A 57385-nucleotide genomic window follows, 5' to 3' on the forward strand; every position below is an offset into this window, starting at 1 on the left:
GCGCAAACCAGGCGCTCAATCTGCTCGTCGGCCATCTGCTGGCGAAGGGCGCGACGGTGCGTGTCTATTCGCCGACCAATGCCAAGCCCGCCTTCCCGCCGACCGGCGATCTGGTCGCGGTGCCGTCGCTGCCGCTGCCGGCGGGGCGTGGCGAATACAAGATGGCGCGCGGGCTGCCGGCGGCGATCCGGCGCGATCTGGATGCGTTCGCGCCGAACATCGTCCATGTGTCGGCGCCCGATTTCCTTGGCCACCGCGCGATCAGCTACGGCCACCGCAACGGCATCGCGACGGTCGCATCGCTGCACACGCGGTTCGAGACGTATTTCCGCTACTACAAGATGGCGTTCTTCGAGCCGATCATGGTGAAGATCCTGACGCGCTTCTACAACCGCGTCGACGAAGTGCTGGTGCCCGGGCGCGGCATGGCGGAGATCGTCCGCGACTGGGGCGTGACGACGCCGACCGCGATCTGGTCGCGCGGCGTGAACCACGACCGTTTCACGCCGACGCGTCGCGATCTCGAGTGGCGGCGCGCGCGCGGCATTGCCGACGGAGAGGTCGCGGTCGGGTTTCTCGGGCGGCTGGTGAAGGAAAAGGGGCTCGACGTCTTCGCCGACGTGATCCGCGAGCTGGAACAGCGCGGCGTGCCACACAAGGTGCTGGTGATCGGCGAAGGACCCGCGCGCGACTGGTTCGCCGCGCGCGTGCCGGGTGCGGTATTTGCAGGGTTCCAGTCGGGCGACGATCTGGGACGCGCGGTCGCGTCGATGGACGTGTTCTTCAATCCGAGCGTAACCGAAACGTTCGGCAACGTGACGCTTGAGGCGATGGCGGCGGGCGTGCCCGTCGTCGCCGCCCGCGCATCGGGTGCGGTCGGACTGGTCGATGACGGCGTCACGGGATTTCTCGTGCCGCCGACCGATATCGCCGGGTATGCGGATGCGATCGGCCGGATCGTCTCGGAGCCGGGGCTGCGCGAGACGATGGGCTGGGCCGGGCATGACAAGGCTGCCGGGTATCTTTGGGATACGATCAACCAGTCGGTACTGGATACGTATCTCGAGGTGATGGCGCGGCGGGGAGGCTAGCTCCGCCCGGGCTCCGTCATCCTGGGCTCGACCCAGGATCCAGAGTTATTGACGCTGACGCCCGTGGCTCTGGATCCTGACTTTCGTCAGGATGACGAGGTCCAGTCGAACGTCAACGGCGCCTCGCGGAAAGCGAACCGGTCGAGGTGGCTCGATACCACCCCACGCATCCGCTCGACGTCCTCTGCCTCCGGCACGGTCAGCGCGACGTCGAGCGTTTCGCTGTCCGCACGCATCTCGAGCACGGCGCCGTTGGGGAAGGCGATGCGGCCCTCTTCTTCCGAGAAGGTGACCTCCATCTTGTGGCTCCAGTGCTTGGCGAGCTGCTGGAGATACTTGCTGGCCGAATGCGTCGGCACCCTCGCGACCGAGACGCTCACTTGAGCCGCTCGATCTTCTGCGCCGCCTCGTCGAGCAACGCCGCGACTTCGTGCAGCGTATCCTCGTTGACGTCCTCGCGCATCAGCCGGTGCTGGAGCACCTGCCGAAGATTGCCCATCGCCCGCCTGATCGGCGCGCCATCGGTCCGCTCGGACTCGGCACCGACCGCCGCAAGCCTAGCGAACAAGCCGTCCACCACGGCGGTATTTTCGGTCAGGATGGCCTGCCCCTCGGCCGTCACGGCGAAGCGCTTCTTTGCACCTTCCGATTTCTGTTCCTCGATCAGGCCCATGTCGTCGAGCGTGCTCAACGTCGGGTATACGACGCCAGGGCTAGGCGCATAGGCGCCACCCGAAAGCCCTTCGACTTCGCGGATCAAGTCATAACCGTGACGCGGGGCATCGGCGATAAGCTTTAGCAAAACCAGTTTCATCTCGCCGCCATCGAACAGCCGTCGACCACGACCACGAGGGCCGCCACCACGCTTCCAAGCTGAATGCTCGTCACCATGATCGCGAGGACCATGCCCATGACCATGGGCGCCGGCTCGCGGGCCACCCGTCCAAGCTCCATATCCCATACCAAAACGCATTTGAGTGTTCTCCGATATATCTTCATTCATGGCTTGCGATATATCGCAGACTGTTTCTGGTTCAAGGGGTACGTCAAAAAGATTCGCCTTTCTCTCGTTCGTCATCCCCGCGGAGGCGGGGACCCAGACCCTCGGACCGGGCGAGCGTGCATAGCCGTCAGCCAATATGGATCCCCGCCTTCGCGGGGATGACGACCCGGTGATGATGACGATCGGATGACGAGGTGCGTGAGGTTGACCAGCGCGCTGGGACTCCGGACGGATGGGCAAACCGCCCCCCCGCCCCTATCTTCCCCCCATGGCCGATCTCTTCGCGGGCTTCGAACCCGCCGCCCCCACCGAAACGCATCCCGAAAACGCGCCGCTCGCCGACCGCTTGCGTCCGCGCACGCTAAGCGAGGTGGTCGGGCAGGATCACATCACCGGCCCCGAAGGCGCGATCGGCAGGATGGTGTCGGCCGGGCGATTGTCCTCGATCATCCTGTGGGGCCCGCCCGGCACCGGCAAGACGACGATCGCGCGGCTGCTCGCCGATGCCGTCGACCTGCGGTTCGTCGCGATCTCGGCAGTGTTCTCCGGCGTCGCGGACCTCAAGAAATCGTTCGCCGAGGCGCGCGAGCACGCCAAGATCGGCAAGCGCACCTTGTTGTTCGTGGACGAGATCCACCGCTTCAACCGCGCACAGCAGGACGGTTTCTTGCCGTACGTCGAGGACGGCACAGTGACCCTGGTCGGCGCGACCACCGAGAATCCGTCGTTCGAACTCAACGCCGCGTTGCTCAGCCGCGCGCAGGTGCTGATCCTCGAACGGCTTGGCCGCGGTGCGCTCGAACAACTGCTCGACCGCGCCGAGACGGAGATGGCGCGCCCCCTGCCCCTCACCCCGCCCGCCAAGGATGCGCTGATCGCCAGCGCCGACGGCGACGGCCGGTTCCTGCTCAATCAGGCGGAGACGTTGTTCTCGGTGAACCTCCCCGAACCGCTCGATCCCGCTGGCCTGTCGAACTTTCTGCAACGTCGCGTCGCGGTGTACGACAAGGATCGCGAGGGGCATTACAACCTCATCTCCGCGCTTCACAAATCGATCCGCGGGTCGGATCCGCAGGCCGCGCTCTATTACCTCGCGCGGATGCTGACCGCCGGCGAGGAACCGCTGTTCCTGCTCCGTCGCCTAACGCGTGCCGCGGTCGAGGATATCGGCCTCGCCGACCCGCAGGCGCTGGTCCAGTGCATCGCTGCCAAGGACACGTACGACTTCCTCGGCAGCCCCGAGGGCGAACTCGCGATCGCGCAGGCGTGCGTCTATCTCGCCACCGCGCCCAAATCGAATGCGGTCTACAAGGCGCAGAAGGCGGCCTGGAAATCGGCGCGCGAGACCGGCTCGCTGATGCCCCCCGCGTCGATCCGCAACGCGCCGACCAAGCTCATGCGCGATATCGGCTACGGCAAGGGCTATGCGTACGATCACGACGCGGAGGATGCGTTCTCCGGCTCGGATTACTGGCCCGACGAGATGAGCCCACAGACCTTCTATACGCCGACCGAACGCGGCTTCGAGAAGCGGCTGTCGGAACGGCTCGCCTATTGGGATGCCTTGCGCGCCGAGAAGAATGGCTGAACCACGCTTCACGCGGTTTGCGGCGATCGACTGGTCCGGCGCGCGAGGGCATCGGCACAGGGGTATCGCGGTCGCGGTCTGCGAGACGGGCGATGCCGCGCCGGCGCTGGTTGCCCCACTAGGCGCCAGTGTATGGTCGCGCGACGATATCCTCGACTGGTTGCTCGACCAGGATGTGCCGACGCTGATTGGCCTGGACCTCTCCCCTGCCTTCCCGTTCGTCGACGAAGGCGGATACTTTCCCGGCGCGCCCGACAGTCCGCCCGACGCCCGCGCCCTGTGGAAGATGGTCGACGATGCCTCGACTGCCGACCCGCACCTTGCCGTCTCCAGCTTGCTCACTGACTCCGAAATCCGCCGCCACTTCCGCCAGCACCGCGATTGCGGCGACCTGTTCCCCGGTGGCGCAGGCCGGATGCGCGTCTGCGAGCACGGGCAACGCGCGATGGGGCTGTCCCCCACGAGCTGTTTCAACCTCGTCGGCGCGGCGCAGGTCGGCAAGTCGAGCCTCACCGGCATGCGCGTGCTCCACCGCCTTGCCGGCCGCGTACCGATCTGGCCGTTCGACCCGCTCCCCCCCGAAGGCCCGGTGATCGTCGAGATCTACACGACAATCGCCGCACGCGCCGCCGGTATCCGCAAGGGTCTCAGCAAGATGCGCGATGCCGGTTCGCTGGATGCGGCGCTCGCCAACCTCGGCAGCCAGCCGCACCGACCGCTCGCCCGCTACGACGATCACGCCACCGACGCGATCCTCACCGCTGCGTGGCTCCGCACCAACGCCGATCGCCCCGAACTCTGGCACCCGGCGACGATGACATCGCATATCGCGCAAACCGAGGGCTGGACCTTCGGCGTATCTTGAAGCATGGGGCGATTACGCCTGACGCGCACCGGGCCGGTTTAGCTCAGTTGGTAGAGCGCCAGTTTTGTAAACTGGATGTCGCGGGTTCGATTCCTGCAACCGGCACCACGACCCATCGCTTGTCGAATCAGTCCGCAGATCGGTGTTCGAAACGTGCCTTGCGGTCAGTATGCTATCGAGCAGCCTCAAAGCGGGTCGGCAAGTGCTGCGCGCGACCTTCCGCGTTTCAGGACAGCCCGGCGAGAAGCGGGGCGTAGGCGGCAAGCCTGCGGGAGACGTGGTCCGTGAACAGCCGAACGCGCTTCGTCTTGCGCGTGTCCCCCTGCGTCAGGACCCAGAGCGTTCCGTACAGGTGCAGGTCGGTGCCCGGCACTCTTTCCAGCAGCGGGTCCGCATCGCCGACGAAGCATGGCAGCGTCGTGATGCCGAGCCCTTGCCGGACGGCGGCGATCTCCGCGCCTGCGTCGGTGACCCTGAAGGGAACCGCGGTGGTACAGACATCGCCTTCGCTGGCCCAATCCGGAATGCCGTGCGTGCTGATGACGATCCAGCGGAGGGGATCGGACGCGCCCGCGCGCCATGCAGCCAGCCGATCACGGGCGATGTAGACGCCGCCGAACAGCTCCGGTCCCTTCAATCCGTGCAGATTGAGCGGCAGGGTCTTGCGGTCGTAGACGACGCGGATCGCGACGTCGGCCTCCCGATTGGTCAAATTCGCGAGGTCGCCGGAGGACTGGATTTCCATTTCGATGTCCGGATGCCGGCGCGCGAATTCGGCGAAATCCGGCAGCAGAAGGTGCGTCGCGAGGATCGGGGTCAGCGTCACTCGCAAGAGCCCGCGCACGCTCTGGTCGCGTCCGAAGACCCTCGTCTCCAGTTGGTGCGACGAGGATTCCATTTGCAGCGCGAATTCGAGAACCTCCTCGCCCGCCGTCGTCAGGCGGTAGCCCGAGGGCAGCTTTTCGAACATCTGCGCGCCGAGCCGCTGTTCGAGCTGCGCGATACGTCGCAGCACGGTCGCGTGGTTCACCGCGAGACCCTTGGCGGCAGCACGCACCGACCCCTCGCGCGCGGCGGCCAGAAAGTAGCGAACGTCGTCCCAGTCGATCATGGTGCATTCCCGCGCCGCAAGCTGCACGCCCATCATAGCACGCACGTTCGAGATAGGCGCACGACCCATACCATGGATCATTTCCGCACCACCGATGTGCGGAATTCCACAATCCCTGCCTGACTTTGCCGAGCCCATGTTGAGGCTCGCGGGGGGAACCTCCCCGGACGGCCGGACACCCGGTCGGCGAACAAGGATGCACGACATGACCAGATTAGACGGAAAGACCGCCGTGATCACCGGCGGCGCGACCGGTATCGGCCTCGCCTCGGCAAAGCGGTTCATCGAGGAAGGCGCCTTCGTCTTCATCTATGGGCGGCGACAGGATGCGCTCGATGCCGCGGTGGCGGAGCTCGGGTCGCATGCCCGCGCGGTGAAGGGCTCGGTCTCCGACGAGTCCGACCTCGACCGGCTCTACGCCGCGGTGAAGGCCGAGCGCGGAACGCTCGACATCGTCTTTGCCAATGCAGGCGCCGGAAGTCCGCTCCCACTCGGCCAGATCACCGCCGAACACATCGACGAGACCTTCGACACCAACGTGAAGGGGACGATCTTCACCGTCCAGAAGGCGTTGCCGCTGATGCGCGAGGGCGGTTCGATCATCCTGACCGGATCGAGCGCGGGTACCACGGGCGCCCCGGGGTTCACCGCCTACAGCGCCAGCAAGGCGGCCGTGCGCAACCTCGCGCGGAGCTGGGCGGAGGACCTCAAGGGTACCGGCATTCGCGTGAACGTCCTGTCCCCCGGCGCGACGGCGACCGAACTCGCCAAGGCCGCGCTCGGTGAGGAGGGCCAGAAGGCCTACGGCGCGATGACCCCGCTGCTGCGCATGGCCGACCCGGCCGAAATCGCGGCGGCCGCGGCCTTTCTCGCATCGTCGGACAGCAGCTTCATGACCGCCAGCGAACTCGCCGTCGACGGTGGCCTCGCGCAGCTCTGACGCATCCCACCCGCCGATCGTTGGCGTGATCGGCACCTGCACCCAAGCACGAAGGAACATCCTGTGGACCATCCTCTCAAGGGAAAGACCGCTCTCGTTACCGGGGCATCGCGTGGCATCGGCCGCGCGATCGCCGAACGTCTCGCTCGCGACGGTGCGACGGTCGCGCTGACCTACAACGCCAGCAAATCCGGCGCGGACGAAGCGGTCGCGGCCATCGAAAACGCCGGAGGCACTGCGTTCGCGATTCCTGCGGACCTGGTGGACCCGGCAACCGTGCCAGTCCTGTTCGACACGCTCGACCACGAGTTCACTATGCGGAACGGCAGCAGAACACTCGACATCCTGGTCAACAATGCGGGCAATGCCGGCTGGATCGGCTTCAAGGACGCGACGCACGCAAGCTGGGACACGCTGATGGCGGTCTACCTGCGCGCGCCGTTCTTCATCGTCCAGGCTGCGATGGATCGCCTCGCCGATGGCGGGCGGATCATCAACATCTCGTCCGCCGCCGCGACGAAGCCGGTAACGACGGCGCCGATCTACTCGATGGCCAAGGCGGCGATCAACACGCTGACGCATGCGCTCGCGTCCGAACTGGGGCCGCGCGGGATCACCGCGAACGCGGTCGCGCCAGGCTTCACGCGAACCGACGCGAACGCGGCCTTCCGGGAGAATCCGGCACTCGTGAAGGCGGTCGAGGCCGACATCGCGCTCGGACGCTTTGGCGAGCCTTCGGAAATCGCCGCCGTCGTGGCGTTCCTCGCGTCCGACGACGGCCACTGGGTGACCGGCCAGACGATCGAAGCAAGCGGCGGCTACAAGCTGTGAGCGCCCGAAACTCCAAGGAGATTATCATGACCTACGCCATCATCGGTTTCGGCGAGATCGGCCAGACCCTCGCCAAGACGTTCGCCCGCAAGGGGATCGCGGTATCCGTCGCGACGACGCGCGATCCGGAAAGCTTTGCAGCGACCGCGGTAGCGATCGGTCCCGGCATCACCCCCACGACGCTCGCCCAGGCGGTCGAGGCGGACGTCGTCTTCCTGGCCGTCCGTTTCCAATCGCACCCGGATGTCGCGAAGGCGTTGCCGGACTGGCAGGGCAAGATCATCGTCGATGTGACCAATGCGTACGGTGTGTCCTCGGAGGACATGGGCGGACGGCCATCGGCCAAGGTCGTCGCGGACGCGTTCGCCGGCGGCAGGGTGGTCAAGGGCTTCAACCATCTGGTCGCCGCCGTGCTCGATCAGGACCCGGCCGTACAGGGTGGCAGGCGCGTCGTGTTCCTGTCGAGCGACGACGACGATGCGGCGGCACAGGTCGGCGCGCTGGCGGAAGATCTCGGCTTCGCGCCGATCCAGCTCGGCGGGCTTTCGGAAGGGGGACTGCTCGTTCAGGCGCACGACAAGAGCTGGGGCCGCCTGATCTTCAAGGATCTGGTCAGGTTCGGCTGACGGGCGCTGGCTGAAATAGGAGAGAATGCCATGGGCACCGAAAAGAACGTCCAGACCGTGAAGGACTTCTTCGCCGCGATCGGACGCGGCGACAAGAAGGGCCTGCTGGCACTGGTCGCCGAGGATATCGCGTGGATCATCCCGGGCAGGGACTGGCCGCTGGCCGGCACCTACCGTGGACGTGCCGGATTGGCGGATCTGCTCGATACGGCAGCCAGGTCGATCGAGACGTCCACGGAACCGCGGGAGTTCATCGCGCAAGGCGACCGGGTCCTGGTCGTCGGCTTTGCGAAGGGGAGGATCAAGGCCACGAGCAAGACGTTCGAGGACGACTGGATTTTCGCCATCACGGTCCGGAACGGCAAACTGACCAGCATCCGGGAGTATGTCGATACGCAGGCGCTGGCGCAGGCGGCGAAGTCGGATTCGGTCGGGCTGCAATAATACCCCCGTGTTCGAGCACCGCCCGCGCCGGTACGAACTCGTTCCTTGTCCTGCTCTCCGCTGGGCTCACTCTCGCATCCAGTCGTTGTAAACCGAACCTGAACAAAGTCGTTCAGGCTGCTGCCGTCGGAGCGCTCTACCGACGGCGTAGAAACCTACGCGCGAACACTGGAGACACCCGATGGCATCTGCGGCAGCCCTGCCCGAGACGAAGGACCCGTCGCGGCGCAGCACGCCTACCGGCACGCTGGACGCGCTCAACTTCTTCCTGGCCGATGTCCGCGACGGATTGGGCCCCTATCTCGCCATCTATCTGCTGGTCGTTCGCGGTCCGTCGCATGGCTGGAACGAGGCGACCGTCGGGCTGGTGCTCACCATCGCCGGAATCGTCGGCCTGTTGTCGCAGACACCGGCGGGCGGGTTGATCGACCGGGCGAAGAACAAGCCTCGTATCGTCATCGGTGCCGCTTTGCTGGTGACGCTCAGCAGCCTGTCGCTGCCGATCGTTTCCGGCTTCACGATGGTGACGATCACCCAATCGATCGCGGCGGCGGCGGGCGCGATCTTTGCGCCGGCGATCTCGGCAATCACGTTGGGGTTGGTCGGGCCGAAGCTGTTCGCCAAACGGGTCGGTCGGAACGAAGCGTTCAACCACGCCGGCAATGCCACATCGGCAGCGCTAGCCGGCGTCCTTGCCTGGTCGTTCGGCCCCGTGGTCGTCTTCTGGCTGATGGCCGGACTGACCGTGGCGAGCGTCATTGTGGCGGCGAGGCTCAAGAACGACGACATCGACAACGCGGTCGCGCGTGGCCTCGACTGCGAGCCCGAGGAAGGCTGCGAGGAGCCGAGCGGCTGGAAGACGCTGATCGAAAACCGCCGGCTGATGATCTTCGCCGCGGCCGCGTTCACCTTCCATCTGGCGAATGCGGCGATGCTGACGTCGGTCAGCCAGCTGCTCGGTCGCACCGTCGGCACCGACAAGGCGACCTCGCTGACCGCGGCCTGCATCGTCGCCGCGCAGCTGGTGATGGTCCCCGTCGCGATCGTCGTCGGGCGCAACATCGAACGCTGGGGCACCAAGCCGATCTTCCTGGTCGCGTTCGGCTTCCTCGCCGCGCGCGGCGCGCTCTACACGGTGTCCAGCGATCCGTGGTGGCTGGTCGGCGTGCAGGCGCTGGACGGGATCGGCGCGGGGATCTTCGGCGCGCTGTTTCCGGTGATCGTCGCCGACCTGACCAAGGGTTCCGGCCGGTTCAACGTCAGCCAGGGCGTCGTGTCGAGCGTCTTCGGCCTGGGCGCCGCCTTGTCGGCAACGCTGGCCGGATCGATCATCGTCTGGGCCGGATACAGCGCCAGCTTCCTGACGCTTGCGGGGATCGCGGCGGCCGGGTTCGTGCTGTACCTCACCGCCATGCCGGAGACGCACAAGTGACCGGCCTGCCGTCTTTGAAATGGTCGCATGTCCGTTGTTCAACGGGGGGCCCGCGCGCATTGCGGAGGCCTTACCCAGCCGCTTGTTCCGCTCCGCATGGCCTACGAAGTGACGCCCGGCGCTCGCGGTCCCCAGTTTTGCGACGGTCCGGTCCCGACCATAACGGAAGGCGGCGATGATGCTCGCGACGGGCGCGACCTGGGGTATCTGCGCCGCCTCCACGGCGGCCGTCATCGCGCGGCCGTTCCGCTGGCCCGAAGCGATCTGGGCGGTCACGGGCGCGGCGGCGCTGCTGCTGTTCGGCCTGATGCCCTTCCCCGCCGCCGTCGGCGCGGCCGCAAAGGGAATGGACGTCTATCTGTTCCTGATCGGCATGATGCTGCTCAGCGAAGTCGCCCGCGCGGAAGGATTGTTCGACTGGATCGCCGCCACCGCCGCGATCCATGCCAGGGGATCGACCGCGCGACTGTTTGCGCTCGTCTACGTCACCGGCATCGTCACGACGACGTTCCTGTCGAACGATGCGACGGCGGTGGTCCTGACCCCGGCGGTCTACGCCGCGGCGAAGAAGGCGAAGGCCGATCCACTGCCGCTGCTGTTCGCCTGCGCGTTGATCGCCAACGCGGCGAGCTTCGTCCTGCCGATCTCCAATCCCGCGAACCTCGTGCTCTACGGTGGCAGGATGCCGCCTCTCGGCCAGTGGTTCGCCTCGTTCGCGCTGCCCTCGCTGGCATCGATCGTCGTCACCTTCCTCGTGCTGCGCTGGGTCGAACGCAAGCGGCTGGCGGGCAGTTGCTGCAGCGACGTCGAGCGCATGCCGCTGACCACAGGCGGCAAGGCTGCGTTCGTCGGGATCGTCGCCACTGCGATCGTGCTGCTGGTCGTCTCCGCGCTCGATATCGAACTTGGCTTGCCTACCGCGATCGCTGGCATCGTCACGACACTGGCGGTCTGCGCGATCGCGCGGTCGTCGCCGGTCGCGCTGCTGCGGGGTATCTCGTGGAGCGTGCTGCCGCTCGTCGCCGGGCTGTTCGTGCTCGTCGAGGCGCTGGACCTTACCGGCGTGATTGCCTGGGTGGCGCAAGCGATCCGCACCGCGTCGGCCGACCCGGTCCAGGCATCGGCGGTATCCGGAACGATCCTGGCGATCGGATCGAACCTGATGAACAATCTGCCCGCGGGCCTCGTCGCCAGCACCGCCGTCCTTCAGGCCCAACCGCCAAGGCTGGTCGTCGACGCGCTGCTGATCGGCGTCGACCTCGGCCCCAACCTGTCCATCACCGGTAGCCTCGCGACGATCCTCTGGTTGCAGGCGATCCGGCGCGAGGGCGAGGATATCGGGTTCTGGCGGTTCCTGAAGCTCGGTGCGGTGGCGATGCCGCTCGCGTTGATCGCGGCGCTCGGCACCAGGATCGCGCTCGGCTGATGTCAGGTCATACCTAGTACAGCTTCAACTCGACCAGCCGGGTGCGCTTGGCCAAAGGCTGCGCGAACGAGACGCGGATCTTTCGAACCGAGACCCGCGGCCACCGCGCGTGCGTGATGCCGTTCGCAATGGGATCGCCGCCCCTGGCTCGCAAAGCCGTCCAGCGCCGGCCATCCCAAGCCTCGAACCTCAGCGATTTCGGCACCGCAAACTCCTCGCGATCGTCAAAGAAGGCGAGTTCGGCCCGCGACACGTCGACGTCGGTACCAAAGTCGACCTGGTACCACTGCGCATCCGGCGACGGCGCGGAGGACCATCCATTGGCCAACTCGGGGAAGAACCATATTCGGCCGTCGATCCCGTCGTGCAAATTCTCCCGATCCGTACCGCTCGACGCGCTGGCCTTGGGAAACTGACCGCGCACAAGCTGGATCGCTCGGTCGATCGGACGTTCGATCGGCGGCGTCGCAAGCCGCGTGATCGGCACGACCATCCGCCCCAGGGTCGCGCGGTGGGCGACAGATTTGCGGTCTATTTCGATCGTGAGTCCGGGACGACCGCCATAATGCCGGCCATCGACGTCCCAGGTCACCGCGACGCTGTGGCCATGATAGGGCACGTCCTGCATCCGGAACCAGCGCAGCGCCTGCGGATCCTTGGCGTCCGGCAGCAGCGGATTGACCTCCAGCACGTCGTCCGCGCGCGGGCGAATCCCGACCAGACCGGTCAAGATCAGGTCCGCGTATCCGGAGTGGAAATAATGGTGGCTGCGCGCCAGCCCGACGATCGGCTTACCGGTTTCGGGGTGGTAATCCTCCTCGATATCAAGCTTGTCGCCCTGGTAATGCAGCGCCGCATATTGCCGGAGCAGCCGCATATAATCGCCGCGCGTGACCACCGACTGGCGATAATGATCGAGCAGGTTCGCCATGCCCGTCAGGACCTGCGTCGTCTGGAACGGCCAGATAGGGCCATTCCACTGGCACTCGGGCGCACCCCGCTCATAGCGATATTGTCGCATGTAATATGGATAGCTCGGCTCGACGGTACGCATGCCCGCCGCCCCACCAAGCCCGTCCCGGTCCAGCAGATGCGTCCACGCACCCGCGAGCCTGTCGTCGTCGTCCGCGAGATCGAACGTCCAGGGCAGGTATCCGACCAGTTCGCGCCCACGGATCGGCGCCCAGTATTTCACGAACGTGTTATCAACCTTGTAGCGATCGATGAAGTGGCCGAGCGCCGGGCTCCACAAGTCTCGTTGCACCCGCACCTTGATCGCCTGTGCGCGCGCCGAAAAGTCTTTCGCACCCTCATGGTCGCCGACCATCGTCGACAGTCGGGCGATCGCACGGGCGTTGGCGTACATGTACGCGTTGATCGACGGCCGAAACGAATCCCCGCCGCGGAAGCCGTCCTTGCCACCCGACGCGTCGATCGAGGAGATCGTGTATTCGGTCGCATCGAGCAGAGGCTCGACCCAGTACAGCCCCTTGCTGGAGTCGAAGTGATCGTTCCATGCGTCGTACAGCCGCCGCATTGCCGCGAGATGCCGGGTCGCTGCGGCATGGTCCCCGTCGACGAGGAACCGGGCATAGACCGAGTCCGCCATGTAATCGGTAAAGTGCCGGTCGTTGCCGCGCCGGTACATGAAATCGATGTAGTCGTCGGCGAAGCGCCGGTCGCGCAGCCAGCGCCCCTCCGCCAGGTGAAAGCCGGTAGCGTCGTTCAGGCTGGCATAGGGTTCGAGCTGCCAGCTGACATCGTCGAGGAACTCGGTCGAGATATACCCGTCCGCGCCGAGATCGCGCTGATGCGCGCGGTACAGCGACCAGCGATAATAATAGACCGCATCGAGCTTCGGATCGGCGGATTCGAAGAACGGAATCCGGTTCTCGTACCAGGGCGCGTCGTTGCCGAACCGCGCGCGGGCGATGCGGTGGGTGTCGAGGGCGGAGGATGGCGCCGCGGCGGGGGATGTCGCCCCCGATGGCGCAACGATCCCCAGCACTAGAGCGAAGCGGAAGATCGGTCCGACGATCGCGCGACCGATCATATCCGCTTCTCCTTGAGAGGGACGGCAACGGTTTTACCGCCGCCGCCCGCCACGATCATTTGAACGTATAGCGCGCACCCACGGCGAACGTACGGCTGAGCAACGTCGTCCCCAGGTTGAAGCGTTCGGGGCCGCCGACATCCTCGAACTTGTAATAGGTCTGCTGCTTCGCCTTGAGGAGGTTCACCGCGTCGAAGGTGAAACCGAGACGATCGGTCGCGTTCAAGGTCAGCTGGAGATCGAGGCTCTTCTCCGGATTGCGCCACACGCCGATCGGATTGGCGAACAGCCGCGCTTCGTTGTTGGCGAGGAACGCCTTGCGCCAGATGTACGACAGACGCGCCCCGACCGGCCCGCGGTCATAGGCCAGCGTCGCATTGTACGACAGGTCGGACACCCCGAAGAACGGCGACGACGCCTGCCCCGTGATGTTGCCGGCCGCATCCGTCAGCGGGATGTTCTGCTTCGAATCGAGGACGGTCAGGCTGCCCTGGAAGCCCAGCCCCTTCAGCACGCTAGGCAGGTAATCCGGGAAGTAGGTCAGCCCGAGTTCGACGCCCTTGAGCACGCCGTTCGACGCGTTGACCGGCCGCGTGATCGCGAACGAGTTCGTGGCGCCGGCGACGATCCCGTTGTTCAGGATGGTCTCGCGGACCGTCAGCGGCACGACCAGCCCGTCGACCTCGCGACGGAAGCCCGTCACGAAGATCGCGCTGTTGCGATCGAAATACCATTCGACCGCGACGTCGTAATTCTTCGAATGCGTCGGCTTCAGCGTCGCGGTGCCTGCGGTCCCGCTACCATAGCCGACATTGGTCAGATCGCCGACCAGGTTGAAGTTCGGGTTGATGTCCGTGAACGTCGGTCGGCGCAGCGTCTGGCCGTAGTTGAACCGTACGCGCAGCTTGTCGGTCAGCTCGTACCGCGCGGTGAAGCTCGGCAGCCAGCGCTGCGACCCGGTCGACACGAAGGTCTGCGCGCCGTTGTTGTAGCGATCGAAGAAATTGTAATCGGTGTCGACGGTGATGTGCCGCACGCCGGCCTGCAGCTTCAGCGGCCGCCCGAAGATCGAGACCTCGCCATCGGCCTGGATGTACGCGGCGAGCGTGGTCTCATCGATGTCGAACACGCGTTGCAGCGAGAGCTGGTCGGACGTCTTCAACCCGTAGAGACCGCGCACCGTGTCGGCGTTATCGTGCAGCCAATAGCCGCTCGGCAGCACCCAGCTCGAGGGCGAATCGCTCTTGCCGTCGAAGAAATCCGAGTTGGTGAATAGCGCTTCCGACGGTAGCGTCGACAAGCTGCGCCCCCCGAGCCCGGCCGCGTCCTGCGTCCGCACCGACGTCGACGCCTTGCGATTGTCGTAGCGGAAACCGGCCTTGATCTGGCGAAGGAAGCCCTCGTCCCAGCCATAATAGCCGTCCAGCGTACCGGTGAGGGCGCTGCCCTTGTCGCGGTTCGCGTTGTCGTAGAACTGCGCGATGTTCCACTGTGCCGGGTCGGTCAGCAATGCGTCGTTGTCGAAATGGTACGACGGAATGCCGCCGCCCGCATTGAAGTCGACATTGATCTGGTTGGCCGTGCGCTCGGTCCGCATCGCGGTGAACGAACTCGTCACCTTGCTCGTCTGATAGGCGACGTCGCCGATGATCTTGCCGTGAGAGCCGACGTCCCATTTGCCGTTCAGCGCATAGACGAAGCTGTCGGTCTTCGACTGGTTATAGTCGCCGCTGTTGAAGCCGTAGACGCTGTTGGCGGCGCGGGTCTTGACGATGTTGGTACCGTCATACAGCCCGACCGGCTGCGGGTTGGCCCAGAAGTCGACGAAGCTGAACTGGAGGCTGTTGAACGTCTCGCCGCGGAAGCCCGCGTAGAAGACCTCGGCGGTGTAGACCGAGCTGCTGTTGGGCGCCCATTGCAGCGCGATGTTGGCCGAGGGCCGTTCACGCTTGCCGTACAAATCCGAACTGAAGATCGCGTCGCGCGAGAGGTAATACGGCGTCTGCACGCCGTTGATGTTGAGCGTCGAGCCCGGCGCGGTCGCAAGCCCGCGGTCGAGGCCGGGCGTCCAGTTCTCGTTGTTCGCACCCGGAAAGATACGCTCGAGTGGCGCGAGGCCGGACCCGGCCGGCGGGGTTTCCGTCGCAAACGGCACCAGCGCGCCCGCAGTGATCGTCTGATCGCGGTATTTGGTGCGCGTGTAGCTGCCGTTGACGAGGATGCCGATGTCGCCGATTCCGGTCTGCCAGCGATTGCTGACCAGCAAGGCGGCGTTCGGATTATAGGTGTCGGCCTGCTCGTTGTAGATGCCGCGGGCGAGCCCGGAAATCGCGAACCCGTCGAAATCGAACGGACGACGCGTGGCGACGTCGATCTGGCCGGCGAGACCCGTCTCGATCTGCTCCGCGGCGCGCGTCTTATAGACGTCGACCTGCTTGACGAGATTCGCCGAGATATCCTGCAACGCAAACGCCTGCCCCGCCGCGGTGAAGATGTTGCGGCCATTGAGCGTGGTCAGCGCATCGGGGAGCCCGCGAATCGAGATCGCCGCCGCCTCGCCGCCGGTGCGGTTGGTCACCTGGACGCCGGTGACGCGCTGGAGCGCCTCGACGACGTTGTTGTCGGGCAGCTTGCCGACGTCCTCGGAGACGATCGAGTCGACGATCTGCGTGGACGCCTTGCGGACGTTCAGCGCGCCAACGATCGAGGCGCGGACGCCGGTCACGACGATGTCCTCGTCGGTCTGGTCCGTTGCCGGAATATCTTGGGTGGCAGCGCCGGTGGCCGTCGCCGCATCGGTTCGCGCAGGCGTCCCGGTCGCGGGGACGTCGGACCGATCCTGCGGCGTCGTCGGCACAGCCTGGGCATGGACGGGCGTGCTCAGCATGAGCGCCAGAATCGATGCGGAACTCAGAATAATCGGCTTCGCTGCCATGCAACCTCTCCCTAACGCGTCCAATCGGCCTTGTTCTCGGCTCGTTATTACTCGGACATTCGCTATGGGATGGTTGGGGGTGACGCAAGTGCTATTTTGCATGGGAGAATCGGACCGGACGGCGAACTCGCCGATCGTCAGCCCACCGGATGCAGCCGAAACAGCGCCGCTCCATGAGACGGAATGGCCCGCGTCAGCGTCCTGGATACGGCGGTGAGATCGCGTCGGGCCCAGAGATCGCGCACGCCAACTTGCCCATCCAGGCCTAGCACATCGAGATCGACGCGTACCGGCCGGGCGATCTTGTCTGTGTTAAAAAGCGCGAGATAGCGGTCCTGCGAGCCCGGCACGCGCGCCGACCAGACTCGTATACCGTCTTCGACGAAGTGCGGCTGGTTGGCGTAGCTCGCCTGGTTGACCGCGATGACTTCGGGATTGGTCAGCAGGTCGAGCGTCGGGCGGTCGAGATGGCGGAGGTCGCCGCCCATGATCAGCGGCGATCGCGCGATCGACCACAGCGTCATCAGCGTGCGCTGTTCGTCGGGCGTGAACTTGGTGTCGCGCGCGCCGAGCGCGAGGCGCCCGAGCGGGAGCATGTCCGCATCGGGCCAGCCGCCGGGTACGCGGTGCGCGTTCCAGTTCTCCAGCCGGGTGAACTGCGCTTCGAGCAGCGGCCATTCGTCCCAGAAATCGTCGCTGATCCGCCACATCTGCGCAAAGCGGCGGACGTGATCGGCGCGGGATACCGGCGTTTCGCCGGGCGATAGGCTCAGGATGATCGGCCGGCCGGTCGCGACGATTGCGGCATGTGCGGCCTCGATCTCGGGGGCGTGCGCGTCGTACGGGCGACTCATGTCGTCCATCTTGACCAGGTCGACGCCCCAGGATGCGTAGAGCGCGAACACGCTGTCGTAATAGGCCTGCGCGCCGGGCTTTCGCATGTCGACGCCGTACATGTCCGGGTTCCACAGACAGATGCTGGTCGTATCGGCGATGTCGCGCGCGCGGTATTTCGTGCCGAACACGGGCAGGTTTCGCTCCACCGCCAGCCGCGGAATGCCGCGCATCAGGTGGATGCCGAACCGAAGGCCGAGCGCGTGGACGCGGTCGGCGAGCGGGCGGAAGCCCTTGCCGCCGACGCTCGACGGGAACCGGTTCGGCGCAGGGAGCAGTCGGCCGTACCCGTCCATCGCCGGTGTCGGCTTGGTCGCGTAGGTGTAGCTGGTCGCCCCCGGCTCGTACCACTGGATATCGACGGTGAAGATATCATAGCCCGACGGCAGCAGCTTCTCCGCCATGATCGTCGCGGTCTCGATCGCCTGCGCCTCGGTGATCGTCGTCGCGAAACTGTTCCAGCTGTTCCAGCCCATCGGCGGGGTCGGGGCCAGCGGCTTCGAGTTCGCGCTCCTGCCAGCGCCTATCGCGGCCGCGGGTACCGCTGCGGCCCCCGCGGCAAGGAACGTCCGCCGATCGAGGCCGCTCACCGCACTGGGCCGTTGGCAACCGGTTCGCCGAAATCGGGGGTACCGTCGGGCTTGTACTTGAAGGTCTGGACGCGGGTATGGCGGTTGGGATCGAACAGCGGGTCGCCCTTGATCGCCTCGTAGTCGCGCGCGTGATAGACCAGGATGTCGCGGCCGCGCTCGTCGACGGTGAAGCTGTTGTGGCCGGGCCCGAAGACCTTGTGCGCGGGCGAGGACTTGAACACCGGCTGCGGCGATTTCGTCCAGGCCGCCGGGTCCATGATGTCGGCATCGTCATGCGCGGTCAGCATGCCCATGCAGTATCGCGCGTCGGTCGCGCTCGCCGAATAGGTCATGAACAGCTTGCCGTTGCGCGCCAGCAGCGCAGGCGCCTCGGCGACCTTGAACCCGCGAATCTCCCAATCGAGCGTCGGTACCGCCAGCCGCGCGGGCTTCGCCGCCAGCGTCAGCGGGGTGGCGAGCGGTGCGAGATAGAGGTTGCTGTTGGTCTCGATCCCCGGCTCGCGCTGGGCCCAGGCAAGATAGCGCGTGCCGCGGTGGACGAAACTGGTGGAGTCGAGCGTGAAGCTGTCCCACGGCGTCGTCAATTGCCCCAGCACGGTCCAGGTGCCGGTCATCGCGTCGGGCCCGTCGCAGACCACCGCAAAGGTGCGGATACGAAACACATCCTCGCCGCCGCCGCTGGGGCCTGCCGCGAAATACATGATCCAACGGCCGTCGATCAGGTGCAGTTCGGGTGCCCAGAGAAAGCCGGACATCGGCCCGGTCTTCTCGTGTCGCCACAACACTCGCTCATTGGCGGTCGACAGCCCTGCCAGCGTGCGCGAGCGGCGCAGCACAAGCCGGTCGTATTCGGGAACCGAGCCGGTCATGTAATAATAGCCGTCGGTGTGCAGGAAGACCTGTGCATCGGCGCGCTGGCGGACCAGTGGGTTGACCGGCACCGGCACCGGCGCCTTGGCCGCGACCCGTGCGAGCGCACCGCTAGCGGTCGCAGCACCGGCACCGGCCAGGAACAGCCGTCGTGTGAAATCCATCGTCATGGTCGGTTCTCCGCAACTGGCCAGCCATCCGCACCCCAGGCGATCGATGCGATGCGCAACGTCGGGGTGCCTTTGGTCTGGGAATCATAGGCGTGGTAGACGACGTAATCCTTGCCGTCGGTGTCGTGCATCACGCCGGGGTGGCCGGGGCCGCGATAGCGCTGCTTTTCCTGAAGGTCGGCGCGCAGGAAGATCGTCCCCCCGCCCTGCATCATCGCGCTGCCGTCCTTGCCTAGATACGGCCCGGTGATCGCCTTCGATCGGCCGACGACGGTGTAGTAGGTGCTGTTCACGCCCTTGCAGCAATAGTCGTAGCTCGCGAGCAGCCAGTAATAGCCGCCATGGCCGATGATGAACGGCGCCTCGACCGGGGCAGGTCCGCCGGCGGGTGCGGGGCGGCGCGCGATCGCGTGAGGTCTCTCCGCGGGATCGAGCAGCTTGCCGGTCTTGGGGTTCAGCGCGAACAGCTTGATACCGGTCCAGAAGCTGCCGAGCGACAGCCACTCGCGGCCCTGCGCATCGACGACATGGTTGGGATCGATCGCGTTGAAATCATCCTTGGGCGTCGACATCACCACCAGCCCCTCGTCGCGCCAGCCATAGCCGGGCGCCTTGGGGTCAAGCGTCGGGCTGGTCGCCAGGCCGATCGCCGAGCGGTTCGAGCCGAAGGTGGAGACGGAATAATAGAGCCGGTACCGCCGGTCTGCGCTGCGCGAAATGTCGGGCGCCCACATCCCCTTGGTGCCCGGCACCGCCTTGGTCGCCCAGTCGGGCAGGCGCGACAGCGGCGGCGTGCCCGCGGTCCAGTGGACCAGATCGGGCGAGGTGCGCGCACTCAGCATCTGGCCGTCGAGCCCGGTGCCGTAGACGTAATAGGTGTCGCCCGCGCGGATCATCACCGGGTCGTGGACCGGGGCGATGTCGCCGGTCAGGCGGGCGTTCAATGCAGGCGGCGCATCGGCGGTTTGCGCCAGCACGCTACTCGCGAGCGTCAACGCGATCAGTCCGGTCGCCCATTTCGGTGCGGCCATCGTCTCTCTCCCGGTAGGTGCGCCCGCCGGTTGCTCCGGCGGGCGTCACGATCACTTCAGTTCGAGCATCACCACCGACATCGGCGGCAACGTCACCGACAGGGTGCCACCGCTCAGGCTAGCGCCATTGAATGCCTTCGGTGCGACTGCGTTGGGCGCCTCGAAGGTGTTGAGCGCAGTCATCGTCGGTGCGGTGAGCACCTGCCCGGTGACGCTTTGCGCGGTCACGCCGGGCAGCGCGGCCGAGACGCTCGTGGGCTTGTTCGGATCGAGGTTCGAGAGCGCAATCCGCACCACGCCGTCCTTGCCGCGGACCGCCGATGCGCTGACCGACGGCATCGTCCACTGGTCCTTATTGTACCAGGGCGACTTGATGTCGATCGGCAGGACGGTGCCGTCCATGTACGGCTTGTACATCGCGAACACGTGATAGGTCGGCGTCAGCACCATCTTGCTGCCGTCGGTCAGGATCATCGCCTGCAGCACGTTCACCATCTGCGCGATCGCGGTCATCTTCACGCGGTCGGCGTGCTTGGCGAAGATGTTGAGGTTGATCGCGGTGACCAGCGCATCACGCAGCGTGTTCTGCTGGCGCAGGAAACCGGGGTTGGTGCCCGGATCGCCGGCGTACCACGTGCCCCACTCGTCGACCGCGAGCCACATCGTCTTCTTCGGATCGACCTTGTCCATGATCGCCGAATGCTTGGTGATCAGCTCGTCCATCTTGAGCGTCTCGGACAGCGTCTCGGCCCAGCCGCGCTCGTCGAACACGGTCGCGGACGCACGCGGCGGCCAGCCACCGGGGACGGTGTAGTAATGCAGCGACAGCGCATCGACCTTGCCGACCAGCTCGCGCGCCATCGTCTCGGTCCAGTGATAATCGTCGACGTTGGCGCCGCTCGCGATCTTCATCACGCGCGTATCCTTGGGCGCCTTGATGAAGGTGGCATAACGCCGCGTGACGTCGGCGGCATATTCCGCGCGCATGTTACCGCCACAGCCCCACAGCTCGTTGCCGACGCCGAAATACGGCACCGCCCACGGCGCCTTGTGGCCGTTCTTCGCGCGTTCGTCCGCCAGCGTGCCGGCGGGCGAGGTCATGTATTCGACCCACTCCGCCATTTCCTGCGGCGTACCGTTGCCGACGTTGCCGGCGATATACGGCTCGGCGCCGAGCTGTCCGACGAGATCCATGAACTCGTGCGTGCCGACCGTGTTGGGCTCGGTCACGCCGCCCCAATGCGTGTTGATCTTGACCGGGCGCTTGGCCTTCGGCCCGATCCCCTCGCGCCAGTGATATTCGTCGGCGAAGCAGCCGCCGGGCCAGCGCACGACCGGCACGCCGATCCCGCGCAGCGCGGTGACGACATCGGTGCGGAAGCCACGGACGTTGGGAATCTTCGACTTTTCGCCGACCCACAGCCCGCCATAGATGCCGGTGCCGAGGTGTTCCGCGAACTGCGTGAAGATGCGGCGATCATAGGTCGGGCCGGGCGTGTCGGCGTGGACCGTAACGGTTGCCCCGGTCGAACTGGGCGCGGGGGCGGGTGCGTCGGTCTGCGCGGTGCCGATGCCGGCGGTCGAGAGCAGGAGCGCAGCGGCGAGGCCCTTCAGCGTGCGGGTCATTTTTGCCTCAATCATCGAAAGCCTCCACGGAATTGCGGGTGCCGCGCAGGAACGCGTCGGCGACGAGGGTGAACGGGGTCGTGTCGACTTCGCTTCGGCCACCGCGGATCAGCGAGGCGAAGCGCGTGTAGAGGCCGGGATATTCCTCGTCGTCGTTATGCACGGTGCCGCTCGGCAGGGTGAGCACCGCGCCACCCTTGGCGAGGCTGAGCGTGCCGGCGTCGGTCTCGACGGTGATGTCCCAGCTCTGCGGGCCGGTCTGGCGCCAGTCGAGATCCATCGTGATCGGCGTGCCCGTAGCGCTGCGAAAGGTCAGGTCGGCGGCGATCGGCGCGGCGCGGTTGGCGGGCGTCGACAGCGTCGCGGCCGTGAGGAAGAACGGCTGCGGCAGGATCTCGGTCGCGATCGACAGCGCGTTGATGCCGGGATCGAAGACGCCGAGCCCACCCGGCTCCCAGATCCACGCCTGTCCCGGATGCCAGACGCGAACGTCCTCGCGCCAGACGATCGACACGCGCTCGATCTTACGCTCGGCGAGCCAGGCTTTGGCCGGCGCGACGCCTGCCGCGAACCGCGAATGCCAGCCGGCGAACAGCGTCGTTCCCGTCTCGGCAGCCTGCGTTTCGAGCGCATCGACCTCGGCCAGCGTCGCGCCGGGCGGCTTTTCGAGGAAGACGTGCACGCGCTTGGCGAGCGCCATCGAGGCAAGCTCGTAGCGCACCTGTGGCGGGGTGCAGAGCGCGATCGCGTCGATCGCCGGACCGTCGGCGAGCAGCGCTTCCAGCGACCTGAAGTTGGCGATACCCTCGACGCCCGGATCACGCGGGCTGACGCTCGCGACGAAGTCAAAGTCGGCGTTTCCGGCGATCGAGGGCAGATGCTGGTCGCGGGCGATCTTGCCCATGCCCACGACCGCGATTCTGATAGCGGCCATGCTCAGAGCGCCTTCACGACGACCGGCTGCGGTGCGGCCTTGGTCAGCGTGTTGCGCAGGGGCAGTGTGAACGGCGCGGCCTCGATCTCGAACACATCGCCTTCGCGCGTCGTCACGCCGTCGGCGAACGACAGCGTCGCGGTGCCGAAGAAATGGACGTGCACGTCGCCCGGACGGCGGAACAGATCATATTTGAAATGATGCGCCTCGAGGTTGGCGATGCTGTGCGACATGTTCGCCTCGCCCGACAGGAACGGCTTTTCCCACAGCAGCGCGCCGTCGCGGTGGATGCGGCTCGCACCCTCGATATGCTGAGGCGGCGTGCCGACCAGCAGTTCGGGCCCGAGCGATGCCTGGCGCAGCTTCGAATGCGCGAGCCAGAGATAGTTGTGGCGCTCGGTGACGTGATCGCTGAATTCGTTGGCGAGGCACAGGCCGAGGCGGAACGGCGTGCCGTCCGGACCGATCAGGTAGATCCCGGCAAGCTCGGGCTCCTCGCCGCCATCTTCGGCGAAGTCGGGCATCGCGAATGCCGCACCCGGCGCAACCAGCCCCGAGCCATCGCCCTTGTAGAACCATTCGGGCTGCTGCCCGCGTGTCCCCGCTGTCGGCTTGCCGCCCTCGACGCCTTCGAGGAACATCCGCATCGAATCGGTCTGCTTCTCGGCGTCCGCGGCGGCGCGGTGCATCTTATCGCGGCCCTCGGCCGAACCGAGATGAGTCAGGCCGGTGCCGGTCATGATCAAATGGGCCGGATCGACATGATCGATCGGCGAAGTCAGGCGACCCGCGGCGAGTTCGGCAGCGATGTCGACGCTAGCGCCCGTTCCACAGGCCGCAACCGCGCCGGCGAGATCGCTACCGGCGGCAATCGCACGCTCGGCCAGCGCGCGAACGCTGTCGACGCCGGTAACGAACGCCGCCCCCTCGCTAGTAGCCGCGATCACGGATCGCGTGCCATCGACGCCAACATGCTGCAACAGACGCAAAGTCATCAATTTCTCTCCTAGTCGGGACGCCGCTGTTACGGTTCGCCCCCGATATTTTCAGGTCAGTTGGCGGGAACGCCGTCGATCAGCCGCGGCGCGGTCGTGCCGTCACGCAGCACCCCCGGCAGCAGTTCGGGCAGCAGATTCTGGTACGACACCGGCCGCAGGAACCGATCGATCGCAAGGCTGCCGACCGAAGTCGTGCGGCCATCCGAGGTCGCCGGGAACGGACCGCCATGCACCATCGCATGCGCGACCTCGACACCGGTCGGCCAGCCGTTCGCGAGGATCCGCCCGGCCTTGCGCTCGAGCAGCGGGATCAGCCGCGACGCCATGTCGGCATCAGCGTTGTCCATCTGGATCGTCGCGGTAAGCTGCCCCTCGGCGGCGCGCAGTACGGCGTGGAGTTCGTCCTCGCTCGTGCAGCGCACCAGCAGCGACGATGCCCCGAACACTTCATGCCCCAGCGCCCTGTCGCTCAGGAACTGTGCGGCGGTCGTCTCGAAGAACGCCGCCTGGCCCTGCGCCACGCCTTCGCCGACCTTGCCACGTGCGATCTCGTTCACCGCGTCGTGGCTGGCGAGTGCGGCGATGCCCTGCTCGTAGGCGGCATGGATGCCGCTGGTGAGCATCGTCGCGGCAGGAGCCTCGGGCAATGCCGTTGCGGCAGCGGACACGAATGCGTCGAGCCCCTCGCCTTCGAGCGCGAGCACGAGGCCGGGGTTGGTGCAGAACTGCCCCGCGCCCATCGTCAGCGACCCGACGAACGCCGTGCCGAGCGCGGCGCCGCGCGCCTTCAGGGCTTCGGGCAGCAGCACCACCGGGTTGATGCTCGACATCTCGGCATAGACCGGGATCGGAACTTCACGGGCCTGTGCCAGCTTGACGAGCGCCAAGCCGCCAGCGCGCGATCCGGTGAAGCCTACCGCGGCGATACGCGGGTCCTGCACCAGCGCGCTGCCGAGGTCGTTGCCGGGGCCGATCAGATGCGAGAACACGCCCTTCGGCAAGCCGCACGCCGCAACCGCAGCGTCGATCGCGCCGGCGACCAGCGCGCCGGTGGCTGGATGCGCAGGGTGCCCCTTGACGACGACCGGGCAACCGGCCGCAAGCGCCGACGCGGTGTCGCCCCCGGCGGTCGAGAAGGCGAGCGGGAAATTGCTCGCGCCGAACACGGCCACCGGGCCGAGCGGGATCATTCGCAGCCGAAGATCGGGGCGCGGCAAGGGCACGCGATCGGGCAGTGCCGGATCGATCCGAAGCCCCATCCAGCCGCCACGACGAACGACGCTGGCGAACAGCTTCAACTGGCCGACGGTGCGGCCGCGCTCGCCTTCCAGTCGTGCGCGCGGCAGGCCGCTTTCGCGCATCGCGGTAACGATCAGGTCGTCACCAAGCGCGACGATTTCCTCGCCGATCCGTTCGAGAAAGTCGGCGCGTGCGTCGTTGCCGGTCGCGCGATAGGCGTCGAATGCCGCCTCGGCGGCGGCGCATGCTGCCTCGACGTCGGCCGGGCCATGCACCGCGATCGGATTACCCACTGCAGCACCGGTGGCGGCATCGATGGATCGAAACGCAGAACGCTCGGTCTGGCTCGTGCTTGTGTCTGACATAGTATCCACTCCCTATACTCCGACATATAAGCGGCGCTAGGTTTTGGCAATCTTTGTCGTTCCTTGATCGTGCAGGGGCTGTTACGCCGTGTCCAGGGAGCAAGCGTTATGACGGACGTCGATCATATTGGGGATCGTATCGAGGATCCCGTAGAGGCCGGCACTGGAGACGAAACGCCGGTCGTTCGCGTTCCGCGCGGCACGGGTCGACGTCTTCACGGTGCGGTCGCGCACAAGCTCGGCACCGCGATATTGTCGGGGGAGTATGCACCCGGCGACACCTTGTCGGGCGAGGTCGAGTTCTCGAAAACGCTCGACGTATCGCGCAGCGCGTACCGCGAGGCCGTCCAGGTCCTGACCGCCAAGGGTCTGGTCGAAAGCCGTCCGAAGATCGGCACGCGCGTCCTGCCCCGCAGCCGGTGGAACCTGCTCGACCCCGACGTGCTCGCCTGGGCGTTTGCCGGCGAGCCCGACATCGCCTTCGTGCGCGGGTTGTTCGAACTGCGCGCGATCGTCGAGCCGGCAGCGGCGGCGTTGGCCGCCGAACGGCGCGAACGGACCGACCTGAAGATCATGAAGGAAGCCTTGGCGGCGATGCGGCGCCATACGCTGGCCACCGAGGCCGGTCGCGCCGCAGATCGCGAGTTCCACGACGCCGTGCTGACCGCGACACGCAACGATGCGCTGATCGTGCTGAGCGCGAGCATCGGCGCGGCCGTCAACTGGACCACGCAGTTCAAACAGCGCGCCCGCGCCCTGCCCCGCAATCCGATCCCCGATCACGTGCTGGTCTACGACGCGATCGCCGCCGGCGATGCCAACGGTGCCAGCGCAGCGATGCGGACGCTGGTCGATCTGGCGCTGGAGGATACGAAACTGGCGATGGCGCGCTGATCGCCCGCCACCGCCGCTTCGTCGTCGCCCGCTAATCGGCGCCCCGGTCAAGGGGCGCGCCACTTCAGGGAACGGCGACGGGATCGGGCAGCGCTTCGGTCACGCGCGAGCCCCAGACCGCGTAGAACAGGATGTACAGTTCGCACACCGCGGTCAGCAGGAATGAGATCTGCAACCCGTAGGTATCCGCCAGCCAACCCTGGACGATCACCAGCGCACCGCCCGCGATCGCCATGATCAGAAGCCCCGACCCTTCCTCGGTCAGTGGTCCAAGCCCGCGGATGCCGAGCGTGAATATCGTCGGGAACATGATCGAGTGGAACAGCCCGACCGAGATCAACGCCCACATCGCGACATGGCCGGTGGTGAAGGTCGCGATCAGCATGACGACGAACGCGCCGATGCTTGCCACCGCCAGCACGCGCTCGGCGGGGATCGTCCGCATCACGACGCTGCCGACCAGCCGGCCGACCATCATGCCGCCCCACAGGATGAACAGGTAATGCGAGGCCTGCTCGTGCGTCAGGTTGCCGATCTGCGGCTGGCTGACGAAATTGATGAACAGATTGGCGACGCCGATCTCGGCGATCAGATATATGAAGATCGCGGGGATGCCGAGTACGAGGTTGCGGTGCGACCAGAGCGACAGGCCCTTGCGGTCCGCCTTCGCCGAGCGCTGCGTCGATGCGCCCATCGCCGGCAGCGGGAAGCGCGCGATCACGATCGCGAGCACGACCAGAACGCCCGCGACGATCAGATACGGCAACACCACCGACTGTGCGTCCGCAAGTCGTTCTGCCGGCGTCAGCACCGCGGTCGACCCGGCCACCGCAGTACCCGAGGTGGACCGACCGAGAATCAGATACCCGCCGAACAGCGGCGCGAGCGTAGCCCCCGCCGAGTTGAACGCCTGCACCAGGTTGAGCCGCGACGACGCGGTCTCGGATGGACCGACGACCGCGACATACGGGTTGGCCGCAACCTGGAGCAGCGTGATCCCGCTCGCGATCACGAACAGCGCAAACAGCGTGACGCCGTAGGAGGGCAACCCCGCGGCGGGCACCATCATCAACGCACCGACCGCCATCAGGCCCAGCCCGAACACCATCGCGCGCTGATAGCCGACTCGCTCGATCAGCTTGGCCGACGGAATCGAGGCGAAGAAATAGGCGATGAACCAGACGCTCTCGATCAGCGTCGTCTGCGTGTAGCTGAGGTCGAACACGCTGCGCAGGTGCGGCAGCAGCGTGTTGTTGATGACCGTGATGAAGCCCCACATGAAGAACAGGCTGGCGAGCAGAGTCAGTGCGGAGCGGTAGCTTGGGCTAGCCCCCGGCGGATCCTGTGTCGCTGCGCCCTCGACGGGTCGTTGCATCTGTATCGGCATCGCCATAATCGCTCACCCTCCGTGCCATGTCGGCGACTGCACGACAGTCTTTTCCCGCATGGCTTGCTCAGAAATATATTGTCCGACTATATAGCCTCACAAGGCGCGTCAACGGCGTCGAGCGATTAAGGACGGGAACCGGAATGCGCGCAATCACAAAGTCGGGGATCATCGCGGCCACTGCGTTGACGATAGTGTCGTCACACGCCGCGAACGCCGCATCGGCCAAGCGCGAAGCGTTCGGCAAATTGCCCAACGGCACCGCGATCGAAGCCGTCACGCTGACCGGCACCAATGGTGTCAGCGCGCGAATCATGACCCTCGGCGCAACGCTCCAGTCGTTGAATGCGCCCGACCGCAACGGCAAGACGGCCGACATCACGCTCGGCTATGACGATGCCGCAAGCTACGTCACCGCACCCAATTTCTGGGGCCAGACGATCGGGCGCTATGCCAACCGGATCGCCGGCGGTCGCTTCACGCTCGACGGCAAGCCCTATCAGATCACGCTCAACGACAAGACCAACACGCTGCACGGCGGCACGGTCGGCTTCGACAAGCATGTCTGGAAGATCGTGTCGGTCACCAATGGCGCGCAGGCGAAGGTCGTGATGACGCTGACCAGCCCGGCGGGCGACCAGGGCTACCCCGGCACGCTGTCGGTCAAGGTCACCTATGCGCTCGACGACAAGGGTGCGCTGACGATCGACTTCGACGCGACCAGCGATGCACCGACGATCGTCAACCTGACCAATCACGCGCTGTTCGATCTGGCGGGTGAAGGCTCGGCGACCGGCATCTACGGCCAGCGCCTGACAATCCCGGCGCGGCGCTATACGCCCGTCAACGCGACGCTGATCCCGACCGGCGAGTTGAAGCCCGTCACGGGCACGGTGTTCGACTTCACCAAGGGCCGCGCGCTGTCCGACGGCATCCGCGACGGACGCGATCCGCAGATCGTCATCGGTCGCGGCTGGGATCACAACTTCGTGCTCGACAAGGGCGCAACGCCCGAGCCCGGCCTTGCCGCGCGCGTCGAGGACCCGGCATCGGGTCGCGTGCTCGAAGTATTGACCACCGAGCCTGGGGTGCAATTTTACTCGGGCAATTTCCTCGATGGGTCGCTGGTCGGCAAGTCAGGTCATGTGTACCGGATGGGCGACGGCCTCGCGCTCGAACCGCAGAAATTCCCCGATACCCCCAACCAGCCTGCGTTCGGTTCGGCGCGCGTCGATCCCGGCAAACCCTATCATCACCGCATGATCTACCGCGTTTCCGTCGCCCGCTGATACCGGCCTGCCGACATCGAACTCTAGCCCGATCTCCAGAAAGCTCCTCATGACCGAAATGCCCAAGCTTCCCCAGTCGCTCAGAAGCCGCGCGTGGTTCGACAACCCCGAGAACATTGACATGACCGCGCTCTATCTGGAGCGCTATCTGAACTTCGGGCTGAGCCTCGAGGAGCTGCGCTCGGGCAAGCCGATCATCGGCATCGCGCAGACCGGCAGCGACCTTTCGCCGTGCAACCGCCACCACCTCGTGCTCGCCGAACGCCTGCGCGAAGGCATTCGTGAAGCCGGCGGCATCGCATTGGAATTCCCGGTCCACCCGATCCAGGAGACCGGCAAGCGCCCGACCGCCGGGCTGGACCGCAACCTCGCCTATCTGGCGCTGGTCGAGGTGCTCTACGGCTATCCGCTCGACGGCGTCGTGCTGACGATCGGCTGCGACAAGACCACGCCCGCGTGCCTGATGGCCGCTGCGACCGTGAACATTCCGGCGATCGCGCTGTCCGTGGGGCCGATGCTCAACGGCTGGCACAAGGGCGAGCGGACCGGCTCGGGCACGATCGTGTGGAAGGCGCGCGAGTTGCTCGCGACCGGCGCGATCGACGATGAGGGCTTCATCAAGCTCGTCGCGTCGTCGGCACCCTCAACCGGCTACTGCAACACGATGGGCACCGCGACGACGATGAACAGCCTCGCCGAGGCGCTCGGCATGCAGTTGCCCGGCTCGGCCGCGATCCCCGCGCCGTATCGTGATCGCCAGGAGGTCGCGTACAAGACCGGCAAGCGGATCGTCGACATGGTGGCCGAGGATCTGAAGCCGTCGGACATCCTCACCAAGGAGGCGTTCCACAACGCAATCGTCGTCAATTCGGCGATCGGTGGCTCGACCAACGCACCTATCCATCTCGCCGCGATCGCGCGTCACATCGGCGTCGACCTGCCGATCGACGACTGGCAGACGCACGGCCACAAGGTGCCGCTGATGGTCAACCTCCAGCCCGCAGGCGAGTATCTCGGCGAGGATTATTACCATGCCGGCGGTGTCCCCGCAGTGGTTGCCGAACTGATGAAGCAGGGCCTGATCCACGAAGACGCGATGACCGCGAACGGCAAGTCGATCGGCGACAATTGCCGGACCGCGACGATCGAGGACGAGCGCGTCATCCGCCCGTTCGCAACGCCACTGCTCGAGGATGCCGGCTTCATCGTATTGCGCGGCAATCTGTTCGACTCGGCGATCATGAAGACCAGCGTGATCAGCCCCGAGTTCCGCGAGCGCTATCTGTCCAACCCGGACGATCTCGAAGCGTTCGAAGGCCCCGCGGTCGTGTTCGACGGACCGGAGGATTATCATCACCGGATCGATGACCCCTCGCTCGGGATCACCACCGACACATTGCTGTTCATGCGTGGCGCAGGGCCGATCGGCTATCCGGGTGCGGCCGAGGTCGTGAACATGCGGCCGCCGGCGTATCTGATCCGCGAAGGCGTCCATGCCCTCCCCTGCATCGGCGACGGTCGTCAGTCGGGGACGTCGGGGTCGCCCTCGATCCTCAACGCCTCGCCCGAGGCGGCGGCGATGGGCGGCCTCGCGCTGATCCGTACCGGCGACCGTGTCCGCATCGACCTTGCCAAGGGCAGCGCCAACGTGCTGATCTCGGACGAGGATCTCGCCGAGCGCCGCCGTGCGCTGACCGAAGCAGGTGGCTATGCCTATCCGCGTTCGCAGACGCCCTGGCAGGAAATCCAGCGGGCCACCGTCGGCCAGATGGAAACGGGCGCAATCCTCGAAGGTGCGGAAAAGTACCAGCGGATCGCGCAGACGATGGGCCTACCGCGCGACAATCACTGATACGCATGCAGCATCGCCGTCCCGTGGGAGGGCGATGCTGCACACCGTTTACCGCTGGCGACGTACCGCGGATCCATCGGACGGCGCCGTCGGTACGACACCCTTCGGTGCCGCGCTCAACCGTCGGATCAGATCGATCTCCGCTTGACGATACGGCGTGCCGTCGTTCCGGAATACTTCGTGAAACCAGATCGTCGGCTCGGCGAGCACGTACGGCTTCTGCCAGCTGTCCCACGGTAGTCGCGTCTGCGTCTTCCCATCGACGAACCCCCAGTTGATCATGCCGACATTGTAGCGCTTGCCGATCGGCATCGAGCCATCGAAGGTCGATCCGTTGCCGCGCGCCATGTATTCGGTGCAGATCACCGGGCGGTTATAAGCGAGCAACTGTTTGATCCGTCGCTCGAACGTCTCCGGCCAGCTATAATCGTGGAAGGTAACGACGTCCGACTGCGCGAGCTGCAGCTTTTCCATCGGCGACGTCTTGCCGCCCGGTGCCCAATCGTCGCCGGTCCACACTCCCGACGTCAGCGGCTGCGACGGATCGGCCTCGCGCGCCCAATCGAACACCTGCGCCAGCATCGCCCGGACCAGCGGCTCCTTGCCCTCCTGCCCCTTATACTGGTCGGCGCCATTGTCCGGCTCGTTCCACACGTCCCAGCCCAGTATCCGGTCGTCTTTCGCAAACGCGCCGATCACGCCCTGCACATAGGCCTTGTAGCCGGGATACCGCGCCCGATCGCGCAAGCCCGGCATTCCCGGCCCCTGCACCCACCCCGAATTATGCACGCCGGGGATCGGCGGATGCTGCGGCCCGAGCTTCGGATCGGGATCCCAGCAACTGTCGAACAAAACGAACAGCGGCTTGATCCCGTGCGCCCGAGCAATCGTCAGGAACGCGTCGATCCGTTGCTTGAAGCCCTCCGGGTCCTGCTGCCAGAGCTGATCGTGGAGAAACACGCGCATCGTGTTCATGCCAATACCCTGCGCAAGGCCTAGCTCGTAATCGATCCGCTTGGGATCCCAGGTTGCCGCCTGCCACATTTCGAGCTGGTTGATCGCCGTCGCGGGCGCGTAATTCGCGCCGACCAGCCATGGCTGTGCGGCATACCAACCCTTGGCCTGCCCCTCGGTCCAGCGACTGCGTGCTTCGGCGGGACTGGCTGCGAAGACGACCGCGGCAAGAAGGGCTGGATACAGCGCCTTCATCCGCATGGCATTCCCGCCCGCAGCAATTCCGTGATGCTGCTTACCGGAGCAAGATGCTCCTCCCGATCGGTCGCGCATCTGCGCCGAAATGCGTTGGTTCATTGGCTTTCCTCTCCCGTTGCGCGGTCGTTTCGTTCGTTCGCCCGACGATACGCCGCATCACCCCAGCGCTGTTCGCCGCGCCTTTCGCCATCCTAGCGAGCCACGTTCCGGATCGCCAACAACCTAGTGAAGAATCGTTCAGTCTTGTCCGACAAACAGTTGCCAGTCCCGCCGGATCGTTTTAGCGTGAAGCCAAGTCGCATGGAAAACCATCGACACTAAAGGGGAGAGAGAGACATGAAAGCTAAGGCACTTCTGTGCGCGTCCGTGGCCGCCATGGCGCTGGTTACCACAGCGTCCGCCACTGCACAGACCTCCGACAAATCGACAGCAAAAACCAGGGCGGGCGGCCAGGATCTCCCCAAGCCGACCACCGCCTCCGATCAGAACGCGAACCCCGCGGCGCCGCAGCCCTCGCTGCAGGAGAGCCCCAGGAGGACAACGGCGAGATCGTCGTCACCGGGCTTCGTCGCAGCCTCCAATCGGCACAGGCGATCAAGCGCAACTCGGACGGCATCGTCGACGCGATCGTCGCCGAGGACATCGGCAAGCTGCCCGACACCTTTGCCTCGTCGGCACTGGCCCGCGTGTCCGGCGTGCAGGTCTCGCGTGGCGGCGGCGAGTCGGCCGGCGTTACGGTCCGCGGCCTGCCCGATCTCAGCACCACCTATAACGGCCGGGAAATCTTCACCGCCGAAGGTCGCTTCGTCCAGATCCAGGATTTCCCCGCCGGCACCGTGGCTGCGCTCGAAGTCTACAAATCTGGCACCGCAAATCTGATCGAGGGCGGCATCGGCGGCCAGGTCAACGTCCGCGGCCGGCGGCCGTTCGACTTTGACGGCTTCGAATTGTCGGGGTCGTTGAACGGCGTGAACTGGCAGCAATCGGGAAAGATGTCGTGGAACGGCAATCTCCTCGTCAGCGACCGCTGGAACACCGGGATCGGCGAGATGGGCCTGCTCGTCAACGCGTCCTATGTCGGCATCAACTTCCTGGATTCGCTCCGGGAGCAATCGCTGGTGATCGGCACGACCAACGCGGCGAACACGCCAGGAACCGCTGGTGGCGTTCGCTATCCGGACGCGCAGTCGCTTTTCCTCGGCTACGGCAAACGCTGGCGGCCCTCCGCGAACGCTGCGTTCCAGTGGAAGCCCACGCCCGAACTCGAAATCTATGTGGATGGGCTCTACCAGGGTTATCGCGGACGGGACTCGAACCGGTTCATGTTCGTTCCGATCTTCGGTGGCCCCGACTTCCAGTTGACCAACCTCACTACGCGCACCGGCAACCCGAACGTGGCCCAGAGCGCGACCGTCACTGGCGCGAATGCACCGGACGGCTATTACGGCTCGGCGAACGGCACGACCAACACCTATCAGGCCGGCGGCGGCGCCATCTGGAAGCACGACAACCTCCAGATCTCGGGCGACATCGCGTACACGGACAGCACGTACACGTTCGATCTGATCAACATCGACTATACGTTCCGCAGTTCGCCGGTACGCAACGTCGTGTTCGAATCCCCTGGCACGGACGGCGGCCCGACCTTCAACCTGGGCAATTTCAACCTTACCGACCCTGCAAACTATCTCAGCCGCGGCTTCTTCCAGGAATATCTGAAGGTCGGCGGCAAGGACATCCAGTCGCGCGCCGACGTTCAGTACGACATGGGCGACGGCCTGTTGAGGCGTCTCCAGTTTGGCGTCCGCTACAATGATCGCGACGCCAATCGCGATCGCGGTGCACCCTATATCTTCAACCTGCCCGCACAGCTGCCGATTTCTGCGCTGCCGGTGACGACGGAAAGCACGCTGGCCGGGTTCGGGTACAACAACACCTTCCCGATCCATACCTTCACCGCGATCCCGTCGAACAGCATTCGCAACAACCTCGCCGCCTTGCGGACGTTCTACGGCGCACCCGCAGGACGGCCGGACTTCAATCCGTCGGAGAATTTCCGCGCGAACGAGAAGGCGTTGGCCGGGTATGCGCAAGTCAAATACGGCTTCGACATCGGCAGCGTCGTCGTCGATGGCGTGGTCGGGCTGCGCGCGGTTCGTACCAAGAACACGACCAGCGGCTTCCTGCGCGACGAAACAAGTCCCGGCGTCTTCGTCATCACGCCGGTCACCGCAAAGAACGAGTATACCGATTACCTGCCGAACGTCAGCGCACGCATCGCCGCGACGGACGAACTCCAGTTGCGGCTCGCCTATACGCAGACGCGCACGCGACCGAACTTTTTCGATCTCAACCCGGCGCTGACGGTGGGATCGCCGCCAACGATCGATCCCAACAATCCGCCCAACCCCAACGACCCCAACAGCAACGTGCGCACCATCAACGCCGGCAACCCGAACCTCTCGCCGCTGACGTCGAACAACTACGACGCGAGCCTCGAATGGTATTTCTCGCGCACGGGGTCGCTGACCGGCGCGATCTTCCGCCGTGATGCGCAAGGCTTCATCTCGAACACGACCGTCTTCACCAACGATCCGACCTATGGTCGGGTGCGTTTCACACAGCCCGAGAATACCGGCGCCACGCGTTTCCAGGGCGTGGAGGTCGGCTTCACCAGTTTCCTCGATATCGACGGCCTGCCCGATTGGGCCAAGGGTTTCGGGCTGCAGGCGAACGGCACCTATGTCGATTCCAAGGGCGATCTGGCGTCGACGCTCGCGCTCTCGCCCAACGTCGCGGGCCAGCAGCAACGGTTCAACGGCGTATCTAAATGGACCTACAATCTGGTCGGGTTGTACGAACGGCCGTTTTTCTCCGCACGCGTCGCATATAATTTCCGCTCCGACTTCGTTCAATATTACAGCCAGGAGCCGCTCGACGTCGATGCCAACGGCGCGCAACGTACTGGCGGTGTGATCGAAAAGGGTCGTGGCCAGCTCGATCTGTCGACGACGGTAACGCCGATCCCTAACGTCACGCTCGCGTTCGATATCGTCAACGTGCTGGGTAATCCGATCCGTCGTTATCGACAGTTCGATGACGCGGGCGATCAGTTCGCGCGTCAGATCTTCTACCTCGAGCGTACCTATTCGCTCGGCGTACGGTTTCGGTTCTGACCTGACACAGCGAGCAAAGGAGATACGATCATGCGAATGACTGTCCTCGCCGCGCTGGGGTTGACCGCGTTTTTGGCGTCGCCGATCGTGGCGGCAGATACCCCGAGCATGGCGGACCGGCTCGTCAACGATCCGCGGGTGGATGCACTCAATCCGTACGGGTTGCGGCTTCCTCCTACGGTCCGCGCCGACAAATCCGTCCAGTTCGGCAAGGCGCTTCGTGTGCCGTTGAAGGGGCACACAGACTTCTGGCGAGTTGGCGTGACCACCCCGGTACTGAAGCCGGTCAGGAAGGGCGACCAGATCGTCATCGCCTTCTGGGCGCGTGCGGAAGAGACCGAGAATGGCGCACCCGGCAGGATCGGGCGCGTTCAGCTGGAGGCGACGCCGGTCGTCAGGGCAATCTTCGAGCAGCCGTTCGAGGTGAGCCGGGACTGGAAGATGTACCAGTTGAAGGGCATCGCGGACCAGGACTACGGCCCCCGCCAGTTGAACGCTGCGCTGCACCTGGACTCCGCCAAGCAGGTGCTCGATCTCGGGCCGGTGTTCGTGCTCGACTATGGACAGCCCGCGCGATGATGCGCCGGTCCGGAAAGCGCTGGATTGTCAGCGCGGTCGGTGTCGCGCTCGTCATTGCAACCGCGGCGATCGCCCGCAACCCGGTGTTCCAGGGTGCCGATCCACACGCGATGATGATCGATGGCGAGATGTGGATCTTCCCGACCGGCGGCCCCGGCGGAAGCTGGGCGGCGGACCGGTTCGGGGCCTTCTCGTCGCGCGATTTGAAGACCTGGACCAGCCACGGTGAAATCCTCCGCCGCGATCAGATCCGCTGGATCGGCGACGATGGTGCGAAGGCGCATTTCCTCTGGGCACCCGGCGTCGCGACGCGCGGCGGCAAATGGTATCTCTATTATTCGGTCGGGCCGCAGAATCCGACACCGAGCCGGATCGGCGTCGCGGTCGCCGATGCGCCGCAGGGACCGTATCGCGACAGCGGACGTCCACTCGTCACCGGCGGACGAAGCGCGAACGGCGAGTTCGAGGCGATCGATCCGATGGCGTTCGTCGATCCGCGTTCGGGCAAGGCCTACCTCTATGCAGGCGGCAGCGCCGGCGCGAAGCTGCGCGTCTGGGAACTCGGTCGCGACATGGTCAGTCTCGCCCGCGAAGTTACGGTCGATCAGCCCGCCAATTTCACCGAAGGCGCGTTCCTGCATGAGCGGAACGGCGTATATTACCTGTCATACAGCCACGGCCATTGGGATCGCCCGGATTATTCGGTCCATTACGTCACCGCCCGCTCCCCAGTCGGACCATGGCGATACCGCGGCGCGATCCTGACGAGCGATGCGCGGCATCAAGGGCCGGGCCACCACAGCTTCGTCCGCACGGCCCGGGGCGAGTGGTTGATCGTGTATCATCGCTGGGATCAGCGACCGGGTCCCGGACAATTAAAGGGTGAACGTCAGGTGGCGATCGACCGCGTCCGCTACGGCGCCGATGGCACGATCCTGCCGATCGCGATGACCGACGGCGAAGAAGCGCCGACCTTGCCGCTCAACAACCACTCGAGTCCTCATCCTGCCTTATGAGCGAGGTTGCTTGAAATCGAGAACCACCTCGTCCTCAGCACGGATCGTCTTCAGGTCGATCGTGGGGTCAGCCAGCGATGTCGGGTCGGCGTGCACCGACCCGACGACCAGTGCGCGGCCCTGCACGTAATCCCGCACGCGGTTGACGCAGTCGAGCGCGATCACGCGTCCGGCTTTCAGGTAGATCACCGAAAAGCTGCGCTCCGCAGGATCGCCGCGCAGAACCGCTTCGTCGTAGCCCGTCGACAATCCGACGGTCTGGAGCTTGAGGTCGTACTGGTTCGACCAGAACCACGGCATCGCATGATAGCGCTCGGGCGCGCCGGTCAGCATCTTGGCCACGGTCGTCGCCTGGTCATTTGCGTTCTGCACCGACTCCAGGCGGATCGTCGCGCCGTTCGCGAATGCGTTGGCATGGGCCGCGCAGTCGCCGATCGCAAAGACGTCGGGCAACGTCGTGCGGCAATGGCCATCGACCAACACGCCGTTGTCACCCGCGGCCCCGGCCGCGAGCAACGGCGCGACAGCGGGCACGATCCCGATCCCGACGATCACCATCTGGCATTCGAGCAGCTCGCCATTGGCGAGGCGGACGGCGGATGCTGCGCCGTCCGCCCCCTCGATGCACGACACCGCGACGCCCGTCCGCAGGTCGACGCCGTGCGCGCGGTGCTCGGCTTCGTAGAACCGCGACAGAGGCTCGCCCGCGACACGCGCCAGTACGCGGTCCTGCGCCTCGACCAGGGTGACATGCTTTCCGAGCTTGGTAAGCACCGCGGCTGCCTCGAGCCCGATATAGCCGCCACCGATCACGACGACGCGCTGGACCGAGGGCAGTTCGGCGATCATCCGGTCGACATCGAGGCGTGTCCTGACGCTATGGACCCCCTTGAGGTCATGCCCGGCGCAGGTGAGCCGCCGCGGCGAGCCTCCCGTGGCCCAGATCAACGTGCCATACCCGATGACGCCGCCGGTCGCGGTCGTCACTCGATGCGCCTCGACATCGACGCTTACGACGGTGAGCTCAGGCCGCAACGTGATCGCGCGGTCGCTCCAGAACGTTGCGGGGCGCAGGAGGATACGCTCGAACGGCTTGTCCCCCGACAGATATTCCTTCGACAAGGGCGGTCGCTCGTACGGCAGCGAGGGCTCGTCACCGAGCAGCGCGATCGTACCGCCATGATTGCGCTGGCGCAGACTGATCGCCGCCTGCGCCCCGGCATGGCCGGCGCCGACGATCAATACGTCGTAATACTCCAGTTCAGACATTGCCCATCCTTCGCGAAGTCCCTGCACGCACCGCCTGTTGCCAACCAAGGTCAGCGATACACCGCAGGTCGGCGACCAGCCGCAAGGCGTGATCACGCGGTAAGATCCGGTCAGACCGGTCGCCCTCGGACAGTTCGATGACGAGCGAACCCGCAAATTCGTCGACGTCCGCAGCCGTCCGTTCGGCCAACCGCATCTCGTCAAACCGGTGCGCGTCACGCACCGGGCCGCCTCCCGCGAACGCCGGCTCGCTCATGCCGTGGTCTCGGACGCCTGCGCCGCTTTCCAGTCGCGCTTGATCTTCTTGGCCAGGCTCCATTTGTGAACCTCGGTCGGGCCGTCATAGATCCGGAACGCGCGGATCTCGCGAAAGACTTGCTCGACGATCGTGTCGCCGGTCACGCCGGTACCGCCCATCACCTGGACGCAGCGATCGGCGATCCTCATCAACGCCTCCGATACCGCGACCTTCGCCATCGAGCTCTCCGCGGTGCCGAGCGAGCCCCCGTCGAGCACGCCTGCGCACCAGTCGATCATCAGTTCGGCCTGACGCAGGTCGATCAAATTCTCGGCGAGCATGAAGCCGACGCCCTCGTGATCGATCAGCGGCTTGCCGAACGCATGGCGCCGACAGGCATAGTCGGTGGCGATCTCGTTCGCGCGGATGCACGCGCCGAGCCAGCGCATGCAGTGCGACAGCCGCGCCGGCGACAGTCGCACCTGCGCATAGCGAAACCCCTCGTGCGGCGCACCGAGGATCGCGTCGGCGGACACGCGCAAGCCATCGATCGCGATGACCGCATGCCCGCCGGGCATCGAGCTGTCGATCGTGTCGAGCACGCGTTCGATACGGATCGCCGGGTCGGGCAGGTCGACGAGGAACATCGTCGCCGCCAGCTTGCCGTCGCCGGGATCGGTCCGCGCCATGACGATGCCGATCTTCGCGCCGTCCGCGCCGGTGATGAACGCTTTCCGCCCATCGATCACCCAGTGGTTGCCGTCGAGCCGCGCGGTGGTCTGCATCATCGACGGGTCGGAGCCCGCGCCGCCCTCCGACGCCGGTTCGGTCATGAAGAACGCCGAGCGCGCGTCGCCGGCGATCATCGGCGCGAGGAAACGCTCCTTCTGCGCCGCCGACCCCGCCTTGCCGATCAGGTACATGTTGCCCTCGTCGGGGGCCATCGTATTGCACGCGAGCGGTCCGAGGGGAGACAGGCCCGAGCGGATCAGCACGTGCGCGGTCTCCGCCTGAGTCAGGTGATCGCCGTCGGCAAGGATGTGCGGTGTCAGGACGCCGGCGTCGCGGGCGAGCCCTCGCATCTCCTGGACGAGCTCGTCGGACGGCCCGTGGCTGCCGCGGCGCGGATCGCGTTCGAACGGCACGACGACATCGCGGACGAACCGTTCGACCTGTTCGCCGATCGCCAGCGCGCGGGACGTAAGGGCGGTCACAACGACTGTCCGTCGTCGATCGTGAAGTCCGAACCGGTGATACCCGCGTTTGCGTCGGACAGGAGATAGATCAGCATAATATCGAGCGAATCCTCTTCGAATAATTTGCAGCACGGCCACGCCTGCAACCGATGCGACGGCGCCAAACCTTGCTTCGCCCGCGCCGTGTAATCACGGCATTCGCACCGGCCTGCGCGACGAGGACGACGCCTGTGCTAACCACGGACATCCCATCTTCTCCGATAGCGCCCTCCGGATCCGACGACTTCGTACGCACCGCGCTGCCCTATCATCCGAACGCTCAACGGGCCGGACGCAAGCCGGCGCACAGCATTTCGACGATATCGCGCGCGACCTCCTGCGCGGACATCGGCCCGTCCGCGCGAAACCAGCGCGCCGGCCAGTTGAGCGCACCCGCGAGCGTGAACGCCGTCAGTCGCACGTCCAGCACCGTCGCCGACCGATCCGCCACTGCCGCTTCGATCATCGCCCGCATCGTCGCGTCGATCTCCGCCTTCAAAGCGCGAAACTCCTTCCGCGCGTCCGGCGACAAGACTTCGTCGGGCGTGCGGATGACGCAGCGACCGAAATCGTCCATCGTCACTTCGGCATAGCGGCGGAGAAACGCCTTGAGCCGTTCCAGTCCATCGCCTTCGATCCGCTGCGACTGTTCGGCGGCGAGACGCAATTGCTCCAGACCGATGCGAACGCACGCGAACAGCACCTGATCCTTGTTGCCGAGATGATGGTAGATCACCGGCTTGGTGACGCCCAAACTCGCGGCGACATCGTCGAGCGACGTCGCGTGAAACCCGCGCTCGTTGAACATCATCACTGCCGCCCGCAGCAACGCATCGCGCTTTTCGAGACGCAGCGCCTCGCGCGCCGCCAAGCTCTGAAACGGCGACGGCGACGGCGTTCTGAATGCAGGTTGGCCGGGCATACCCGTTCTTGACACATAGCCGACGCCGCGCGCAACGACTCGCCAGTAGGGTGCATACCCAATCGTATGGCAATTTCGCGCACGCAGACCGATATCACCGTCGAGAGGGCCGTACGCCGACACTGTCGTACAAGCGCGCCGAGTTCACGCCGAGTCCACGAGGGAAGACCATGTCCGAAGATCCGATCATCATCGCAAGCTATGCCCGCACGCCGATGGGCGGCTTCCAGGGGGCGTTGTCCGGCGTCACGGCGGTCGAACTCGGCGCGACTGCGGTTCGTGCGGCGGTCGAGCGCTCGAAGGTCGATCCGGCGATCATCGACCGCATCTATATGGGCTGCGTGCTGCCCGCCGGGCTCGGCCAGGCGCCCGCGCGGCAGGCCGCACTGGGTGCCGGCCTGCCCAATTCGGTGGAGGCGACCACCGTCAACAAGATGTGCGGCTCCGGCATGCAGGCGACGATCATGGCGACTGAGGCGCTGATGGCCGGCACCGTCGACGTCGTGATCGCCGGTGGCATGGAGAGCATGACCAATGCGCCGTTCCTGCTCGCCAAGCACCGCTCGGGCGCGCGGATCGGCCATGACGTCGTGTCGGATTCGATGATGATGGACGGCCTCGAAGACGCGTACGAAAAGGGCAAGCCGATGGGCGCCTTCGCCGAGGACACCGCAGGCGAATACCAGTTCACGCGCGAGGATCAGGACGCGTTCGCGATCGAAAGCCTCACGCGCGCCAGCGCCGCGATCACCAGCGGCGGCTTCGCGGACGAGGTCGTGCCGGTCACCGTCAAGACGCGTGGCGGCGACGTGATCGTCAGCGAGGACGAACAGCCGGGCAAGGCCAAGCCCGAGAAGATCCCCGGCCTGCGTCCCGCATTCGCCAAGGACGGCACGATCACTGCCGCCACCTCCGCCTCGATCTCCGACGGTGCCGCCGCCCTCGTGCTGACGCGTGCGAGCGTCGCCGAGAAGCTAGGCCTGTCGCAGGAAGCGCGGATCGTTGCGACCGCGGCGCACGCGCATGCCCCCGCGCTGTTCACGACCGCGCCCGTCTCGGCGATCCGTAAGGTTCTCGACCGTGCGGGCTGGACCGTCGAGGACGTCGACCTGTTCGAGGTGAACGAGGCGTTCGCGACCGTCGCCATGATCGCGATGCGCGAACTTGGCATCCCGCGCGAGAAGCTGAACGTCAACGGCGGCGCCACCGCGCTCGGCCATCCGATCGGCGCCAGCGGCGCGCGGATCATCGCCACGCTGGTCGCCGCACTGAAGCTGCGTGGGCTGAAAAAGGGCGTCGCGGCGCTATGCATCGGTGGCGGCGAAGCCACCGCGGTCGCGGTCGAACTGATCGCCGAATGACGCGCAAACGCTCCGTTTTCCTGCGCACGCAGGAATCCAGGACCACGGACGGCAACGCTCGTGATCCTGGGCTCCTGCGTTCGCAGGGGAACCGGGCAGTAGGAATACCGACCCGGTGACAGCGCTCGCCGGCCTTCGCGTCGTCGAGTTCGCCAGCATCGGGCCGGGCCCGCATGCCGCGATGCTGCTTTCCGATCTCGGCGCGGAGGTGCTGCGGATCGAACGGGTCGGCGGGGGTTTTCGCAATGCGGTGCTCGACCGCGGCCGCGCGCGGCTCGCGCTCGACATCCGCACATCTGAGGGACGGGACCGGGCGCTGGCAATCACGGCCCGCGCCGATGTCGTGATCGAAGGGCTTCGACCGGGCGTGATGGAACGGCTCGGGCTTGGTCCGGACGTCATGCTCGAACGCAATCCGCGGCTCGTTTATGGGCGGATGACCGGATGGGGACAGACCGGACCGCTCGCACAGGTGGCGGGGCACGATCTCAATTACATCGCACTCAGCGGCGCCCTGGCAGCGATCGGCACGCCGGGGACACCGCCGCCGCCGCCGCTCAACCTGATCGGCGATTTCGGCGGCGGGTCGCTGTATCTCGTCACCGGTATCCTTGCGGCGCTGCTCGAACGCGCACGATCGGGACTGGGGCAAGTCGTCGATGCGGCGATCGTCGACGGGGTCTCGTCGATGATGGCGCTGTTCGCGGGAATGGTCCCGGCTGGCGTCATGTCGATGGACCGCAAGCGCAATTTGCTCGGCGGTGCGGCACCGTTCTACCGCTGTTACACTTGCGCCGATGGTCGGTACGTCTCGGTGGGGGCGATCGAGCCGAAATTCTATGCCGAGCTGCTCGATCGGCTGGGGCTTCCTGCCGACCTCGCGGCGGACCAGATGGTCGTCGAGCGCTGGCCCGAAACCGCGCGACGCTTTGCCGCGGTGTTCGTGACCCGGTCGCGGGACGACTGGTGCGATGCGCTGGAAGGCACCGACACCTGCTTTGCGCCGGTGCTCGAACTCGACGAGGTGCCGGCGCATCGCCACATGGCGGATCGCGGTGTCGTCGTCGACGGCATCTGGCAGGCAGCCCCTGCCCCGCGCCTGTCCCGCACGCCGGGCCGGATCGCCTCCACCTCCGATGGCACGGCGCTGCTGGCGGAATGGGGGGTCGGCTAGGACACCTCGGTCACGCGCGCCCGACCTGCCGCAACAGATGCTCCGCGCGCGACAAATACGGTCGGTCGAGCATGCCGCCCTTGTAGCCGATCGTGCCGACGCCGGGATTGGCCGCGAACAGATCGACGATCGCCTGCGCCTCGGCGATCTCCGCCTCGGTCGGCGTGAAGGCGGCGTTGATCACGTCGACCTGCGCCGGGTGGATCGCAAGCATCCCGCGGTAACCGTCACGCCGGACCTGCTCCGCGCGTGTCTTAAGCGTATCGAGATCGCGAAAGTCGCCCTGGATCGTCTCGATCGCGGTGACGCCTGCCGCCGCGGCACCCAGCAGGCACATCGACCGCGCCAGTTCATAGATGAAGCGGTAGCTGCCATCGGGATTGCAGTTCGCGCTTGCGCCGATCGAGTCCGCCAAGTCCTCCGCGCCCCAGGTCAGCGCGACCACTCGAGGCGCGCCCTTATAGTCGCCCGTGTGGAACATCGCTTCCGCCGTCTCGGTGATCAGCACGATCACCGGGGTCGACCCGATCGCGATGCCGTTCGCCGCCTCGAACGCGGACAGGTAGTGGTCGAGCCGTTCGACATCCTGCCGCCCGGCGACCTTGGGCAGCATGATCCCGCCCGGCCGCGCCGGCATGATCGCGGCGAGATCGGTAAGCGTATACGGTCCGCCGAGCGGATTGACCCGCACCCACATCCGCGCGCGGTGTGCGACATTTGCGGTCAGCACGTCGTGGACGGTCTGGCGGGCGAGCGGCTTGTTCTCGGTGGTCACCGCGTCTTCGAGATCGAACAGGACGATGTCGGCGCTGCCCTCGATCGCCTTGGTCATCTTGCGTTCGCTGTCCCCCGGCGCGAACAACCAGGAGCGCATTTTCAACGAAGCAACGGACATGGCGGCATGGTCCCAGACGGATCGAAACAGGTGCGTTGCGTACGGCGTCGATCGCGGGCGGGCAACTGCGGCGCAGGTTCGCCGCGAAATCGTGCATGGTGCGCAGTGCCATCACCGGGGCATGAGATAGCGAAGCGTTCCCCGACCGAAGAATGCATTGATTGCCGACACCGCCCTGCGCCGGGCAAACGGCGCCGCGGAGACACATCATGGCGAAGACACTCACCCATCTGGAACGGCTCGAGGCGGAGGCGATCCACATCCTGCGCGAAGTCGTCGCCGAGGCCGACAAGCCGGTAATGCTGTATTCTGTCGGCAAGGATTCGGCCGTGATGCTGCATCTCGCGCGGAAAGCCTTCTACCCCTCGCCCCCGCCCTTCCCGTTGCTGCACGTCGACACGACCTGGAAATTCCAGGAAATGTATAAGCTGCGCGACCGGATGGCGGCGGAAAGCGGCATGGAGTTGCTCGTCTACCAGAACCCCGAAGCCGCCGCGCGTGGGATCAATCCGTTCGATCACGGTGCACTCCACACCGACATGTGGAAGACGGAGGGCTTGAAGCAGGCGCTCAACCTGCACGGGTTCGACGCGGCATTCGGTGGCGCGCGGCGCGACGAGGAAAAATCGCGCGCCAAGGAACGCATCATCTCGTTCCGCACCGCGACGCATGGCTGGGATCCGAAGAACCAGCGCCCCGAATTGTGGAACCTCTACAATGCGCGAAAATCGAAGGGCGAGAGCATCCGTGTGTTCCCGATCTCGAACTGGACCGAGCTCGACGTCTGGCAATACATCCAACTCAACGACGTGCCGATCGTGCCGCTCTACTACGCGGGCGTCCGCCCCACGGTAGAGCGCGACGGCATGCTGCTGATGGTCGACGACGATCGCTTCCGCCTCGAACCCGGCGAGGTCCCGGTCGATCGCTCGATCCGCTTCCGCACGCTCGGTTGCTATCCGCTGACGGGTGCGGTCGAGAGCACGGCGTCGACGCTGTCCGAGATCATCCAGGAAACGCTGCTGACCACGACCAGCGAACGCCAGGGCCGCGCGATCGACAAGGATTCCGGCGGCGCGGGCATGGAGAAGAAGAAACAGGAGGGCTATTTCTGATGCAGCCCCTCCCACCCTCAGCCGTCATCCCCCTGTCCGTCATCCCAGCGAACGCTGGGATCTCGTGCCGCGAGGGCACGCTCACGACCGCAAGAGATTCCAGCTTTCGCTGGAATGACGGAGTTCTCTGATGTCCGACGCCGTTACAATCCCGCAAACCTCCGCCTACCAGACCGACGCGTTGATCGCCGAGGATATCGACGCGTATCTCGACCAGCATCGCAACAAGACGATGCTGCGCTTCATCACCTGTGGGTCGGTCGACGACGGCAAGTCGACGCTGATCGGCCGGCTGCTTTATGATTCCAAGATGATCTTCGAGGACCAACTTGCGGCGCTCGAAGCAGACAGCAAGCGCGTCGGCACGCAAGGTGGCGAGATCGACTTCGCGCTGCTGGTCGACGGGCTCGCCGCCGAGCGCGAACAGGGCATCACGATCGACGTCGCCTATCGCTTCTTCTCGACCGAAAAGCGCAAGTTCATCGTCGCGGATACGCCCGGCCACGAACAATATACCCGCAACATGGTGACCGGCGCGTCGACCGCCGATCTGGCCGTGATCCTGGTCGATGCGCGCAAGGGCGTGCTCACGCAGACCAAGCGCCACAGCTATCTGGCGCACCTGATCGGCATCCGGAACCTCGTGCTCGCGGTCAACAAAATGGACCTGATCGGCTACGATCAGGCGCGCTACGACGAGATCGTCGGGGAGTATTCGGCGTTCGCGAAGAGCATCGGGATCACCACGTTCACGCCGATGCCGATCTCGGGGTTCAAGGGCGACAACATCTCCCTCAGGTCCGAAACCATGCCCTGGTATTCCGGCCCGACGTTGATGGAACACCTCGAAGCCGTCGATGTCGATGTCGACGACGACCAGGCCAAGCCGTTCCGGATGAGCGTGCAGTGGGTCAACCGCCCCAACCTCGATTTCCGCGGTTTCTCGGGCCAGATCGCGGCTGGCACGGTCAAGCCCGGCGACGCGATCCGTGTGCTGCCCGGTGGCAAGACCTCGACGATCAGCCGGATCACGACGCTCGACGGCGACCTCGACGAGGCGGTCGCGGGGCAGTCCGTCACCTTGTCGTTCGCCGACGAGATCGACTGCTCGCGCGGCAACGTCATCGCCGCATCGGACGCACCGCCCGAAACCGCGGATCAGTTCGAGACGACGATCGTCTGGATGGACGACGAGCCGCTGATCGTAGGTCGCTCGTACTGGCTGAAGCTCGGCACGCAGATGGTGTCCGCCACCGTTCGCGAGCCGAAATACCAGGTCAACGTCAACACGATGGAGCGGCTCGCGACCAAAACGCTGGAGCTGAACGCGATCGGCGTCGCGGAGATCACCACCGATCGCGCGATCGTGTTCGAGGCCTATGCGCACGAGGGAGCGGCGCCGAACAAGGTGCTCGGCGGGTTCATCCTGATCGACAAGATCACCAACGCTACCGTCGCCGCGGGGATGGTCCATTTCAGCCTGCGCCGCTCGCAGAACGTCCACTGGCAGGCAACCGATATCGGCCGCGAGGCGCATGCCGGGCTGAAGAACCAGAAACAGGCGGTGCTGTGGTTCACCGGGCTGTCGGGCGCGGGCAAGTCGACGATCGCCAACGAAGTCGAGAAGCAGCTCAACCTGATGAACCGGCACACCTTCCTGCTCGACGGCGACAACATCCGCCACGGGCTGAACAAGGATCTTGGCTTCACCGAGGCCGACCGGATCGAGAATATCCGCCGCGTCGGCGAGGTCGCCAAGCTGATGGCGGACGCCGGGCTGATCGTGCTCACCGCGTTCATCTCGCCGTTCCGTGCCGAGCGCGACATGGTGCGCGCGATGCTGCCGGCGGGCGAATTCATCGAGATCTTCGTCGACACGCCGCTCGATGTGGCGGAAGGTCGCGACGTGAAGGGTCTCTACAAGAAAGCACGGGCGGGCGATTTGAAGAACTTTACCGGGATCGACAGCCCCTACGAGGCGCCGCTCAACGCAGAGATTCGCGTCAACACGGTCGAGATGACGCCGGTCGATGCGGCCGCGTTCATCGTCCGCCAGATCATGCCGCTCAAGTGAGCGCCGATCGTAACACAGTGGTCGAAAGCGACGTCCGTCTCGCCGAACGCCTCGCCACCGAGGCGGGCGAGATATTGCTCGCGTTGCAGAAAAGCAGCGGGCTGACCGGCAAGGACCTCGGCAAGGCGGGCGACGAACAGGCCAACACCTTCCTCATGCGGATGCTGCGCGCGGCGCGGCCCGACGACGCGATCCTGTCCGAGGAAGAGAAGGACACCGGCGATCGCTGTTCGGTGCGCCGCGCGTGGATCGTCGATCCGCTCGACGGCACGCGCGAATATGGCGAAGGGCGGACCGACTGGGCGGTGCACGTCGCGCTTGCCATCGACGGCGTCGCGATCGTGGGCGCCGTGGCGCTGCCCGGGCTCGGGATGACGCTGACCTCGGGTTCGCCGAAGCCGTTGGAACCCGCGGGCGATCCGCTCCGCATGCTGGTCAGCCGCAGCCGTCCGGCGCGCGAGGCGGTCGCGGTCGCCGAGACGTTGGGGGCGACGCTTGTGCCTATGGGCTCGGCGGGCGCGAAGGCGATGGCCGTGGTCCGCGGCCAGGCGGACATCTACCTCCACACCGGCGGGCAGTATGAGTGGGACAATTGCGCACCGATCGCGGTCGCGCAGGCGGCAGGGCTGCACGTCAGCCGCGTCGACGGATCGCCGCTCGTCTATAATTGCGCCGATCCGTATCTGCCCGACCTGCTGATCTGTCGGATGGAACTGGCGACGCAGGTGCTCGACCTGGTGAAGGCGCTACCGCCTGCCTGAACGGCGGGCGGTATCAGCCGTCGGAGGCCACCAGCTCGACGAACTCGAAGTCGTAGCGCTGCCATCCGCGTTGCGCCGCGGCCTCGGCGAGTGCGTTACGCTTCTTCTTCGCCTCGACCAGCGACTTGGTGTGGCCCCAGAATATCTCGGTCTTGCCGTTGGCCAGCACCGCGACGATCCGCCAGTAATGCGTGAAAGGCGTCGACGTAGGGCCGATCGTCTTCACATAACCGTCGGGCAGCGTCGCGGTGAGGTAGCGTTTCTTGGCCATGACGCTGCCGTTAGCCGTCCGCCGCCCGGACGGAAATGCTTACTCGCTAGCGGCGTCCTTCCCGATGCGATCGAGTGTCGCGATCGCGTCGGCCGGCAACACGATCTCCCCCGCCGCCAAATTCTCGTGCAGATGACCGACCGACGACGTGCCGGGGATCAGCAGGATGTTCGGCGACCGCTGCAACAGCCAGGCGAGCGCGACCTGCATCGGCGTCGCGTCCAGGTTCCGCGCGACGTCCGACAACGCGGTCGACTGCAACGGCGAGAACCCACCGAGCGGGAAGAACGGGACGTACGCGATCCCCGCCTCCGCCAGATCGTCGATCAGCGCATCGTCGTCGCGGTGCGCGAGGTTATACTGGTTCTGCACGCAGGCGATCGTCGCCATCGACCGCCCTTCCGCGACCTGCGTCGGCGTAACGTTGCTGAGCCCGATATGGCGGACCAGACCCTGTCGCTGGAGATCGACAAGTGTAGCGAGCGGCTCGGCGATCGAGCCCTCGGCGGGTCCGTGCACGTCGAACATGATCCGCAGGTTGACGACGTCGAGCGTCTCCAGTCCGAGGTTGCGCAGATTGTCATGAACCGCGCTGGTCAGCTCCGCCGCCGATGTAGCGAGGTCCCATGACCCTTCCGGCCCGCGCCGCGCGCCGATCTTGGTGACGATTACGAGGTCGTCGGAATACGGGTGCAGCGCCTCGCGGATTAGGCGATTGGTGACGTGCGGGCCATAGAAATCGCTCGTATCGATATGGTTCACGCCGCCCGCCACCGCCGCACGCAGAACCGCGAGTGCCGCGTCGTGATCCTTCGGCGGACCGAATACGCCCGGCCCTGCGAGCTGCATCGCGCCATAGCCGATCCGCTTCACGCTACGATCGCCCAATCTAGCGGTGCCGGCTACGGCAATCTCTGTGTCGAACTGCGTCATGGTCGTGTCCTCCATTGTGTGACCGCAATATGGACCCGACGCTATTTTGGGATAACAGGGCATTATCGGCACAGGCCGTTCGGAAGGACGCACAATGGCAGCGGACATCGGCGATCTGAACGCATTCGTCACGGTCGCCCGCGCGGGCGGTTTTCGCGAGGGTGCGCGTGCCAGTGGCGGAAGCGCATCCGGGCTGAGCGAAGCGGTCAGGCGGCTCGAAGCGAAGTTCGGCGTACGGTTGCTCAACCGGACCACGCGAAGCGTCGCGCCGACCGAAGCGGGTGCGCGGCTGCTCGATCGGCTCGGGCCGGCGCTGGCCGAGGTCGAGGCGGCGCTCGACGTGGTCAACGGCTATCGCGATTCGCCGTCCGGACCGCTGCGGCTGAACGTGCCGGTCAGCGCCGCGCGGCTGGTCCTGCCCAGCATCGTGCCCGCGTTCCTCGCGGCCTATCCCGACATCGAGTTACACGTGATTGCGGAGGACGGCTTCGTCGACATGCTCGCAGCCGGATGCGATGCGGGAATCCGGTACGACGAACGGCTGGAACAGGACATGATCGCGGTGCCGATCGGACCGCGAGAACAGCGTTTCGCGACCGCTGCGTCGCCCGGCTATCTCGCGCGCCGCGGCACGCCTTCGCATCCCCGCGACCTGCTCGATCATGCCTGTATTCGCGGTCAGTTCGCCAGCGGCGCGATGGACGATTGGGAGTTCGAGCGCGACGGCGAGGTCGTCAAGGTCGCGACGACCGGCCCGTTGATCGTCCGCATCGGCGCAGCGACCGATCTCGCGGTCGACGCCGCGATCGCGGGGACCGGCATCATCCACCTCTTCGAGGATTGGCTGCGACCGCATCTCGACAGCGGCGCCCTGGTACCCGTGATCGAGCCATGGTGGCAGCGCTTTTCCGGCCCGTTCCTCTATTATCCCGGTCGGCGATATCTGCCGGCGCCGCTTCGTGCGTTCATCGATTTCGTCGCAGCCCGGCGGATCGTCTAATGGCTTGTCCCGCTTCGGAAATCACCGCCGCCGCCGATGCTGAAACATGCCGAACACACTCATGCCCCAGGAACGCCCGATGACTCCACGTTCCGCCCTCGATTCGACGAAACCCGTGCTGCTGGTCGTCGACGACGATCACATGATCCGCACGCTGCTGGCGCAGAGCCTCGGCATGCACGGCTATCAGGTCGAGACCGCGACGAATGCCGCCGAAATGGACGGCGTGCTGGCGCGGTGCCCGGTGTCGCTGATCCTGCTCGACGTGATGATGCCGGGCGAGGACGGCCTGTCGGCCTGCCGTCGACTGGCGCGAGCGGGCGCGCCGCCCGTCGTGATGCTGAGCGCGCTCGGCGACGAACCCGATCGGATCCTGGGGCTGGAGATCGGGGCGAGCCATTACCTGTCCAAGCCGTGCAGTCCGCGTGAAATCCTGGCGACCGTCCGTGCCGCATTGCGCGCCCGCGAGATGCAGGATGCGGGCGAAAGCCGCGCGTTCGGTTTTCTCGGCTGGCGGGTCGATTTCGCCGCGCACGAACTGTTCGATCCCGAGGGCGTGCTTATCGACCTGACCGATGGCGAGTTCGCGGTGCTGCGCGCCTTTGTCGAGCGACCACGCCGCGTGCTGGCGCGTGACGCGCTGCTGGAGGCGGCACGTGGGCCCGACACCGAAGCATTCGATCGCGCGATCGATGTCCAGGTCAGCCGCTTGCGCCGCAAGCTCAGGTCGCGCGGGGACGAGATCATCCGGACGATCCGCAACGAAGGCTATTTCTTCGTTCCGCGCGTGGTGCGCCAGTGAGGAGCAGCGTTCAGCGTTCATGGCCGCTGTTTCTTCGCATCTTCGCGCTGATGCTCGGAACGGTGCTGCTGGTGCAGATCCTCAACTTCGCGATCCTGCTGATGATGCCGCCACCGACGCCGGCGATCTTCACCGCCAATCGCGTCGCCGCCGTCGCACGGGCGGGGCGTGATCCTACCGGGTTGCTCAAGAGCGAGATATCGAACGGACCACCACGCCAGACTGACAATCCACGCGACCGCCGCATCGCCGCGTCGATCGCTGGCGACCTCGGCCTCCCCCGGACGAAGGTGACCGTGGAAACCGAGCGCTCGGCGATGCCGATGTTCGCCGGCGCGTTTCGCCCGCCGATGGCGATGGGCATGGGACCGCGGCATCATCCGCCATCGTTCGATACCGCGTTGTTCGGCCCCTTCGTCGTCTCGATCGAAACACCGGACGGCCGGTGGCGCGTGATCCAGCCGAGCCACAACATGATCGGCCCTTGGCGGATGCGGATCATCCTGTGGTTCCTGGTCGCGATGGCGGTCGCAGCGCCGATCGCTTGGGCGCTCGCACGACGAGTCGCCAAGCCGATCAAGCTGTTCGCCGCCGCCGCCGAACGGCTCGGTCGCGATCCGCGGACCGATCCGCTGCCGGTCGCGGGGCCACCTGAAATCGCCGAGGCCGCCAGCGCGTTCAACCTGATGCAGGAGCGGCTGAACCGGTATGTCGAGGATCGGACGACGCTGATCGCGGCGGTCGCGCATGACCTGCGCACGCCGTTGATGCGGTTGTCGCTGCGGCTCGAAAAGGCGCCCGACGATATCCGCGCATCGAGCGAAGGCGACATTCAGGAAATGAACCAGCGGATCGGCTCGGCGATGGCGTTCGTTCGCGACATGACCCGCCATGTCCGCCGCCAGAAGCTCGACCTTCGCTCGCTGGCGGAGAGCGTCACGGACGATTTCGCCGACCGCGGCGACGCGGTCGTGCTGCATCCGGGCGACGCGCTGGCGCTCGAAGGCGATGCGCCGTCGCTGAAGGCGCTGCTGGCGAACCTCGTCGGCAATGCCGTCAAATACGCCGGCCACGCCGACGTGCGGCTGCGGCGCGAAGGTGGAGTCGCGATCGTCGAGGTTTCCGATTCCGGTCCGGGAATGGCGCAGGCCGATCTGGAGCGCGCGTTCGAGCCGTTCTTCCGCGCCGAACAATCGCGCAACCGCGACACCGGCGGCAGCGGGCTCGGCCTGGCGAGTGTCCGTGCGGTCGCTCGCGGCCATGGTGGCGACGCGACGATCGCGAACCGGCCCGAGGGAGGCCTGATCGCGCAGGTAACGCTGCCGGTGTGAAACGGCCTGAAATCTAGCGGCAACGATCGCAGTGTCAGACCGCGGTCGAGGAACCGAGGAGTCTGCATGCGTATCGTCCTTTTGATCGGCCTTGCCGCCACGCTGGCCGGGTGCGCCGCGGATACATCGCGATCGCACCGACCGCGCCGTGGGGGTGGCCCGGAACACGGCAGAGGCCAGCTTTTCATCAGTCCGATGGGCGAGCCGTTTCGCGCGTCGCAACGACCGGGTGCGGCGCAGGACCTATGGTTCGCGGGTGCCGACGCTGATGGCGACGGCCGCGTCACGCTGGCCGAGTTCCAGCGCGATGCCACGCGGTTCTTCGCGGTGCTCGACCGGGGCAAGGACGGCGAGATCGATCCCGACGACATCGCCTTCTACGAAAACGTGCTGGTTCCCGAGATCCGCGTGACGTCGAGCGGACGGGGCGGGTCGCCCGAAGGCCGTGGGCGCAGCCGTGGCGGACCGGGCGGCGGCGGACCGGGCGGGGGGAACCGCGGAGGTGGTAGCGGCGGGGGCGGAGGCGGCGGCCAGGGCATGCATTTCGGCGATGGCGACAAGAAGACCACCGCTGCGGTCCACGAACGGCTCGGTGCGGCGCGCTTCGGATTCTTCGAACTGCCGGAGCCGGTCATCGCCGCCGACGTCAACCTGAACCGCGGCATCGATCCAGCAGAGTTCGCGAAAGCCGCAACCACGCGGTTCGCCGCGCTCGACCGAAACCACGATGGCGCGCTGACCCGCGGCGAGTTGCCCCGCGCGGGTGCCGAGACGTGGCGGAACGGTTCGGACGAACCGCCCGCCCCGCCGCCACCACGCTCCGAACCCTGATTCGTCAGGGGCGCGGTGACATGCCGCCCATCGGCGGTGGAGGGCCATCGCCGTCGTGCATCGGCCCGTGCGGCCCCGGTCCCCGCCCTGGCCCATGCCGCAACCGCATCAACGCTTCGAACGACCGGCGCTGGCCCGCATCGAGCGCCGCGTAGAACGTACGTGCCGCAGCGATACGCTGCGTATCCTTTGCCGAACGCCGCGCGGCGTCCTGCGTCATCCGGTCGAGATGCTGCGCAAATCCGTCGGCTGGTGGCGCCGTGTCCGTTCCGGGCTCCGTTGACCGACCATGCTCGGGACGCGGAGGGGGCGCCATCGACTGCAGGAACGCAGCCAGCGCCGGACGTTGCGGCGCGCGCAGCCCGAGCAGAAGCGCGATGTCGTCGGCCTCCTGCGCCTGCATCTTGGCGATCGCTGCCGGTGGAGGGCCACGTTCCCCGCCATGCTGTGCGAGCGCCGCGGGTGTTGCAGCCAACACCCCCAAGGCCATCAGCGGCCCCGCCAATATCGTCTTCTTCATCAGGTCTTCCCTTTCGTGAACACGGTCGCCGGCTCAGCCCAGCAGTCCCGAGACGATCCATCGGCGACTGACCGCCGACTTCAGGATCGCCGCGCCGCAGCACCGACAGGCAGAGCGCTGGATCGGCTCGCCCTTGATGTCGCGGTGCCGTGACCGCGGCATGTGACGGCCAAGCGCGCAGCCTGCCGCCGCCAATGGTTGCGGTGATGATGACGTCTGCACGCTGCCCCCTCCGATCGATCGAGGCCATCGTCTGGCGGGCGATGTTTTCCGCAGTGTTTCGGCAAGGTTGCAGCACCGACGCAGCGCATATCAGTGACGCCGTTTTCATGTAGCCATCGCAGCGGTTTCGGCGTTCACTGCCGCGCAAGCACCGCGCTCCTGCGCGCGTCATTGGAGCCGACCATGGCCGAACCCGATCTCGTCTCGTTTTCCGATATCCAGTTGCGCCCCGATCCGTCGCGCACCGTGATCCGGCCGTTCAACGTCGAATATCCCGGCGCGTTCAAGGTCGACGGCCATCCGCGCGCGATCCGCGTGATCGACCGCGTCCTGTCGCTCACCGCAGACGAGCTTTCCGCGGAGCGCGAGCGCGTGATGGTGTCGCTCGACGAACGCCACCGCGATGTCGACGATCTGTTGCTGCACCGCTTCGGCGTCGTGATGGCCGTGGTGAACGACCCACGCCCGATCGATCGCGACCAGCAACTGCTGATCGGTGCCTATCTCAGCGAGGAATATTCGTTCGAGGCCGCCGCGTTGTTCAATCCGAGCATGGTCCTGCATCCCGATCAGAGCGGCGCGCCCGAGGGCGGGCTGCGCTTCATCCTGTCGCTACGCGGGATCGGCGAAGGCCATGTCTCGTCGGTCACGTTCAGGACCGGACGCTGGTCGCCGAACGACGGCTTTTCGGTCGACCCCGCCAGCCAGACCGCGGTGCCGCCGCGGATCGAACCGAACGACCAGGGCGCGACCGATGGCGGCCCAACGCGACTGCAATGCGGCGCCAGTCACGAACTCTCCGAGACGGTGCTTTTCCCGATCCTGCCGAGCCAGCGCCAGGGGATCGAGGATCTCCGCCTCGTTCGCTTCGAGGACGCCGGCGAGGTGCAGTATCTCGGCACCTATACCGCGTTCAGCGGCTCGGAAGCGCGGTGCGAACTTTTGCGCGGCGAGGATTTTAAGACGTTCGAGATGCAGCCGATGCGTGGCGCGGTCGCCGCGACCAAGGGCATGGCGTTGTTCCCGCGCAAGATCGACGGGCGCTATGCGATGCTCGGGCGGCAGGACAACGAGAACATCTGGTTCATCACCTCGGACGACCTGCTAACCTGGGACGGCGGCACTAGGGTCGTCGAGCCGAAATGGCCGTGGGAGTTCATCCAGATGGGCAATTGCGGCTCACCGATCGAGATCGACGAGGGCTGGCTGGTGCTGACGCACGGCGTCGGCAGCGTCCGCAACTACTGCATCGGCGCGTGCCTGCTCGACAAGGCCGATCCGACCAGACTGCTCGCCCGCATGACGCACCCGCTGATCGTGCCCAGCCCGAAGGAACGCGACGGGTATGTGCCCAACGTCGTCTATAGTTGCGGCGGGATCGTGCATGATCGGACGTTGCTGCTGCCGTTCGGCGTGGCGGACAATTTCGCGTCGTTCGCGACGGTGGATGTCGGGCGGTTGCTCGCGGCGATGGCGTAGGCGCTCGCCGATCCTCCCCGCCAAGGTGAGGATCGTTTTTCCAGCGATCCGTCAGGTCAGACGACGAGCGCCTTTCCCGCGAAATCTTCCGCTGCAACGACGTCGATCTGCCGTTCGATCCCGCGCGTCAGTCCTGCCGGCAGGGTTACGGCGAAGCCGCGAGCGATCAGTCCGTCGACGGCCCAGCGGACGCAGTAATCCGCCGCGACGCCGATCACCGTGACGTCGGTGACGCCGTTCGCGGCCAGCGCGGTGAAGAAGTCTTCGCGCAGGATCGTCGGCTTGCTCGCGTCGCGCGCGTCTTCGATTGCCAGCCCTGGCTCGGCCCACATGTCGAACACGCCCTTCTCGATCCGCCACGCCGGGATCGACGGGTCGACCTGCACGACGTCGAGCATGTTGGCCCACCCTCGCGTGCCGCGGACACAGTGGATCGGGAACATCTGTGCTTCGGGCGAGGCGGCATAGGTTTCGCGGAAATGCGTATCGAAGGTGAACAGCACGCCTGTAACATCACTCGGACTGAGACCCGACATCCACGCCTGCATCGGTGCGACCAGTGCGTCGGCTCCCGCCACGCTCAACGCGCCGTCGCCCGCCATGAAATCCCACTGCGTATCCACCACGACCACGAACCGCGCCATCGCCCGTCTCCTTTGCCCGCTGCTTGACACAAACGCGTCTTCTCGGACACCCGCACCACAACAACGCAGGAGCCCACGCGCATGGCCGTGACCGATATCGCCACCCGGACGTACAATCACAATTTCCGGCTCGATCCGATCGTGCGCAGCCTGCTCGATACCGATTTCTACAAGCTGTTGATGCTGCAGATGATCCGGCAGGCCTATCCCGACGTCAACGCCACCTTCGCGCTGATCAACCGGACCAAGACGGTGCGGCTGGCGGAGATCGTCGACGAGGCCGAACTGCGCGCGCAGCTCGATCACGCGCGGACGCTGCGGTTCGCGAAGAAGGAGCTGATCTGGCTGGCGGGCAACAGCTTCTATGGCAAGCAGAAGATGTTCGGCCCCGAGTTCCTGGCGTGGCTCGCGGAGTTCCAGCTGCCGGCGTACGATTTGCGCAAGGTCGACGGCCAATATGAACTGCATTTCGAGGGCCCGTGGACCCACACGACGATGTGGGAAATCCCCGCGTTGACGATCATCAACGAGCTGAAGTCGCGCGCGGCCCTGCGCGATCGCGGCCGGTTCGCGCTCGACATCGTCTACGCACGCGCCAAGGCAAAGCTGTGGGAGAAGGTCGAGCGGTTGCGCGAACTGCCCGACCTGGTGCTGTCGGACTTCGGCACGCGGCGGCGGCACGGGTTCCTGTGGCAGCGCTGGTGTGTTGAGGCGCTGAAGGAAGGGCTCGGCGACCGGTTCATCGGTACCTCGAACGTGCTGCTGGCGATGGACGCCGACCTGGAGGCGATCGGGACGAACGCGCACGAACTGCCGATGGTGACCGCCGCGCTGGCCAACAGCGACGCCGAGCTTGCCGAGGCGCCGTACCGCGTGCTCGAGCATTGGCGGCAACATTATAACGGCAATTTGCTGATCGCTCTCCCCGATGCGTTCGGGACGACCGCGTTCCTGCGCAACGCGCCGCACTGGCTGGCGGAGTGGACCGGATTCCGCCCCGACAGCGCGCCGCCGATCGCGGGCGGCGAGCAGATCATCCGCTGGTGGGAGGAACAGGGCGTCGATCCCAAGACCAAGCTGCTGATCTTCTCCGACGGGATGGACATCGACACGATCGAGCAGACCTATCGGCACTTCCACGGGCGGGTACGGATGAGCTTTGGCTGGGGGACGAACCTCACCAACGACTTCCGCGGCTGCGATCCCGACGGCGCGGCAGCGCTGGAGCCGATCTCGCTGGTCTGCAAGGTGATCGAGGCGAACGGGCGGCCGGCGGTGAAGCTGTCGGATAATCCGGCCAAGGCGACCGGTGAACCTGCGGAGATCGCGCGATATCTGCGGGTGTTCGGCGAAGCGGACCGGGCGACGGCGCCGGTGCTGGTGTGACCGTTTCAATCCTCCCCCGCCAGGGGGAGGTGTCGCCGAAGGTGACGGAGGGGGAGGACATGGAACAGAAGTTTCCCTTTCCTCCCCCTCCGTCAGGCAAGCGCCTGCCACCTCCCCCTTGCGGGGGAGGATCAGGAATTCTCGCCTAGTCCTCGACCAGTTTCATGAACCGTCGCTCGACTGGGGCCAGCACCGGCCCGAGTTCATGGCCGCGCTTCACCACCGCGCCGGCCTCGCCAATCAGCGCCCACATCCCCTGCTTGTTGCGCAGCGACGGGCGTTTTTCGATCCGGAACTCCGGCCGTTCCGCGGCGCGGCGGAAGGCGGCGAAGACCGCGGCGTCCTTGCCGAGATCGATCGCATAGTCGCGCCAGTGGCCCGCTGCGACCATCCGGCCGTAGAGATCGAGGATCCGGTTCAGCTCAAGGCGTTCGAAGCCAACCTGCGTCGCC

At 66.0% G+C, this 57385-nt stretch carries 50 protein-coding genes, 1 tRNA gene and 1 pseudogene (2 of these 52 only partly in view); 27 read left to right on the top strand and 25 right to left on the bottom strand.

Annotated elements, in window-relative coordinates; genetic code table 11:
• Positions 1–1091, top strand: partial view of a glycosyltransferase family 4 protein gene (locus IFT67_RS14495; RefSeq protein ID WP_192238918.1) — the 3' portion only. 61 nt of this gene lie to the left of the window's left edge; 1091 of the gene's 1152 nt are visible here — the last part of the coding sequence; its start codon lies off the left edge, out of view; the stop codon is at positions 1089–1091.
• A gap of 86 nt (positions 1092–1177) precedes the next feature.
• On the opposite strand, the gene IFT67_RS14500 is transcribed toward IFT67_RS14495, so the two are convergent.
• A complete protein-coding gene (locus IFT67_RS14500) occupies positions 1178–1471 on the bottom strand; it encodes a DUF2218 domain-containing protein (RefSeq protein ID WP_192238919.1) in 294 nt (97 codons plus the stop codon).
• Positions 1468–1905, bottom strand: coding sequence for a PadR family transcriptional regulator (locus IFT67_RS14505; protein ID WP_446740817.1), 438 nt, complete (start codon positions 1903–1905; stop codon positions 1468–1470). The genes IFT67_RS14500 and IFT67_RS14505 overlap by 4 nt, the downstream gene beginning before the upstream one ends.
• Before the next feature lie 457 nt (positions 1906–2362).
• On the opposite strand from IFT67_RS14505, the gene IFT67_RS14510 reads away from it, so the two are divergent.
• The 3 genes from IFT67_RS14510 to IFT67_RS14520 all read left to right on the top strand — a co-directional run bounded on the left by IFT67_RS14510 (position 2363) and on the right by IFT67_RS14520 (position 4655).
• Positions 2363–3682, top strand: a complete 1320-nt coding sequence (locus IFT67_RS14510; RefSeq protein WP_192238920.1) for a replication-associated recombination protein A — start codon at positions 2363–2365, stop codon at positions 3680–3682.
• Positions 3675–4547, top strand: coding sequence for a hypothetical protein (locus tag IFT67_RS14515; RefSeq protein WP_192238921.1), 873 nt, complete (start codon positions 3675–3677; stop codon positions 4545–4547). The genes IFT67_RS14510 and IFT67_RS14515 overlap by 8 nt, the downstream gene beginning before the upstream one ends.
• A 32-nt stretch (positions 4548–4579) precedes the next feature.
• Positions 4580–4655 (top strand) — tRNA-Thr (locus IFT67_RS14520).
• A gap of 118 nt (positions 4656–4773) precedes the next feature.
• Here the strand turns inward: IFT67_RS14520 and IFT67_RS14525 are convergent.
• The gene (locus IFT67_RS14525) at positions 4774–5694 is read right to left on the bottom strand and encodes a LysR family transcriptional regulator (RefSeq protein WP_244647402.1); all 921 of its coding nucleotides are present in this window, start codon (positions 5692–5694) and stop codon (positions 4774–4776) included.
• A 169-nt stretch (positions 5695–5863) separates the two neighbouring features.
• Here IFT67_RS14525 and IFT67_RS14530 point away from each other — a divergent pair, with 169 nt between their 5' ends.
• The 6 genes from IFT67_RS14530 to IFT67_RS14555 all read left to right on the top strand — a co-directional run bounded on the left by IFT67_RS14530 (position 5864) and on the right by IFT67_RS14555 (position 11357).
• Positions 5864–6598 carry an SDR family NAD(P)-dependent oxidoreductase gene (locus IFT67_RS14530; RefSeq protein WP_192238923.1) on the top strand — a complete coding sequence of 245 codons (735 nt, stop codon included), beginning with the start codon at positions 5864–5866 and terminating at the stop codon, positions 6596–6598.
• Positions 6599–6661: 63 nt separating this feature from the next.
• The gene (locus IFT67_RS14535) at positions 6662–7429 is read left to right on the top strand and encodes an SDR family oxidoreductase (RefSeq protein WP_192238924.1); all 768 of its coding nucleotides are present in this window, start codon (positions 6662–6664) and stop codon (positions 7427–7429) included.
• A gap of 26 nt (positions 7430–7455) precedes the next feature.
• Positions 7456–8055, top strand: coding sequence for an NADPH-dependent F420 reductase (locus IFT67_RS14540; RefSeq protein ID WP_192238925.1), 600 nt, complete (start codon positions 7456–7458; stop codon positions 8053–8055).
• A gap of 30 nt (positions 8056–8085) precedes the next feature.
• The gene (locus tag IFT67_RS14545; protein WP_192238926.1) at positions 8086–8499 is read left to right on the top strand and encodes a nuclear transport factor 2 family protein; all 414 of its coding nucleotides are present in this window, start codon (positions 8086–8088) and stop codon (positions 8497–8499) included.
• A 181-nt stretch (positions 8500–8680) separates the two neighbouring features.
• Positions 8681–9931 carry an MFS transporter gene (locus IFT67_RS14550; protein ID WP_192238927.1) on the top strand — a complete coding sequence of 417 codons (1251 nt, stop codon included), beginning with the start codon at positions 8681–8683 and terminating at the stop codon, positions 9929–9931.
• Between the two features lie 175 nt (positions 9932–10106).
• A complete protein-coding gene (locus IFT67_RS14555; protein WP_192238928.1) occupies positions 10107–11357 on the top strand; it encodes an arsenic transporter in 1251 nt (416 codons plus the stop codon).
• A 13-nt stretch (positions 11358–11370) separates the two neighbouring features.
• Here the strand turns inward: IFT67_RS14555 and IFT67_RS14560 are convergent, their stop codons facing one another.
• The 9 genes and pseudogenes from IFT67_RS14560 to IFT67_RS14600 all read right to left on the bottom strand — a co-directional run bounded on the left by IFT67_RS14560 (position 11371) and on the right by IFT67_RS14600 (position 25065).
• Positions 11371–13410 (bottom strand): MGH1-like glycoside hydrolase domain-containing protein, encoded by a 2040-nt coding sequence (locus IFT67_RS14560; RefSeq protein WP_244647403.1) that lies wholly within the window; start codon positions 13408–13410, stop codon positions 11371–11373.
• Between the two features lie 55 nt (positions 13411–13465).
• The gene (locus IFT67_RS14565) at positions 13466–16345 is read right to left on the bottom strand and encodes a TonB-dependent receptor (RefSeq protein ID WP_192238929.1); all 2880 of its coding nucleotides are present in this window, start codon (positions 16343–16345) and stop codon (positions 13466–13468) included.
• A 137-nt stretch (positions 16346–16482) separates the two neighbouring features.
• The gene (locus IFT67_RS14570; protein WP_192239150.1) at positions 16483–17715 is read right to left on the bottom strand and encodes a glycoside hydrolase family 27 protein; all 1233 of its coding nucleotides are present in this window, start codon (positions 17713–17715) and stop codon (positions 16483–16485) included.
• Positions 17716–17831: 116 nt separating this feature from the next.
• Positions 17832–18872 (bottom strand): annotated as a pseudogene (locus tag IFT67_RS14575) (glycoside hydrolase family 43 protein); the annotation flags it as partial.
• Entirely contained in the window at positions 18869–19903 is a 1035-nt protein-coding gene (locus IFT67_RS14580) for an arabinan endo-1,5-alpha-L-arabinosidase (RefSeq protein WP_192238931.1), read from the bottom strand. The gene IFT67_RS14580 and the pseudogene IFT67_RS14575, both read right to left, overlap by 4 nt.
• Before the next feature lie 51 nt (positions 19904–19954).
• Positions 19955–21529: an alpha-N-arabinofuranosidase gene (locus tag IFT67_RS14585; RefSeq protein ID WP_192239151.1), complete on the bottom strand. Its 1575-nt coding sequence runs from the start codon at positions 21527–21529 to the stop codon at positions 19955–19957.
• A 7-nt stretch (positions 21530–21536) separates the two neighbouring features.
• Positions 21537–22463 (bottom strand): Gfo/Idh/MocA family protein, encoded by a 927-nt coding sequence (locus tag IFT67_RS14590; RefSeq protein WP_192238932.1) that lies wholly within the window; start codon positions 22461–22463, stop codon positions 21537–21539.
• A gap of 2 nt (positions 22464–22465) precedes the next feature.
• Positions 22466–23458 (bottom strand): AraD1 family protein, encoded by a 993-nt coding sequence (gene araD1 / locus IFT67_RS14595; protein WP_192238933.1) that lies wholly within the window; start codon positions 23456–23458, stop codon positions 22466–22468.
• 56 nt (positions 23459–23514) lie between these two features.
• Positions 23515–25065 (bottom strand): aldehyde dehydrogenase (NADP(+)), encoded by a 1551-nt coding sequence (locus tag IFT67_RS14600; RefSeq protein WP_192238934.1) that lies wholly within the window; start codon positions 25063–25065, stop codon positions 23515–23517.
• Positions 25066–25173: 108 nt separating this feature from the next.
• On the opposite strand from IFT67_RS14600, the gene IFT67_RS14605 reads away from it, so the two are divergent.
• Entirely contained in the window at positions 25174–25959 is a 786-nt protein-coding gene (locus IFT67_RS14605) for a FadR/GntR family transcriptional regulator (RefSeq protein WP_192238935.1), read from the top strand.
• Between the two features lie 64 nt (positions 25960–26023).
• Here the strand turns inward: IFT67_RS14605 and IFT67_RS14610 are convergent, their stop codons facing one another.
• Entirely contained in the window at positions 26024–27334 is a 1311-nt protein-coding gene (locus IFT67_RS14610; protein WP_197983079.1) for a sugar MFS transporter, read from the bottom strand.
• Between the two features lie 155 nt (positions 27335–27489).
• On the opposite strand from IFT67_RS14610, the gene IFT67_RS14615 reads away from it, so the two are divergent.
• Both IFT67_RS14615 and IFT67_RS14620 read left to right on the top strand, forming a co-directional pair.
• Positions 27490–28635: an aldose epimerase family protein gene (locus IFT67_RS14615; RefSeq protein ID WP_192238937.1), complete on the top strand. Its 1146-nt coding sequence runs from the start codon at positions 27490–27492 to the stop codon at positions 28633–28635.
• Positions 28636–28684: 49 nt separating this feature from the next.
• Complete coding sequence (locus IFT67_RS14620) at positions 28685–30487, top strand: IlvD/Edd family dehydratase (protein ID WP_274602694.1); 1803 nt, start codon at positions 28685–28687, stop codon at positions 30485–30487.
• A gap of 48 nt (positions 30488–30535) precedes the next feature.
• On the opposite strand, the gene IFT67_RS14625 is transcribed toward IFT67_RS14620, so the two are convergent.
• Positions 30536–31696: a cellulase family glycosylhydrolase gene (locus tag IFT67_RS14625; protein ID WP_192239153.1), complete on the bottom strand. Its 1161-nt coding sequence runs from the start codon at positions 31694–31696 to the stop codon at positions 30536–30538.
• A gap of 359 nt (positions 31697–32055) precedes the next feature.
• Between IFT67_RS14625 and IFT67_RS14630 the strand changes: the two genes are divergently transcribed.
• The 3 genes from IFT67_RS14630 to IFT67_RS14640 are packed head-to-tail and all read left to right on the top strand — an operon-like array spanning position 32056 to position 36470.
• Positions 32056–34875, top strand: a complete 2820-nt coding sequence (locus tag IFT67_RS14630; RefSeq protein ID WP_192238938.1) for a TonB-dependent receptor — start codon at positions 32056–32058, stop codon at positions 34873–34875.
• Between the two features lie 30 nt (positions 34876–34905).
• Positions 34906–35454 (top strand): hypothetical protein, encoded by a 549-nt coding sequence (locus IFT67_RS14635; RefSeq protein WP_192238939.1) that lies wholly within the window; start codon positions 34906–34908, stop codon positions 35452–35454.
• The gene (locus IFT67_RS14640; RefSeq protein WP_244647404.1) at positions 35451–36470 is read left to right on the top strand and encodes a family 43 glycosylhydrolase; all 1020 of its coding nucleotides are present in this window, start codon (positions 35451–35453) and stop codon (positions 36468–36470) included. Before IFT67_RS14635 ends, IFT67_RS14640 begins: the two co-directional genes overlap by 4 nt.
• Here IFT67_RS14640 and IFT67_RS14645 read toward each other — a convergent pair.
• The 4 genes from IFT67_RS14645 to IFT67_RS14660 all read right to left on the bottom strand — a co-directional run bounded on the left by IFT67_RS14645 (position 36465) and on the right by IFT67_RS14660 (position 40134).
• Positions 36465–37739, bottom strand: coding sequence for an NAD(P)/FAD-dependent oxidoreductase (locus tag IFT67_RS14645; RefSeq protein WP_192238940.1), 1275 nt, complete (start codon positions 37737–37739; stop codon positions 36465–36467). The genes IFT67_RS14640 and IFT67_RS14645 overlap by 6 nt on opposite strands.
• Entirely contained in the window at positions 37732–37995 is a 264-nt protein-coding gene (locus IFT67_RS14650) for a hypothetical protein (protein WP_192238941.1), read from the bottom strand. The genes IFT67_RS14645 and IFT67_RS14650 overlap by 8 nt, the downstream gene beginning before the upstream one ends.
• The gene (locus IFT67_RS14655) at positions 37992–39191 is read right to left on the bottom strand and encodes an acyl-CoA dehydrogenase family protein (RefSeq protein WP_192238942.1); all 1200 of its coding nucleotides are present in this window, start codon (positions 39189–39191) and stop codon (positions 37992–37994) included. Before IFT67_RS14655 ends, IFT67_RS14650 begins: the two co-directional genes overlap by 4 nt.
• Positions 39192–39492: 301 nt before the next feature.
• The gene (locus IFT67_RS14660; protein ID WP_192238943.1) at positions 39493–40134 is read right to left on the bottom strand and encodes a TetR/AcrR family transcriptional regulator; all 642 of its coding nucleotides are present in this window, start codon (positions 40132–40134) and stop codon (positions 39493–39495) included.
• Positions 40135–40304: 170 nt separating this feature from the next.
• On the opposite strand from IFT67_RS14660, the gene IFT67_RS14665 reads away from it, so the two are divergent.
• Both IFT67_RS14665 and IFT67_RS14670 read left to right on the top strand, forming a co-directional pair.
• On the top strand, positions 40305–41495 hold the full coding sequence (locus tag IFT67_RS14665) for an acetyl-CoA C-acyltransferase (protein ID WP_192238944.1): 1191 nt from the start codon (positions 40305–40307) through the stop codon (positions 41493–41495).
• Between the two features lie 115 nt (positions 41496–41610).
• The gene (locus IFT67_RS14670) at positions 41611–42669 is read left to right on the top strand and encodes a CoA transferase (protein WP_192238945.1); all 1059 of its coding nucleotides are present in this window, start codon (positions 41611–41613) and stop codon (positions 42667–42669) included.
• A 10-nt stretch (positions 42670–42679) separates the two neighbouring features.
• Here IFT67_RS14670 and IFT67_RS14675 read toward each other — a convergent pair whose 3' ends face one another.
• Positions 42680–43564 carry an HpcH/HpaI aldolase/citrate lyase family protein gene (locus IFT67_RS14675; RefSeq protein ID WP_192238946.1) on the bottom strand — a complete coding sequence of 295 codons (885 nt, stop codon included), beginning with the start codon at positions 43562–43564 and terminating at the stop codon, positions 42680–42682.
• Between the two features lie 209 nt (positions 43565–43773).
• Between IFT67_RS14675 and cysD the strand changes: the two genes are divergently transcribed.
• The 3 genes from cysD to IFT67_RS14690 all read left to right on the top strand — a co-directional run bounded on the left by cysD (position 43774) and on the right by IFT67_RS14690 (position 47514).
• Positions 43774–44679 (top strand): sulfate adenylyltransferase subunit CysD, encoded by a 906-nt coding sequence (gene cysD, locus IFT67_RS14680; RefSeq protein ID WP_192238947.1) that lies wholly within the window; start codon positions 43774–43776, stop codon positions 44677–44679.
• Between the two features lie 130 nt (positions 44680–44809).
• Entirely contained in the window at positions 44810–46753 is a 1944-nt protein-coding gene (cysN, locus tag IFT67_RS14685; protein WP_192238948.1) for a sulfate adenylyltransferase subunit CysN, read from the top strand.
• A gap of 17 nt (positions 46754–46770) precedes the next feature.
• On the top strand, positions 46771–47514 hold the full coding sequence (locus IFT67_RS14690; RefSeq protein ID WP_192238949.1) for an inositol monophosphatase family protein: 744 nt from the start codon (positions 46771–46773) through the stop codon (positions 47512–47514).
• A gap of 13 nt (positions 47515–47527) precedes the next feature.
• Here IFT67_RS14690 and IFT67_RS14695 read toward each other — a convergent pair whose 3' ends face one another.
• Together IFT67_RS14695 and IFT67_RS14700 are read right to left on the bottom strand one after the other, a co-directional pair.
• Positions 47528–47785 (bottom strand): hypothetical protein, encoded by a 258-nt coding sequence (locus IFT67_RS14695; RefSeq protein WP_107953897.1) that lies wholly within the window; start codon positions 47783–47785, stop codon positions 47528–47530.
• Between the two features lie 39 nt (positions 47786–47824).
• On the bottom strand, positions 47825–48718 hold the full coding sequence (locus tag IFT67_RS14700; RefSeq protein WP_192238950.1) for an aldo/keto reductase family oxidoreductase: 894 nt from the start codon (positions 48716–48718) through the stop codon (positions 47825–47827).
• Positions 48719–48812: 94 nt separating this feature from the next.
• Here IFT67_RS14700 and IFT67_RS14705 point away from each other — a divergent pair, with 94 nt between their 5' ends.
• The 4 genes from IFT67_RS14705 to IFT67_RS14720 all read left to right on the top strand — a co-directional run bounded on the left by IFT67_RS14705 (position 48813) and on the right by IFT67_RS14720 (position 52682).
• Complete coding sequence (locus tag IFT67_RS14705; protein WP_192238951.1) at positions 48813–49718, top strand: LysR family transcriptional regulator; 906 nt, start codon at positions 48813–48815, stop codon at positions 49716–49718.
• A 79-nt stretch (positions 49719–49797) separates the two neighbouring features.
• Positions 49798–50520, top strand: coding sequence for a response regulator (locus IFT67_RS14710; protein ID WP_192238952.1), 723 nt, complete (start codon positions 49798–49800; stop codon positions 50518–50520).
• Positions 50521–50570: 50 nt separating this feature from the next.
• Positions 50571–51851 carry a sensor histidine kinase gene (locus IFT67_RS14715; RefSeq protein ID WP_192239155.1) on the top strand — a complete coding sequence of 427 codons (1281 nt, stop codon included), beginning with the start codon at positions 50571–50573 and terminating at the stop codon, positions 51849–51851.
• 66 nt (positions 51852–51917) lie between these two features.
• The gene (locus IFT67_RS14720) at positions 51918–52682 is read left to right on the top strand and encodes an EF-hand domain-containing protein (protein WP_192238953.1); all 765 of its coding nucleotides are present in this window, start codon (positions 51918–51920) and stop codon (positions 52680–52682) included.
• A gap of 4 nt (positions 52683–52686) precedes the next feature.
• Here the strand turns inward: IFT67_RS14720 and IFT67_RS14725 are convergent, their stop codons facing one another.
• The gene (locus tag IFT67_RS14725) at positions 52687–53202 is read right to left on the bottom strand and encodes a Spy/CpxP family protein refolding chaperone (protein WP_192238954.1); all 516 of its coding nucleotides are present in this window, start codon (positions 53200–53202) and stop codon (positions 52687–52689) included.
• A gap of 33 nt (positions 53203–53235) precedes the next feature.
• The gene (locus IFT67_RS14730) at positions 53236–53424 is read right to left on the bottom strand and encodes a hypothetical protein (protein ID WP_192238955.1); all 189 of its coding nucleotides are present in this window, start codon (positions 53422–53424) and stop codon (positions 53236–53238) included.
• Between the two features lie 183 nt (positions 53425–53607).
• On the opposite strand from IFT67_RS14730, the gene IFT67_RS14735 reads away from it, so the two are divergent.
• On the top strand, positions 53608–54903 hold the full coding sequence (locus IFT67_RS14735) for a glycoside hydrolase family 130 protein (RefSeq protein ID WP_192238956.1): 1296 nt from the start codon (positions 53608–53610) through the stop codon (positions 54901–54903).
• Positions 54904–54959: 56 nt separating this feature from the next.
• Here IFT67_RS14735 and IFT67_RS14740 read toward each other — a convergent pair whose 3' ends face one another.
• The gene (locus tag IFT67_RS14740) at positions 54960–55547 is read right to left on the bottom strand and encodes an isochorismatase family protein (RefSeq protein WP_192238957.1); all 588 of its coding nucleotides are present in this window, start codon (positions 55545–55547) and stop codon (positions 54960–54962) included.
• An 81-nt stretch (positions 55548–55628) separates the two neighbouring features.
• Between IFT67_RS14740 and pncB the strand changes: the two genes are divergently transcribed.
• Complete coding sequence (gene pncB, locus IFT67_RS14745) at positions 55629–56933, top strand: nicotinate phosphoribosyltransferase (protein WP_192238958.1); 1305 nt, start codon at positions 55629–55631, stop codon at positions 56931–56933.
• 145 nt (positions 56934–57078) lie between these two features.
• Here pncB and IFT67_RS14750 read toward each other — a convergent pair whose 3' ends face one another.
• Positions 57079–57385: the 3' portion of a DUF2794 domain-containing protein gene (locus IFT67_RS14750; RefSeq protein WP_056051400.1), read on the bottom strand. The gene runs 32 nt beyond the window's last position; the window shows 307 of its 339 coding nt (coding positions 33–339); its start codon lies beyond the right edge, outside the window; the stop codon is at positions 57079–57081.

The sequence above is a fragment of the Sphingomonas sp. CFBP 13728 genome (genome assembly GCF_014841895.1).
Lineage (GTDB): Bacteria > Pseudomonadota > Alphaproteobacteria > Sphingomonadales > Sphingomonadaceae > Sphingomonas.

Coding starts and splice junctions, on each gene's coding strand:
- IFT67_RS14570 (WP_192239150.1), bottom strand. CDS start 17,715: ATGGGCTGGAACAGCTGGAACAGTTTCGCGACGACGATCACCGAGGCG.
- IFT67_RS14550 (WP_192238927.1), top strand. CDS start 8,681: ATGGCATCTGCGGCAGCCCTGCCCGAGACGAAGGACCCGTCGCGGCGC.
- IFT67_RS14720 (WP_192238953.1), top strand. CDS start 51,918: ATGCGTATCGTCCTTTTGATCGGCCTTGCCGCCACGCTGGCCGGGTGC.
- IFT67_RS14585 (WP_192239151.1), bottom strand. CDS start 21,529: ATGACCCGCACGCTGAAGGGCCTCGCCGCTGCGCTCCTGCTCTCGACC.
- IFT67_RS14565 (WP_192238929.1), bottom strand. CDS start 16,345: ATGGCAGCGAAGCCGATTATTCTGAGTTCCGCATCGATTCTGGCGCTC.
- IFT67_RS14560 (WP_244647403.1), bottom strand. CDS start 13,410: ATGATCGGTCGCGCGATCGTCGGACCGATCTTCCGCTTCGCTCTAGTG.
- cysD (WP_192238947.1), top strand. CDS start 43,774: ATGGCGAAGACACTCACCCATCTGGAACGGCTCGAGGCGGAGGCGATC.
- IFT67_RS14510 (WP_192238920.1), top strand. CDS start 2,363: ATGGCCGATCTCTTCGCGGGCTTCGAACCCGCCGCCCCCACCGAAACG.
- IFT67_RS14580 (WP_192238931.1), bottom strand. CDS start 19,903: ATGGCCGCACCGAAATGGGCGACCGGACTGATCGCGTTGACGCTCGCG.
- IFT67_RS14640 (WP_244647404.1), top strand. CDS start 35,451: ATGATGCGCCGGTCCGGAAAGCGCTGGATTGTCAGCGCGGTCGGTGTC.
- cysN (WP_192238948.1), top strand. CDS start 44,810: ATGTCCGACGCCGTTACAATCCCGCAAACCTCCGCCTACCAGACCGAC.
- IFT67_RS14540 (WP_192238925.1), top strand. CDS start 7,456: ATGACCTACGCCATCATCGGTTTCGGCGAGATCGGCCAGACCCTCGCC.
- IFT67_RS14505 (WP_446740817.1), bottom strand. CDS start 1,905: ATGAAACTGGTTTTGCTAAAGCTTATCGCCGATGCCCCGCGTCACGGT.
- IFT67_RS14725 (WP_192238954.1), bottom strand. CDS start 53,202: ATGAAGAAGACGATATTGGCGGGGCCGCTGATGGCCTTGGGGGTGTTG.
- IFT67_RS14525 (WP_244647402.1), bottom strand. CDS start 5,694: ATGATGGGCGTGCAGCTTGCGGCGCGGGAATGCACCATGATCGACTGG.
- IFT67_RS14615 (WP_192238937.1), top strand. CDS start 27,490: ATGCGCGCAATCACAAAGTCGGGGATCATCGCGGCCACTGCGTTGACG.
- IFT67_RS14555 (WP_192238928.1), top strand. CDS start 10,107: ATGATGCTCGCGACGGGCGCGACCTGGGGTATCTGCGCCGCCTCCACG.
- IFT67_RS14715 (WP_192239155.1), top strand. CDS start 50,571: ATGCTCGGAACGGTGCTGCTGGTGCAGATCCTCAACTTCGCGATCCTG.
- IFT67_RS14600 (WP_192238934.1), bottom strand. CDS start 25,065: ATGTCAGACACAAGCACGAGCCAGACCGAGCGTTCTGCGTTTCGATCC.
- IFT67_RS14660 (WP_192238943.1), bottom strand. CDS start 40,134: ATGCCCGGCCAACCTGCATTCAGAACGCCGTCGCCGTCGCCGTTTCAG.
- IFT67_RS14650 (WP_192238941.1), bottom strand. CDS start 37,995: ATGAGCGAGCCGGCGTTCGCGGGAGGCGGCCCGGTGCGTGACGCGCAC.
- IFT67_RS14645 (WP_192238940.1), bottom strand. CDS start 37,739: ATGTCTGAACTGGAGTATTACGACGTATTGATCGTCGGCGCCGGCCAT.
- IFT67_RS14610 (WP_197983079.1), bottom strand. CDS start 27,334: ATGCAACGACCCGTCGAGGGCGCAGCGACACAGGATCCGCCGGGGGCT.
- IFT67_RS14710 (WP_192238952.1), top strand. CDS start 49,798: ATGACTCCACGTTCCGCCCTCGATTCGACGAAACCCGTGCTGCTGGTC.
- IFT67_RS14700 (WP_192238950.1), bottom strand. CDS start 48,718: ATGACGCAGTTCGACACAGAGATTGCCGTAGCCGGCACCGCTAGATTG.
- IFT67_RS14665 (WP_192238944.1), top strand. CDS start 40,305: ATGTCCGAAGATCCGATCATCATCGCAAGCTATGCCCGCACGCCGATG.
- IFT67_RS14545 (WP_192238926.1), top strand. CDS start 8,086: ATGGGCACCGAAAAGAACGTCCAGACCGTGAAGGACTTCTTCGCCGCG.
- IFT67_RS14620 (WP_274602694.1), top strand. CDS start 28,685: ATGACCGAAATGCCCAAGCTTCCCCAGTCGCTCAGAAGCCGCGCGTGG.
- IFT67_RS14675 (WP_192238946.1), bottom strand. CDS start 43,564: ATGTCCGTTGCTTCGTTGAAAATGCGCTCCTGGTTGTTCGCGCCGGGG.
- IFT67_RS14605 (WP_192238935.1), top strand. CDS start 25,174: ATGACGGACGTCGATCATATTGGGGATCGTATCGAGGATCCCGTAGAG.
- IFT67_RS14635 (WP_192238939.1), top strand. CDS start 34,906: ATGCGAATGACTGTCCTCGCCGCGCTGGGGTTGACCGCGTTTTTGGCG.
- araD1 (WP_192238933.1), bottom strand. CDS start 23,458: ATGACTTTGCGTCTGTTGCAGCATGTTGGCGTCGATGGCACGCGATCC.
- IFT67_RS14740 (WP_192238957.1), bottom strand. CDS start 55,547: ATGGCGCGGTTCGTGGTCGTGGTGGATACGCAGTGGGATTTCATGGCG.
- pncB (WP_192238958.1), top strand. CDS start 55,629: ATGGCCGTGACCGATATCGCCACCCGGACGTACAATCACAATTTCCGG.
- IFT67_RS14625 (WP_192239153.1), bottom strand. CDS start 31,696: ATGAAGGCGCTGTATCCAGCCCTTCTTGCCGCGGTCGTCTTCGCAGCC.
- IFT67_RS14590 (WP_192238932.1), bottom strand. CDS start 22,463: ATGGCCGCTATCAGAATCGCGGTCGTGGGCATGGGCAAGATCGCCCGC.
- IFT67_RS14695 (WP_107953897.1), bottom strand. CDS start 47,785: ATGGCCAAGAAACGCTACCTCACCGCGACGCTGCCCGACGGTTATGTG.
- IFT67_RS14530 (WP_192238923.1), top strand. CDS start 5,864: ATGACCAGATTAGACGGAAAGACCGCCGTGATCACCGGCGGCGCGACC.
- IFT67_RS14705 (WP_192238951.1), top strand. CDS start 48,813: ATGGCAGCGGACATCGGCGATCTGAACGCATTCGTCACGGTCGCCCGC.
- IFT67_RS14735 (WP_192238956.1), top strand. CDS start 53,608: ATGGCCGAACCCGATCTCGTCTCGTTTTCCGATATCCAGTTGCGCCCC.
- IFT67_RS14515 (WP_192238921.1), top strand. CDS start 3,675: ATGGCTGAACCACGCTTCACGCGGTTTGCGGCGATCGACTGGTCCGGC.